Source organism: Sphingomonas citri, from assembly GCF_019429485.1.
In the GTDB taxonomy this organism is placed as follows: domain Bacteria; phylum Pseudomonadota; class Alphaproteobacteria; order Sphingomonadales; family Sphingomonadaceae; genus Sphingomonas; species Sphingomonas citri.
This window is the reverse complement of record NZ_JAHXZN010000006.1, coordinates 55,332-111,825: the sequence shown is the minus strand read 5'-3', so window position 1 is coordinate 111,825 and position 56,494 is coordinate 55,332. Positions and strand designations below refer to the sequence as shown.

The 56,494-nt window shown below is 71.0% G+C and carries 48 protein-coding genes (2 of these 48 only partly in view); 17 read left to right on the top strand and 31 right to left on the bottom strand.

Annotation, left to right across the window (positions count from 1 at the left end):
* Positions 1-507, top strand: the 3' portion of a protein-coding gene (locus tag KZ820_RS15890; RefSeq protein WP_219749577.1) for a glycosyl hydrolase family 28-related protein. It extends 2,574 nt beyond the left edge of the window; 507 of the gene's 3,081 nt are visible here — the last part of the coding sequence; its start codon lies off the left edge, out of view; its stop codon occupies positions 505-507.
* A 39-nt stretch (positions 508-546) separates the two neighbouring features.
* Here KZ820_RS15890 and KZ820_RS15885 read toward each other — a convergent pair whose 3' ends face one another.
* Complete coding sequence (locus tag KZ820_RS15885; RefSeq protein WP_219749576.1) at positions 547-2,136, bottom strand: sodium/sugar symporter; 1,590 nt, start codon at positions 2,134-2,136, stop codon at positions 547-549.
* Between the two features lie 262 nt (positions 2,137-2,398).
* On the opposite strand from KZ820_RS15885, the gene KZ820_RS15880 reads away from it, so the two are divergent.
* Entirely contained in the window at positions 2,399-2,788 is a 390-nt protein-coding gene (locus KZ820_RS15880; RefSeq protein WP_219749575.1) for a hypothetical protein, read from the top strand.
* 230 nt (positions 2,789-3,018) lie between these two features.
* Here KZ820_RS15880 and KZ820_RS15875 read toward each other — a convergent pair whose 3' ends face one another.
* The 4 genes from KZ820_RS15875 to KZ820_RS15860 all read right to left on the bottom strand — a co-directional run bounded on the left by KZ820_RS15875 (position 3,019) and on the right by KZ820_RS15860 (position 6,844).
* A complete protein-coding gene (locus KZ820_RS15875) occupies positions 3,019-4,458 on the bottom strand; it encodes an MATE family efflux transporter (protein WP_219749574.1) in 1,440 nt (479 codons plus the stop codon).
* A gap of 66 nt (positions 4,459-4,524) precedes the next feature.
* A complete protein-coding gene (locus KZ820_RS15870; RefSeq protein WP_219749573.1) occupies positions 4,525-5,418 on the bottom strand; it encodes a LysR family transcriptional regulator in 894 nt (297 codons plus the stop codon).
* 223 nt (positions 5,419-5,641) lie between these two features.
* Entirely contained in the window at positions 5,642-6,385 is a 744-nt protein-coding gene (locus KZ820_RS15865) for a TorF family putative porin (RefSeq protein ID WP_308462251.1), read from the bottom strand.
* The gene (locus tag KZ820_RS15860) at positions 6,386-6,844 is read right to left on the bottom strand and encodes a hypothetical protein (RefSeq protein ID WP_219749572.1); all 459 of its coding nucleotides are present in this window, start codon (positions 6,842-6,844) and stop codon (positions 6,386-6,388) included. It lies immediately after the preceding gene.
* Between the two features lie 198 nt (positions 6,845-7,042).
* Between KZ820_RS15860 and KZ820_RS15855 the strand changes: the two genes are divergently transcribed.
* Positions 7,043-7,492: a DUF2721 domain-containing protein gene (locus tag KZ820_RS15855; protein ID WP_219749571.1), complete on the top strand. Its 450-nt coding sequence runs from the start codon at positions 7,043-7,045 to the stop codon at positions 7,490-7,492.
* A gap of 323 nt (positions 7,493-7,815) precedes the next feature.
* Here KZ820_RS15855 and KZ820_RS15850 read toward each other — a convergent pair whose 3' ends face one another.
* A complete protein-coding gene (locus KZ820_RS15850) occupies positions 7,816-8,943 on the bottom strand; it encodes a zinc-binding dehydrogenase (RefSeq protein WP_219749570.1) in 1,128 nt (375 codons plus the stop codon).
* Between the two features lie 96 nt (positions 8,944-9,039).
* On the opposite strand from KZ820_RS15850, the gene KZ820_RS15845 reads away from it, so the two are divergent.
* Positions 9,040-9,870 (top strand): arylamine N-acetyltransferase family protein, encoded by an 831-nt coding sequence (locus KZ820_RS15845; protein WP_219749569.1) that lies wholly within the window; start codon positions 9,040-9,042, stop codon positions 9,868-9,870.
* 179 nt (positions 9,871-10,049) lie between these two features.
* On the opposite strand, the gene KZ820_RS15840 is transcribed toward KZ820_RS15845, so the two are convergent.
* Positions 10,050-11,039 carry a TauD/TfdA family dioxygenase gene (locus tag KZ820_RS15840; RefSeq protein WP_219749568.1) on the bottom strand — a complete coding sequence of 330 codons (990 nt, stop codon included), beginning with the start codon at positions 11,037-11,039 and terminating at the stop codon, positions 10,050-10,052.
* A gap of 46 nt (positions 11,040-11,085) precedes the next feature.
* Between KZ820_RS15840 and KZ820_RS15835 the strand changes: the two genes are divergently transcribed.
* Positions 11,086-12,036: a hypothetical protein gene (locus tag KZ820_RS15835; protein ID WP_219749567.1), complete on the top strand. Its 951-nt coding sequence runs from the start codon at positions 11,086-11,088 to the stop codon at positions 12,034-12,036.
* Between the two features lie 149 nt (positions 12,037-12,185).
* Here the strand turns inward: KZ820_RS15835 and KZ820_RS15830 are convergent, their stop codons facing one another.
* From KZ820_RS15830 to KZ820_RS22000, 4 genes are all read right to left on the bottom strand, one after another.
* Positions 12,186-13,604: a glutamate ligase domain-containing protein gene (locus KZ820_RS15830; protein ID WP_219749566.1), complete on the bottom strand. Its 1,419-nt coding sequence runs from the start codon at positions 13,602-13,604 to the stop codon at positions 12,186-12,188.
* Positions 13,605-13,672: 68 nt separating this feature from the next.
* Positions 13,673-14,140, bottom strand: coding sequence for a hypothetical protein (locus tag KZ820_RS15825; RefSeq protein WP_219749565.1), 468 nt, complete (start codon positions 14,138-14,140; stop codon positions 13,673-13,675).
* Between the two features lie 274 nt (positions 14,141-14,414).
* Positions 14,415-14,855: a hypothetical protein gene (locus KZ820_RS15820; protein WP_219749564.1), complete on the bottom strand. Its 441-nt coding sequence runs from the start codon at positions 14,853-14,855 to the stop codon at positions 14,415-14,417.
* Positions 14,856-14,963: 108 nt separating this feature from the next.
* Entirely contained in the window at positions 14,964-15,092 is a 129-nt protein-coding gene (locus tag KZ820_RS22000; protein ID WP_258048249.1) for a hypothetical protein, read from the bottom strand.
* Positions 15,093-15,144: 52 nt separating this feature from the next.
* Here KZ820_RS22000 and KZ820_RS15815 point away from each other — a divergent pair, with 52 nt between their 5' ends.
* On the top strand, positions 15,145-15,960 hold the full coding sequence (locus tag KZ820_RS15815) for an LD-carboxypeptidase (protein ID WP_219749563.1): 816 nt from the start codon (positions 15,145-15,147) through the stop codon (positions 15,958-15,960).
* Between the two features lie 282 nt (positions 15,961-16,242).
* Here KZ820_RS15815 and groL read toward each other — a convergent pair whose 3' ends face one another.
* The 4 genes from groL to KZ820_RS15795 all read right to left on the bottom strand — a co-directional run bounded on the left by groL (position 16,243) and on the right by KZ820_RS15795 (position 23,016).
* The gene (groL, locus tag KZ820_RS15810) at positions 16,243-17,886 is read right to left on the bottom strand and encodes a chaperonin GroEL (RefSeq protein ID WP_132909543.1); all 1,644 of its coding nucleotides are present in this window, start codon (positions 17,884-17,886) and stop codon (positions 16,243-16,245) included.
* Positions 17,887-17,941: 55 nt separating this feature from the next.
* Complete coding sequence (gene groES, locus KZ820_RS15805) at positions 17,942-18,229, bottom strand: co-chaperone GroES (protein ID WP_132909544.1); 288 nt, start codon at positions 18,227-18,229, stop codon at positions 17,942-17,944.
* Positions 18,230-18,358: 129 nt separating this feature from the next.
* Entirely contained in the window at positions 18,359-19,774 is a 1,416-nt protein-coding gene (locus KZ820_RS15800; RefSeq protein ID WP_219749562.1) for an MATE family efflux transporter, read from the bottom strand.
* Positions 19,775-20,022: 248 nt separating this feature from the next.
* Positions 20,023-23,016, bottom strand: a complete 2,994-nt coding sequence (locus tag KZ820_RS15795) for a TonB-dependent receptor domain-containing protein (RefSeq protein WP_219749561.1) — start codon at positions 23,014-23,016, stop codon at positions 20,023-20,025.
* Positions 23,017-23,382: 366 nt separating this feature from the next.
* Here KZ820_RS15795 and sppA point away from each other — a divergent pair, with 366 nt between their 5' ends.
* The 6 genes from sppA (at position 23,383) to KZ820_RS15765 (ending at position 29,609) form a co-directional block, all read left to right on the top strand.
* Positions 23,383-25,260: a signal peptide peptidase SppA gene (sppA, locus tag KZ820_RS15790; RefSeq protein ID WP_219749560.1), complete on the top strand. Its 1,878-nt coding sequence runs from the start codon at positions 23,383-23,385 to the stop codon at positions 25,258-25,260.
* Positions 25,260-25,841 (top strand): GNAT family N-acetyltransferase, encoded by a 582-nt coding sequence (locus KZ820_RS15785; protein ID WP_219749559.1) that lies wholly within the window; start codon positions 25,260-25,262, stop codon positions 25,839-25,841. The genes sppA and KZ820_RS15785 overlap by 1 nt, the downstream gene beginning before the upstream one ends.
* A gap of 164 nt (positions 25,842-26,005) precedes the next feature.
* The gene (locus KZ820_RS15780; protein WP_219749558.1) at positions 26,006-26,437 is read left to right on the top strand and encodes a DUF805 domain-containing protein; all 432 of its coding nucleotides are present in this window, start codon (positions 26,006-26,008) and stop codon (positions 26,435-26,437) included.
* Positions 26,438-26,927: 490 nt separating this feature from the next.
* A complete protein-coding gene (locus tag KZ820_RS15775) occupies positions 26,928-28,976 on the top strand; it encodes a carbon starvation CstA family protein (RefSeq protein ID WP_219749557.1) in 2,049 nt (682 codons plus the stop codon).
* Positions 28,973-29,155 (top strand): YbdD/YjiX family protein, encoded by a 183-nt coding sequence (locus KZ820_RS15770; RefSeq protein WP_183921791.1) that lies wholly within the window; start codon positions 28,973-28,975, stop codon positions 29,153-29,155. The genes KZ820_RS15775 and KZ820_RS15770 overlap by 4 nt, the downstream gene beginning before the upstream one ends.
* Positions 29,156-29,303: 148 nt before the next feature.
* On the top strand, positions 29,304-29,609 hold the full coding sequence (locus KZ820_RS15765) for a helix-turn-helix domain-containing protein (protein WP_219749556.1): 306 nt from the start codon (positions 29,304-29,306) through the stop codon (positions 29,607-29,609).
* 253 nt (positions 29,610-29,862) lie between these two features.
* On the opposite strand, the gene KZ820_RS15760 is transcribed toward KZ820_RS15765, so the two are convergent.
* The 5 genes from KZ820_RS15760 to KZ820_RS15740 form a co-directional block, all read right to left on the bottom strand.
* Positions 29,863-31,260: a Gfo/Idh/MocA family protein gene (locus tag KZ820_RS15760; protein ID WP_219749555.1), complete on the bottom strand. Its 1,398-nt coding sequence runs from the start codon at positions 31,258-31,260 to the stop codon at positions 29,863-29,865.
* 357 nt (positions 31,261-31,617) lie between these two features.
* A complete protein-coding gene (locus tag KZ820_RS15755) occupies positions 31,618-34,068 on the bottom strand; it encodes a TonB-dependent receptor (protein ID WP_219749554.1) in 2,451 nt (816 codons plus the stop codon).
* Between the two features lie 267 nt (positions 34,069-34,335).
* The gene (locus KZ820_RS15750) at positions 34,336-35,367 is read right to left on the bottom strand and encodes an SMP-30/gluconolactonase/LRE family protein (protein WP_219749553.1); all 1,032 of its coding nucleotides are present in this window, start codon (positions 35,365-35,367) and stop codon (positions 34,336-34,338) included.
* Positions 35,364-36,458, bottom strand: a complete 1,095-nt coding sequence (locus KZ820_RS15745; RefSeq protein WP_258048248.1) for a Gfo/Idh/MocA family protein — start codon at positions 36,456-36,458, stop codon at positions 35,364-35,366. Before KZ820_RS15745 ends, KZ820_RS15750 begins: the two co-directional genes overlap by 4 nt.
* A gap of 57 nt (positions 36,459-36,515) precedes the next feature.
* Positions 36,516-36,950 (bottom strand): winged helix-turn-helix transcriptional regulator, encoded by a 435-nt coding sequence (locus tag KZ820_RS15740; protein WP_219749552.1) that lies wholly within the window; start codon positions 36,948-36,950, stop codon positions 36,516-36,518.
* Positions 36,951-37,005: 55 nt separating this feature from the next.
* On the opposite strand from KZ820_RS15740, the gene KZ820_RS15735 reads away from it, so the two are divergent.
* Entirely contained in the window at positions 37,006-37,614 is a 609-nt protein-coding gene (locus KZ820_RS15735; RefSeq protein ID WP_219749551.1) for an NAD(P)-dependent oxidoreductase, read from the top strand.
* A 142-nt stretch (positions 37,615-37,756) separates the two neighbouring features.
* Here KZ820_RS15735 and KZ820_RS15730 read toward each other — a convergent pair whose 3' ends face one another.
* From KZ820_RS15730 to KZ820_RS15715, 4 genes are all read right to left on the bottom strand, one after another.
* Complete coding sequence (locus KZ820_RS15730; RefSeq protein WP_219749550.1) at positions 37,757-38,068, bottom strand: DUF6496 domain-containing protein; 312 nt, start codon at positions 38,066-38,068, stop codon at positions 37,757-37,759.
* 204 nt (positions 38,069-38,272) lie between these two features.
* Positions 38,273-39,457 (bottom strand): acyl-CoA dehydrogenase, encoded by a 1,185-nt coding sequence (locus KZ820_RS15725; RefSeq protein WP_219749549.1) that lies wholly within the window; start codon positions 39,455-39,457, stop codon positions 38,273-38,275.
* Between the two features lie 7 nt (positions 39,458-39,464).
* Positions 39,465-41,336, bottom strand: coding sequence for a PAS domain-containing sensor histidine kinase (locus KZ820_RS15720; RefSeq protein ID WP_219749548.1), 1,872 nt, complete (start codon positions 41,334-41,336; stop codon positions 39,465-39,467).
* 219 nt (positions 41,337-41,555) lie between these two features.
* The gene (locus KZ820_RS15715; RefSeq protein WP_219749547.1) at positions 41,556-44,138 is read right to left on the bottom strand and encodes a TonB-dependent receptor; all 2,583 of its coding nucleotides are present in this window, start codon (positions 44,136-44,138) and stop codon (positions 41,556-41,558) included.
* A gap of 467 nt (positions 44,139-44,605) precedes the next feature.
* Between KZ820_RS15715 and KZ820_RS15710 the strand changes: the two genes are divergently transcribed.
* The gene (locus KZ820_RS15710) at positions 44,606-45,313 is read left to right on the top strand and encodes a phosphatase PAP2 family protein (protein WP_258048247.1); all 708 of its coding nucleotides are present in this window, start codon (positions 44,606-44,608) and stop codon (positions 45,311-45,313) included.
* Here KZ820_RS15710 and KZ820_RS15705 read toward each other — a convergent pair.
* On the bottom strand, positions 45,310-46,143 hold the full coding sequence (locus KZ820_RS15705) for an HpcH/HpaI aldolase/citrate lyase family protein (RefSeq protein WP_219749546.1): 834 nt from the start codon (positions 46,141-46,143) through the stop codon (positions 45,310-45,312). The two genes, KZ820_RS15710 and KZ820_RS15705, sit on opposite strands and share 4 nt — an antisense overlap.
* Positions 46,140-47,150: a UDP-glucose 4-epimerase GalE gene (gene galE, locus KZ820_RS15700; protein ID WP_219749545.1), complete on the bottom strand. Its 1,011-nt coding sequence runs from the start codon at positions 47,148-47,150 to the stop codon at positions 46,140-46,142. The genes KZ820_RS15705 and galE overlap by 4 nt, the downstream gene beginning before the upstream one ends.
* Before the next feature lie 67 nt (positions 47,151-47,217).
* Here galE and msrA point away from each other — a divergent pair, with 67 nt between their 5' ends.
* Positions 47,218-47,763, top strand: coding sequence for a peptide-methionine (S)-S-oxide reductase MsrA (gene msrA, locus KZ820_RS15695; RefSeq protein ID WP_219749544.1), 546 nt, complete (start codon positions 47,218-47,220; stop codon positions 47,761-47,763).
* Positions 47,764-48,008: 245 nt separating this feature from the next.
* On the opposite strand, the gene KZ820_RS15690 is transcribed toward msrA, so the two are convergent.
* Positions 48,009-48,935 carry an L-threonylcarbamoyladenylate synthase gene (locus tag KZ820_RS15690; protein WP_219749543.1) on the bottom strand — a complete coding sequence of 309 codons (927 nt, stop codon included), beginning with the start codon at positions 48,933-48,935 and terminating at the stop codon, positions 48,009-48,011.
* Positions 48,936-48,971: 36 nt separating this feature from the next.
* On the opposite strand from KZ820_RS15690, the gene KZ820_RS15685 reads away from it, so the two are divergent.
* A complete protein-coding gene (locus KZ820_RS15685) occupies positions 48,972-50,657 on the top strand; it encodes an acyl-CoA dehydrogenase family protein (protein WP_219749542.1) in 1,686 nt (561 codons plus the stop codon).
* A 427-nt stretch (positions 50,658-51,084) separates the two neighbouring features.
* On the opposite strand, the gene KZ820_RS15680 is transcribed toward KZ820_RS15685, so the two are convergent.
* Genes KZ820_RS15680 through KZ820_RS15665 form a run of 4 tightly spaced genes read right to left on the bottom strand, consistent with a single transcriptional unit; the run spans position 51,085 to position 54,275 of the window.
* Positions 51,085-51,570 (bottom strand): Ivy family c-type lysozyme inhibitor, encoded by a 486-nt coding sequence (locus KZ820_RS15680; protein ID WP_506344945.1) that lies wholly within the window; start codon positions 51,568-51,570, stop codon positions 51,085-51,087.
* A gap of 16 nt (positions 51,571-51,586) precedes the next feature.
* Positions 51,587-51,943 carry a GntR family transcriptional regulator gene (locus KZ820_RS15675; protein WP_183921807.1) on the bottom strand — a complete coding sequence of 119 codons (357 nt, stop codon included), beginning with the start codon at positions 51,941-51,943 and terminating at the stop codon, positions 51,587-51,589.
* Between the two features lie 14 nt (positions 51,944-51,957).
* Positions 51,958-52,707: a SapC family protein gene (locus KZ820_RS15670; RefSeq protein WP_219749540.1), complete on the bottom strand. Its 750-nt coding sequence runs from the start codon at positions 52,705-52,707 to the stop codon at positions 51,958-51,960.
* Positions 52,704-54,275 carry a tryptophan halogenase family protein gene (locus tag KZ820_RS15665; RefSeq protein WP_219749539.1) on the bottom strand — a complete coding sequence of 524 codons (1,572 nt, stop codon included), beginning with the start codon at positions 54,273-54,275 and terminating at the stop codon, positions 52,704-52,706. The genes KZ820_RS15670 and KZ820_RS15665 overlap by 4 nt, the downstream gene beginning before the upstream one ends.
* A gap of 139 nt (positions 54,276-54,414) precedes the next feature.
* On the opposite strand from KZ820_RS15665, the gene KZ820_RS15660 reads away from it, so the two are divergent.
* Positions 54,415-56,494, top strand: the 5' portion of a protein-coding gene (locus KZ820_RS15660; RefSeq protein ID WP_219749538.1) for a TonB-dependent receptor. 761 nt of this gene lie beyond the right edge of the window; 2,080 of the gene's 2,841 nt are visible here — the first part of the coding sequence; its start codon is at positions 54,415-54,417; the stop codon falls past the right edge of the window.

Genomic DNA, 56,494 nt, shown 5'->3' with positions numbered 1-56,494 from the left:
GACCAGTACAATCCGGCGACCGATCGCTTCACCACGCTGGCCGAGCTGTTCGCGCAGGACGTCGCCGCCGCACCGACGCGCGCCGCGGTCTCGCCGGACGGCACGCTCGCGCTGCCGACGTGGCGCGTGTTCCAGCAGGGACCACCCGACTTCCGCGCGCGGCGCTTCTCGCACGCGCTCGACAGCTACGGCCTGGTCGCGGCGCGCGTGGGCGAGCGCAGCTACGCCAGCAACGCCTCCGAAGCGCGCACCTACAGCGCGCTCGTCGGCGCCGGCGGCGCGCTGACCGACCTGCGCGTCTTCGCCGATCGCGGCGGCGAGAGCGTCGTCGCCGACGCGCGCGGGCGCGTGTACGTCGCCAACGGGCAGGTGTTCGTCTACGGCGCGGACGGGGCCGCGCTGGGCCGGATCGACGTGCCCGAGCGCCCGCTCCAGCTGCTGCTCAGCCGCGACGGCACCGCGCTCTACGTGCTGACGCACCACTCGCTGTACCGCGCGCGGCTCTGAGCCGCGGCGCGTGCCTGCGCGTGCACGCGCGCGCCGCGCTCACCAGAAGGTCGCGTACAGCGCCACCAGGATCAGCACGAGCGCCAGCGCGCCGACGTTGAACGCCGCGCTGGTGGCATAGCGCACGTCGCCGGTGACGATCGTGTCGCGGTCGTCGCGCCGCGGCGTCGCCAGCGAGGCGCCCACCGCCAGCGCCAGCGCGATCAGGAACACCAGTCCCATCCGGTCCATGAACGGCAGCCCGGGCAGCAGCAGCTTGAACCCCCAGGAGAGCAGCACCGAGGCGATCGCGGCCATGATCGCACCGGCCTCGTTGGCGCGCTTCCAGAACAGCCCGAGCAGAAAGATGACCGTGATGCCCGGCGTGAAGAAGCCGGTGAACTCCTGGATGAACTGGAACGCCTGCTCGGACGAGCCCACCAGCGGGCGCGCGGTGAGGATGGCGATCACCGTCGCCACCATCGCGGCGACGCGGCCGACCAGCACGAGCCGCGAATCGTCGACCGCGCCGTCCTCGGCCGCGGACGGGCGGCGCTTGAACTTGGCCCAGACGTCGAGCGTGAAGATGGTCGCGATTGAATTGATCTTGGAGGCGGTGGAGGCGATGATGGCCGCCACCAGCGCGGCGAAGACGAGGCCGAGCAGCCCGGTCGGCAACAGCCGCATCATCGTCGGATAGGCCTCGTCGGGCTTGGCCAGCCCGGGCGCGAGCACCACCGCGGCGATGCCGGGCAGCACGATGATGATCGGCATCAGCAGCTTGAGGAAGGACGCGAACAGCACGCCCTTCTGCGCCTCGGCCAATGACTTGGCCGCGAGCGCGCGTTGGATGATGTACTGGTTGAAGCCCCAGTAGCTGAGGTTGGCGATCCACATCCCGCCGATCAGCACCGACAGGCCCGGCAGGTCCATGTAATGCGGGTTGTCGCGCGACAGGATCATCTCGAAATGCTCGGGCAGCTCGCGCGTCAGCCGCGCGAAGCCCGCGACGAGGCCCGCGCCCTGGCCCAGTTCGCCGAGCGTGAGATAGGCGATGATGAGGCCGCCGAGCACCAGCAGCGTCACCTGCACGATGTCGGTCAGCGCCACCGCCTTCAGCCCGCCCTTGAGCTGGTACAGCAACGCGAAGGCGCCGAGCACCACCAGCGCGATATTTTGGTCGACGCCGGCCACCTTGGTCACCGCGATCGAGCCGAGCCAGATGATGCTGGTGAGGTTCACGAAGACGTAGAGGGCCAGCCAGAACACCGCCATCAGCGTCCGGATCGAGGGGCCGTAGCGCCGCTCGAGGAACTGCGGCATCGTGTAGATCTCGTTGCGCAGGAAGATCGGCAGGAAGAACTTGCCGACGATCAGCAGCGTCAGCGCCGCCATCCACTCGTACGAGGCGATCGCGAGGCCGATGGCATAGCCCGAGCCCGACATGCCGACGATCTGCTCGGCCGAGATGTTGGCCGCGATCAGGCTGGCGCCGATCGCCCACCACGGCAGGTTCTTGGAGGCGAGGAAATAGTCGGTGGTGTTCTTCGGCCCGGCGCCCGCCTTGTCGCGGCTGACCCATTGCGCCAGCGCGAAGATGAAGATGGCGTAGGCGACGACCACCAAGACGTCGATCGTGGCAAGCTGCACCCGTGTCTCTCCCCATCCGCCGCGCATCGCGTGTCGCGCGCATTTGTAGGTCGCGGCGGTTGGCTGTCCACCCGTGTCGTGAGCGGGCGCTTTCTCGCGACAAAGGTTGCGGCGTCGACACATGCCGCAATCCTGCGATGCGGCGTGCCCGCCACCACGGGGCGGAGGTCGCGGCGTTCCCGTGCTGTCCGCACCTCGCGTCGCCCGTTTCTCCTCCCGGTGAGCGGGCGGCGCCTTACTCGACCGCGGCGGGGAGAAGACGATGACGACCCTTCTGCTCGCCGCGGTCCTTCTGGCCGGCACCGCGCCCGAGGCCGCCGTGCCGGCACCGCCGCAGCGCGTGCGCAGCGTCGCGCTCGCGCCCGGCGAGGCCTGCCCCAGGCCCGCCGGCGACGAGGTGGTGGTGTGCGCCCCGCTCGACGAACCCTATCGTATCCCGAAGCCGCTGCGCCGCGCCGAGATCGCCGCGAAGAACCAGAGCTGGGTCAATCGGGTCGCCACCATGGACGAGGTCGGTCGGGTCGCCGGCGGGCTGCCGAACACCTGCTCGGCGGTGGGTACCGGCGGGCAGACCGGCTGCACCCAGTCGATGATGCGCGCCTGGGCCGCGGATCGCCGCCAGCTCGCGCGTGAGAGCGCGGCGGTGCCGTGAGAGCATCGTGCGGTCACACGCGCAGCGTCGATCGGCACGACGTCTTTGCCGCCGGCGAGCACGATCGCGCCCTCCTACGTCTGACGTCATCCTGAGCTTGTCTCAGGATCTACCCGTCCGCGTAGGCAGCGGCCGGAGCGCTCGCGCCACGGTGGATCCTGAAACGAGGTCAGGATGACGCCAGAAGAGGAAGCGACCGTGCGACGCATCAACGCCCCGCCGCCCTCCCCTCATCCCACCGGCATCGACTTGGCGGTGGGCTCGGCGTGCGCCAGCGCCTTCTCCTCGGCCTCGTGCGGGCTCGCCGGCAGCCGGCCGCGGCGCCAACCGCCGTGGAGATAGAAGCCGATCATCAGCAGCATTGAGCCGACCGAGCCGGCCGGAAAGCTCCACCAGATCGCGTCCGCGCCCCAGCGCGGCGACAGTCCCGCCGCCATGCCCAGCCGCAGCGGAAACATCGCCACCGCCAGGATCACCAGCGGGCCGATCACCGCACCGTTGGCGCGCACCGTGGCGGACAGCACCATCGACACGCCGAACAGCACGAAGCTCCACCCGGCGATGAGGTTGATCCGCGCCGCGATGTCGACCGCGCCGCCGTCCTGCCCGAGGAACAGCCACAGCACGTGGCGGTCGAGCAGCGTCAGCAGCGCGACCAGCCCGCCGGTCAGCGCCAGGTTGGTGAGGATACCGGTGCGCGTGATGCGCCCGACCCGGTCCCACCGCCCCGCGCCGATGTTCTGCGCCGCCATCGCGCTCACCGCCGCGCCCACCGCCATCGCGGGCATCTGGACGTAGGTCCACAATTGGTTGGCCGCGCCATAGGCCGCGGTGGTGGCGGTGCCGTGGCGGTTGACCAGCCCGATCATCGCCAGCGCCGAGGTGGAGACCACCAGCATCTGCAATCCCATCGGGATACCCTTGGCGACGATCGTGCGCAGCAGCGCGGGCTCGGGCAGGACATAGCGCCACTCCGCCCCGCGCAGCCGCACCGGCAGGTCGCGGCGGTAGATGTAGCCGAGCAGCGCGAGCAGCGCGACGGTGTTGGCCAGCAGGGTCGCCAGCGCCGAGCCCTCGATCCCCAGCGCGGGCAGCGGCCCCACTCCCCGGATCAGCAGCGGGTTGAGCGCCACGTCGATGGCCGAGCCCAGCGCCATGAACTTGAGCGGCGTGATCGAGTCGCCGGTGCCGCGCAGCGCCATCGTCAGCAGCACCGAGAGGAAGCCCGGCGGCATCGCCACGAAGATCACGCGCATATAGGCGAGCGCGAGCGGGTAGACCTCCGCCGGCGTGGCGAGCGCCCGCAGGATCGCGGGCGCGGCGAACCAGCCGACCAGCAGCGTCACCGCCGACACGCCCGCGAACAGCCCGAGCGAGGTGCCGAGCACGCGCCGCACCGCGTCGAGGTCGCGCCGCCCCATGTTCTGACCGATCAGGATCGTCGCCGCCATGCCGAAGCCGAACACCGCGGCGATCAGCAGGAACATGATGATGTTGGCGTTGGTGGTCGCGGCCAGCGCGCGCTCGCCGAGGAATTGCCCGATCCAGATCGCGTTGATCGAGCCGTTGAGCGACTGGAGCACGCTCGAGCCGAGCGTCGGCAGCGCGAACAGCAGCAGCGTGCGCCCGATCGGCCCGGCGGTGAGGTCGCGCTGCGGCGGTCGCGCCATCGGTCCTGCTCCTCCCCTTCCCCCGCGCCGGCTGTAGAGCCATATCGCGCCGCGCGATAGCGGGCGTCAGTCGACGAGAAAGGCGGCGAGCTCCTCCGCGCTGCCGGTCGGGAAAGCGGCGCGGAGATGGTCGAGGAAGGCGGCGACGCGCGCGCTCAGCAGCCGCCGCGTCGGGTAGAGCGCCCATAACTGGATGGGGGCGGCGTCGAGCTCGCCCCACAGCGCCAGCCGCCCCGCGGCGAGGTCACGCGCGACCAGCGAGATCGGCAGCCGCGCCGCGCCGACGCCCGCCAGCGCGGCGTCGCGCACCATCACCAGCGAGGACAGGCCGAGCACCGGCGCCACCGCGACCGATACGGCGACGCCGCCGGGGCGCAGCCGCCACTCTGCTCCCTCGCCCACGGCGCCGCGCACCACCGCGGGCGCGCGCTCGCCCGACGCGGGCGGCGCCACGCCGGGCGCCGCGACCACCACCAGCCGGTCGCGCAGGAAGGGGCGGCCGACCAGGGCAGCGTCGGGGGCGGGGTCGACCCGGATGACGAGGTCATAGCCTTCCTCGATCATGTCGACCGCGCGATCCTCGCTGGTCACCTCGAGCCGTACCTCTGGGTGCGCCAGCGCGAACCCGGCCGCCAGCCGTCCCATCGCGGTCTGCGCGAAGAGCAGGGGCGCGCTCACCCTGAGCCGCCCGCGCGGCGAGCGCCCGCCCGCCGCCACCGCCGCGGCGGTCTCGTCCAGCTCGGTGAGCAGCGCGGCGGTGCGCTCGTACAGCGCACGCCCTTCCTCGGTCAGCCTGAGCGCGCGCGCGCCGCGCTCGAAGAGCCGCAGGTCGAGCGCCGCCTCGAGCTCGGCGACGCGGCGCGAGAGCGTCGCCTTCGGTCGCCCCGCGGCGCGCGCGGCGCGGCCGACGCCGCCGTGGCGGGCGACCAGAGTGAAGTCGGCGAGAGCGAGCAGGTCCATCGAGTCTCCCGGCACGGTGTCTGATCCTCCCTGCAAGGGGAGGTGGCAGCGCGTCAGCGCTGACGGAGGGGTGTCGCCGGTCGTAAGTCCAGCGACACTCGCCGGCCGGGTCACCCCTCCGTCAGGCCTGCGGCCTGCCACCGCCCCTCGCAGGGGAGGATCAATCCAATCTGTCGCTTAACCTCTTACCGCCCAAGAGCCCGCCGGCGATACGACGCGGCGCTCAGAAGCCGATCGACGCCCGCGCCGCGATCCGGTCGCCGGCGTGGTCGAGCGCGGCATAAGGGGAGATCACCACCGCGTCGTCGCTGATGTCGGTGCCGGTATAGACGAGCGCGAGCGTCACCGGGCCGGTGATATGCTCGAGCCCCACCGACCAGTCGCGATAGCTGCCGGTCGGCCGCAGCCGCGCCGCGCGGATCGGATCGTCGACGCTGCCTGAGGAGCGGCCGAGGCTGGCGGCGAGCGTCCAGGGCGTGGCCGGAATGCCGACGCGCCCGCGCACGCCGAGATAGAGATTGTCGCCGCCGATCGCGCTCTGCGACGGCGCGTAGCGCGCCTCCGCGCCCGCCTCGATCGGGCCGAGCGTGTAGCTGGCGCCCGCACCGAGCTCGCCATAGTCGAGCGACCCGCGCGCGCCGGTGAAGAGATGGCCGGTGACGAAGCCGTCCAGCCGGAACCCGCCGGCGAGTCTGCTATAGCCGAGCGTCGGCTCGATCACCGCGTCGGCGCCGCCGTGGCGCGCGTCGCCGCGCGTGCCCGTGACCCGCGCGCCCAGGTCGATGCCGGAGGGCAGGTCGATCCGCGCCCAGGCGGCGGGGGCGAGCTGCGAGTCGCTCCAGCTCAACCCGCGACGGCGCTCGTCGGTGGCGACTTCTACGCCGGCGTGCGGCGCGAGCTGCGCCGCCGCCGGGGAAATGAGGGCGGCGCCGGTCAGCGCCGCCAGCAGGAAGGGACGCTGCCGCACTCAGCCGCGCACCCGGTCATGCGCCGCGTCGAGCTCGGCGACCAAGGAGTCCTGGTCGCGCGCCGCGACGGCGAGCAGATGCTCGCGCATCGTGCCGCTGCGGGCCGCGACGTCTTGCGCGATCGCGTCCTTCTGCGTGGAGCACCAGCCGGGGCGCGAGCCGGTCAGCGGCTTCTCGGCGCTGACGGTGCGCGCCAGCACGTGGCCGGCGGGATGACGCGCCTCGCGCTGCACCGCGACCGAGGCCTGCCAGGCGCAGCGTAGCGCGCTGGGGCGGCCCGGCGCACCGACCGCGCCGACCTGGCGGTGAGTCACGCTGACGTCGCTGCGGTAGGTCACGTCGACGCGCTGGCCGCGATGATCGAGCTGGACCTGATGGGCGGTGTCAGGGGCGGCGGCGGGCACCGGCTCGGTCGCGGTGAGCGCCAGGGCGAGCCCGGCGATGAGGGGAACGTACATAGTCTTCTCCTTGCGCTGCCCCGGGCCATGCTGCCCGGTGGCATCACCGAGATGAGGGCGTGCGCGCCCGCTTCAACGAAGCGGGGCGCGGGCGCAATGATTCATCACAGGCGATACGGCCAATGTTGCTGGCGGCGGGTCGGAGCGACGCCAGTGCGACGGTTGTGCGCGCCGCGGCGGCGCGGCACAGTCGGCGCGATGCCCTACGCCCCCGCTCTGCCCACCATCGCCGAGGCGATCCAGGCCTCGCTCAGCCCGGTGTTCATGCTCACCGGCATCGGCGCGCTGCTCAACGTGCTGACCGGACGACTGGCGCGCGTGATCGATCGCGCGCGCGTGCTGGAGGAGCGCCACCCCGCGCTCCAGCGCGACGACCGCACCCGCGCCGCGGCCGAGCTGCGACGGCTGGCGCGGCGCATGAAGGTGATCAACGCCTCGCTGTTCCTCGCAGTGGCGAGCGCGGTGGCGACCTGCACCGTGGTGGGCATGCTCTTCGTCGGCGCGCTGACGCGCTATCACATCGGCCAGTGGGTGGCGTTCAGCTTCATCCTGGCGATGTCGCTGCTGATCGCGGCGTTCGTCGCCTTCATGGTGGAGGTACGGCTGTCGATCCACGCGATCCGGGTGCGCGACGAGTTGCTGCGGTAGGGACGGGAGGCACGCGCGCTCCTTTGCGACGGCGAGCGGGCTCACCCCTCCCCTTCAGGGGAGGGGCCGGGGGGTGGGGCGCCTCCGCATAGGTTACGCTCGCGGAGAGGCCCCACCCCAACCCCTCCCCTGAAGGGGAGGGGCGAACATCGACCAGCTTAGGGTCACGCCTCACCCCATCCACCGGCGTCATCCTGAGCTCGTCTCAGGATCCACTGTTCCGCGCACGCCTCGGCACTTGGGTGTGCGGCACGGTGGATCCTGAGACGAGTTCGGGATGACGGCGGTCATAAGCCGCGGTGGCCTCGCCGCCCCGCCCCGCCCTACCGCGTCGGGTCGATCAGATACTTTTCCCCCGTGGCCTTGCGCTCGTACGCGCGCAGCACCTCGGGATCGAGCGCCTCGGCCAGGCCGATCGTGCGGGTGTAGCGGCTGGCGAAGGTGGTGGTCAGCTCGTTGACCACGCGCTGGCGCATCCGCGCCACCGTCTCGCGTCCCGCCTTCTGCAGCCACGGCGTCAGCAGGAAGCCCGAGACGCTCCACTGGAAGCCGAACGCCAGCCGGTTGAGCGTGGTCGGCGCCGTGTCGAGCGCGCCGTAGATGTACAGCTGCTTGAAGACGTTGGAGCCGTAACGGCTGTACTCGGTGGCGCGGCGGTTGGCGGCCTGCTCCATCGCCTGGACGACGTCGCTGCCGAGCGTGCCGCCGCCGATCGCGTCGAAGGCGATCGTCGCGCCGGTCTCCGCGATCGCGTCGGCGAGACGGCGGCGGAAGTCCTCGGCGCGGCTGTCGAGCACGTGCGTGGCGCCGATGTCGCGCAGCAGCGCCGCCTGCGCCTCGCTGCGCACGACGTTGACCAGCGGCACCCCGTCGGCGAGGCAGATCTTCTGGAGCATCTGCCCGAGGTTCGACGCCGCCGCGGTGTGGACGATCGCGTGATGCCCCTCCTGCCGCGCCGTCTCGACGAAACTGAGCGCGGTCAGCGGGTTGACGAACATGGCCGCGCCGTCCGCCGCTTTGGCGCCGTCGGGCAGCGGCACCACGTCGCGCGCGCGCAGCTTGCGATATTGGGCGTACATCGCGCCGCCCATCATCCCGACCGTGCGCCCGAGCAGCGCCTGTGCCTCCGGACCCGCTGCGATCACTGTACCCGCGCCCTCGTTGCCGATCGGCAGCGACTGGCCGAGCCGCGCGCGCACCCCGCCGATCCGCTCGCGCGGCACCTGGAAGCGCAGCTCGGGCCGGTCGGGGCTGCCGCCCTTCTCCAGCGTGGCGACGTCCGCCGGGCCGAGCAGCAGCCCGAGATCGGAGGGGTTGATCGGCGCCGCCTCGACCCGGACGATCAGCTCGTCGCCCTGCGGCGGCGACAGCGTCACCGGTTCGAGCGAGAGCGTCAGCGTGCCACCCTCGTCCACGGTCGAGCGCAGTTCCAGCCCGGTCACCTCGTCCATCCTCGCCTCCTGTCCTGTCAGGGGTCGGGGATGCCGGTGCAAAGGTTTGCGGTCAAATCCGTTCTCATCCGCGCGCGGCTAATGTAGCGCGACGGCATGTTCGACCTCGACGCCTATCTCGCCCGCATCGAGCTACCCGCGCGCCCCACCCGCGACGCCGCGGGGCTGGCGCGACTCCAGCTCGCGCACCGGCTCACCATCCCGTTCGAGAATCTCGACGTGCGGCTCGGCCGCGGTATCGCCATCGACGGCGAGTCGGTCGCGGCCAAGCTCGTCGGCTCGCGCCGCGGTGGCTATTGCTTCGAGCACAACCGGTTGCTGCTCGACGCGCTCGACGCGCTGGAGATGGCGGCGCGCCCGCTGCTCGCGCGCGTGTGGCTCGGCGCCGAGGCGACCCCGCCGCGCAACCACGCGCTGTCGCTGGTGACGATCGACGGCGCCGAGTGGATCGCCGACACCGGCTTCGGCGCGAGCTACGCGCCGGTGATGCCGCTGGTCGCCGACCAAGAGGCGACCGCGCCCGACGGCGCGCGCTTCCGGCTGGCGCGCGAGGAGGACGGCGGCTGGCTGCTGCTGCGCGACGGCGATCCGGTCAGCACCGACGGGCGCACCGCGCCGGGTTGGAACGGCACGAGCTGGCAGCCGCAGTACAGCTTCACCACCGAGGCGGTGCACGACAGCGACCTGGCGATGGCCAACCACTGGGCGATGAGCGCGCCGTCGAGCCGCTTCACGCAGCGCGCGGTGGTGAGCGTCGTGCTGCCGCACGGCTTCGCCGCGCTGACCGACCGCCGCTACCGCCGCCGCGCCGCGGGCAACACCGCCGAGGGCGAGATCACCGACCCGCGCGTCTATCGCATGCGGCTCAGCCTGATGTTCGGGATCGACCTGGCGAAGGAGGAGGTGGCGGCGCTGGGGCTGTTCTGAGGGGGAGGGGACAGAGATCCCGCCCCTCATCGGGAGGTGGCAGCGCGTTCGCGCTGATGGAGGGATGACCCGGCCGGTGACGATCGGTGGACTCTCCGCCGGCGACAAACCTCCCTCGCGCGGCGCGCGCCACCTCCCCTTTCAGGGAGTTATGGTGGCTCGCCGCACCCTTGAGCCCCCTATCGCATCCCCTGCTCGCGCAGCCGCGGGTGGTCGGGCGGCAGCGGCGGGGCGAAATCCTCGCGGCGCCAGATCGCGTCGGCGGGCTCCTCGGGGTCGGGCCGCGCGAAGTCGACATAGCCGAAGTAGGTCGCGATCAGCCGCTCGCCGGGATCGGTGATCGCGGTGCGACCGTGCAGGAAGCGCGTGTTGTCGAGCATCAGCACGTCGCCGTTCCGCCACTCGACCGGTACCATCAGCCGATCGCCGACCGCCTTGATCGCCTGCAGCCACGCCTCGGGTACCGGCCGCCCGTCGTCGAGCACGGGATGGTCCGGCCGGTTGTTGTTGAAGCGCGCGAACAGCAGGAAATTGCCGAAGGCGGGCGCGTCCGCGAACATCGGCCGGTGCAGCGCCGGGCGCGAGAAGAAGCGGACGATCGTGCCGTCGGGGAAGCGCCGGAACTGATAGGGGCAGGCGGGCGGCGGCGCGGCGAGCTGCGCGTCGCTCGGCGTCTCGGTGCCGAGCCAGTAGCGCAGCAGCGACGGCCAGACCGGCTTGATGTACAGCAGGCGGCGGTGCAGCAGCCCGGCGCGCACCGGCTCGGGCAACTCGCGCGCCAGCGCGACGCCGTCGCAGATCGTCGTCTGCCCGCCGCGCGTCGGCGCGGAGAGGCAGGCGAAGAAGGCGGCATCCGGCTTCCACGGCTCGCGCGACAGCTCCGGGTGGAGCGCGAAGGCGCCGGTGCCGCCGTCGACGGTGTGGATGTTGGCAGCCGGATCGATCGGCTTGCGGCCGGGACTCTCGTTGACCACGGCGGTGCGACAGAAACGCTTGGCGAAGTGGCGGAACGAGTCGACGTCGGCGCCGAAGCCGCGGAACAGCAGCGCGCCGTGCGTGCGATACAGGTCGATGACCTGGTCGCGGTCGAGCGCGGCAAGCCGCTCGGCGCCCCCGGCCACGATCAGGACATGAGGGCGGCCCGGCCCCGGCAGCGTGATATCCGGCATAAGTTGCTGGATTAGCGAGGAGCGACCGTCCGCGCTATAGCGTGCCATGGCCCTGACGCTCGCCGACCTGTACGCCTCGCCCGACCATTATCTCCAGCGTTTCGAGCGCGACGCGGCGGTGTTCGTGCCGATGGACCGCGCCGCCTATCACCGCTCAATCTTTCTCGACGCGCGGATCAGCCCCGCCGCGCCGCAGGAGATGCGGCTGCCGGTGGCGATGCTGCGCGATCCGCCAGCGCCGCGCGCGACCGCCTGGATCTTCCACGTCGCGCATTGCGGCTCGACGCTGCTGGCGCGCGCGCTCGACTCGCCCGAGGGCGGGTTGGTGCTCCGCGAGCCGCAGGCGCTGCGCCAGACCGCGCTCGCGCCCGATCCGGCGCGGCTGGCGCTGGTCACCGCGATGCTGGGCCGGCGCTACCGCGACGACGCGCCTACGCTGGTGAAGGCCAACGTGCCGGTCAATTTCCTGCTGCCCGCGCTGGCGGCGGCGCAGCCGGACGCGCGCGCGATCCTGCTGTACCTGCCGCTGCGCGACTATGCGCTCGCGATCCTGCGCAGCGACACGCACCGCGCCTGGCTGCGCCGCGTAACGACCGACCTGGCGCCGCACCTGGGCGACCTGGCGGGTGCGCCCGACGCCGTGCGGGCGGCGCGGCTGTGGTCCGCGCAGATGGCGCGCTTCGCCGCCGCGCTGGCGGCGTGGCCGACCGCACGCTCGCTCGACGCCGAACGCTTCTTCGCCGCGCCGGGGGAGGTGCTCGTCGCGGCGGGGCGGCAGCTCGCACTGCGGTTGGAAGACAAGTGGCTGGAGGACGTGGCGGCGGGCGAACTGTTCGCGACCTACTCGAAGAACCCGGCGCAGGCCTTCGACAATGCGGCGCGCGTGGCTCGCCGGGCCGCGCTGCAGCGCGAGCTGGCGGAGGAGCTGGCGCTGGCGGAGGCGAGCGCGGGTGACGGCGCGGACGCGCGCGCGGTGGAAGCGGCGGCGCTGGGGTGAGCTACTGAGATCCTCCCCGGCCCGGGGAGCGGACCGCGCCGCGAAGCGGCGTGGTGGAGGGGGGCTTCCGCGGGCGTTGCGCTACGTGGAGAACCCCTCCACCAATCGCCTGCGGCGAACGGCCCCCTTCCCCGCCGTGCGGGGAGGATCTAGGCTTCGCGCCCCTCCAGCATCGCCACCATGTCCGCCGCGAGCAGCGACAGCGTGTCGTCGCGCGCGCCCATCACCACGATCCGGTCTCCCGGCAGCGCCACCGCGACGCAATGCGCCGCCGCGCTCGCGCGATCGGGGATATGGATCGCCTGCCGCCCCGCCACGCCCACGTCGCGCGCCACGTCGGCGCTGGTCACCTCGCGCGTCACCGTGCCGCCCTGGTAGACGGGGTCGGGCAGCACCAGCAGGTCGTCCGCCGCGAGCCGCGCGGCGAACATCGCCGCCAGCTCGGCGCGCATCACCTTGAGCGGGCCGTAGCCGTGCGGCTGGAACAGCACGATCAGCCGACCCGGGAAGGCGTGGAGCGTGTCGAGCGTCGCCGCGATCTTGTCGGGATTGTGCCCGAAGTCGTCGATCACCGTCACGCCAGCGGCGCTGCCGACGAGGTCGAAGCGGCGGCGCAGGCCCTCGAACCGCTCGACCCCCGCCACCGCATCATCGAGCGACACCCCCGCCGCCAGCGCGGCGCCGATCGCCGCCAGTGCATTGGCGACGTTGTGGCGCCCGGGCACCTGCAGCGCCACCGCACGGCGTTCGCCGCGATGGTGGAGCGCGAAGCCGACCGCGAACGGCGCCTCCTCGACCCCGTCCGCGTACAGGTCGGCGCCCGCGTCGCGGAGCGAGAAGCGAGTCACCCGTGGGGGCGGGAGGCGCAGCGCCAGCGTGGCGGCGTCGGCATTGTCGGCGTTGATCACGGCGCGATGCGCCTTGGCGAGGAAGTCGCCGAACAAAGCGTTGAGCTCGTCGAGCGACTTGTGATCGAGGCTGACGTTGTTGAGCACCGCCACATGCGGCGCGTAGAGCGCGATCGAGCCGTCGCTCTCGTCAACCTCGCTGACATAAGCGTCGCCCTGCCCCACCAAGGCGCTGGCGAAGGGGCGGTCGGCGCGCGCGACATGCTTCATCACCGCGCCGTTCATCACCGTCGGGTCGCGCCCCGCGGCGCCGAGGATCGCGGCGATCATGCCGGTGACGGTCGACTTGCCGCTCGTCCCCGCGACGCCGATCGGCAGCGCGCTGGCGTTGAACAGCCGCGCGTTGAGCTCGGCGCGCGACAGCCGCCGGCAGCCGAGCCGCGCCGCCGCCACCATGTCTGCCACGGTCTCCTCCACCGCGGCGGAGGCGACGACGATCTGCTCGGGCGCGGTGACGCCGCTGCCGTCCTGCGGGAAGAGCGCGATGCCGAGCGCGCGCAGCGCCTCGAACTTGGCGGGGACGCGGCCCTGATCGAGTCCGCGGTCGCTGCCCGCGACGGTCGCGCCGCGCCCGCGCAGGATCATCGCCAGCGGCATCATCCCCGATCCGCCGATACCCACCAGGAAGAAACGCTGGTCCGCCACGTTGCCGTCATGCATGGCGCCGGGCTATCCGCCTTCGCTTGGCGGGTGGCAAGCGGGAGTGTCAGAACTTCGCCCTGCGGCGCTCAGAATTGCTGTCCGGTCGAGCGGACACCCGCCAGAAGGGCGCGAGTCGCGACACAGGGTGGTCCCAAGAGAATGTCACCGCTGAGATGCCACCGTGCGCCGCCGGTGAACCGGTCGTCGCCGATGAGCCGCACCACCCGCACCCCGCCAACGAGCCCGCCCAGATAGTACCAGACGATTGTCTCTTGCCGTCCCATATAGGCGCGGAGGAACTGCCGCTCCGGCGGGCTCGTCGCCGCAGCTACATCGTTGAGTCGAAAGGGTGCGTCCCTCTCCGCGATGCGCAGATGCTGACGCGCGAACTCATCCGCAATCGCCGGCGCCGCGTTTAGCCGCTCGACCCGCCTGTATTGCTTGCCTAGACGGCAGATAGGAAGGGTAAGCGAGGGAGGACGGCGCACGACTTCGATACCGCCTTGCGCCAGCGCCAACGACACCAGCGGGAGCGCGGCAAGAAGAATAAGCATGAGCCGTCCTCCAACGTTCTAATTACTTGGATCGATTAACCACAGCTCTGATCCCCCCGCGAGATCGAAAAGGTTGTAGAGGCAATCGAGTCAGTGTTTGTATATTTTCCATCACCATGCGTGGTGCGGCCTGCCTCAAACTTAGTGCCAAAGTAGCCGTTGTATTCGGTGGCAATCTTGTTCGCCTTCTCAATTATATCCATTTCAGGAGATCCGGGCGAAGCGGCATGACAGATCTCGTGCGCTAACGCCAGAATCGCGGGAACAGACTTAGTCACTCCATTTTCATCCCAGCTAGGGTAAGAGAAGGGATTCCACGACACTGTGTTGCTTTGGGTATCAAACAGATCCTGTTTGCACCATCCGCCGTATCAATCCTGATGAGATTAAAGGCTGCGTTGTTTGAGTGCGCCTGGTCGATCACCTGCCTGGCGGTGGAGGAGCCTTCATACAGCTTACTCATGGCCTCGTCGAACCCGCTCTTCGCCGGCTGACACCATGTACGACCGCTTACTTTGAATGTCGGTGGCGTGGGTGTACCGCCGCCGATGATGATCGGTGTGCCGACTTCAGCGGCGGGTGGCGGGTTCTTCCCGACGACCACGACCTCCGGCCCAGGCTCGGTGCCTTCCTCGCATGGCTGACCATCTGGCTGCGGACACGGACCGGCTCCGGCTGTGTGATACACCGATTCCGAAGTATCTACCTTAGTCATCACTATGCCTCGCTCACTTGATGAGGCTGAAGCAATTGTACATCTTTGGATGAAGATTGCACTTATATCTGCGGTTAGGAAACCGTTTACTATGGGATCACGGCATCTTCAAAGTGGTAATTTCTCTCGTTCGACCGCCGAACCGCACCCACGCAGGATCATCGCCAGCGGCATCATCCCCGATCCGCCAATACCCACCAGGAAGAAACGCTGGTCCGCCACGTTGCCGTCATGCATGGCGCCGGGCTATCCGCCGTCGCTGGGCGGGTGGCAAGCGGGAGTATGCGCGATGCGGATCGGAGTGCTGGCGGCGAGCAGCGTCGCCAACCCGGACGTGATCGCGCCGGTCTCGGCCTTCGCCGCGATCGCCTTTCCCGAGATCGACCTCGTCTTCCACCCGCAATGCTACGCGCACGAGGGGCATTTCGCCGGCTCGGACGCGGTGCGCGCCGCCGCCTTCCTCGAATATGCCAACGATCCCGCCTTCGACGGCATCTGGTTCCTGCGCGGCGGCTATGGCTCGAACCGGCTGCTCGCGACGATCATGCCGCGGCTGGGCGAGGCGGCGCGGCGCAAGACCTATCTCGGCTATTCCGACGTCGGCTTCCTGCTCGGCGCGCTCTACGCGCGGCGGATCGGCCACCCGGTCCACGGCCCGATGGCGAGCGACATCCGGCGAAACGGCGGCGACGCGACCGTGGCGCGCGCGCTCGGCTGGTTCGCGCGGCGCGACCGCGCCGGGCTGGAGCCGGGGCTCGACGGCCGCCCTGCGGCGGCGTTCAACCTCTCGATCCTCGCGGCCTTGGTGGGCACGCCCTACCTCCCCGACCTCGCCGACCATGTGCTGATCGTGGAGGAGGTGTCCGAGGCGATGTACGCGATCGACCGGATGCTGTTCACGCTCGGCAACGCCACGCAGCTGCGCAGCCTGGCGGGCGTGCGGCTCGGCGCGGTGACCGCGGTGAAAGAAAACGAGCCCGCATGGGGCGAGCCGCTCGACGCGATGATGAGGCGCTGGTGCGGCGAGCTGGGGGTGCCGTATCTCGGCCGCGCCGAGGTGGGGCATACGCAGACGAACCGGGTGGTGCCGTTCGGGGTGGCGTGAGGAGCGGTCCTCGCTGATCCACCACCTTCCCTCTTGCTGTTCCCCGCCGAAGGCCGGGGCCCAGGTGGGGGACGCCAGAGAGTCTCACGACGGCCTTCCCGCCTGAGCCCCGGCCTTCGCCGGGGAACGGGTGATGCGGTGAAGCGCAGCGCCCTCACCCCCATACGACAACACCCGGGCAGCGCGTGCTGCCCGGGTGTCGCTCGTCTCGTGCGAGACGGATCGGCGGACCGACCCTGACCGATCCCGCGCCGACCAAGCCGGCGCGGGGCCGTCAGCGGCTTAGAAGTCCATGCCGCCCATGCCGCCCATGCCGCCGCCGGCGGGCATGGCCGGGGCCTTGTCCTCGGGCAGCTCCGAGACGGTCGCCTCGGTGGTGATCAGCAGGCCCGCCACCGACGCGGCGTTCTGCAGCGCGGTGCGCACCACCTTGGTCGGGTCGATCACGCCGGCCTGGACCAGGTTCTCGTAGGTATCGGTCGCGGCGTTGAAGCCGAGCGAGGTGTCGTTGCCGTCGAGCAGCTTGCCCGACACCACCGCCCCGTCGTGACCGGCGTTCTGCGCGATCTGGCGGACCAGCGAGGTCAGCGACTTGCGGACGATGTCGACGCCACGCGTCTGGTCGTCGTTCTCGCCGGTGAGGCCCTCGAGCGCCTTCGACGCGTACAGCAGCGCGGTGCCGCCGCCCGGGACGATGCCTTCCTCGACCGCGGCGCGGGTCGCGTGCAGCGCGTCGTCGACGCGATCCTTGCGCTCCTTCACCTCGACCTCGGTCGAACCGCCGACCTTGATCACCGCGACGCCGCCCGCGAGCTTCGCCAGACGCTCCTGGAGCTTCTCGCGGTCGTAGTCCGAGGTGGTCACCTCGATCTGCTGGCGGATCGCCTCGGTGCGGCCCTTGATCGACTCGGCGTCACCCGCACCGTCGACGATGGTGGTGTTGTCCTTGTCGATCGTCACGCGCTTGGCGGTGCCGAGCATGCCGAGCGTGACGCTCTCGAGCTTGATGCCGAGATCCTCGCTGACGACCTCGCCCTTGGTCAGGATCGCGATGTCCTCGAGCATCGCCTTGCGGCGATCGCCGAAGCCCGGCGCCTTGACGGCCGCGACCTTCAGGCCGCCGCGCAGCTTGTTGACCACCAGCGTGGCGAGCGCCTCGCCCTCGATGTCCTCGGCGATGATCAGCAGCGGACGGCCCGACTGCACCACGGCCTCGAGGATCGGCAGCATCGCCTGGAGCGACGACAGCTTCTTCTCGTGGATCAGGATGTACGGGTCGTTGAGCTCGACCGACATCTTCTCCGGGTTGGTGATGAAGTACGGCGACAGGTAGCCGCGGTCGAACTGCATGCCCTCGACGACGTCCAGCTCGAACTCGAGGCCCTTCGCCTCCTCGACGGTGATGACGCCTTCCTTGCCGACCTTCTCCATCGCCTCGGCGATCTTCTCGCCGACCTCGCGGTCGCCGTTGGCCGAGATGATGCCGACCTGCGCGACTTCCTGCGAGCCCGACACGGGCTTGGAGCGCGCCTGGATGTCGGCGACGACCTTCGTCACGGCCAGGTCGATGCCGCGCTTCAGGTCCATCGGGTTCATGCCGGCCGCGACCGACTTCATGCCCTCGCGGACGATCGCCTGCGCCAGCACGGTGGCGGTGGTGGTGCCGTCACCCGCGATGTCGTTGGTCTTCGAGGCCACTTCGCGCACCATCTGCGCGCCCATGTTCTCGAACTTGTCCTTGAGCTCGATCTCCTTGGCGACCGACACACCGTCCTTGGTGATGCGCGGCGCGCCGAAGCTCTTGTCGATCACGACGTTGCGGCCCTTCGGCCCCAAAGTGACCTTCACCGCGTCGGCGAGGATGTCGACGCCGCGCAGGATGCGCTCGCGCGCGTCGCGGCCGAATTTCACGTCCTTGGCTGCCATGTGGCTACCCTTTCAGATGAACGAATGTTGAGAAAATTGAGCCGGCGGGACGGTCTCAGGCGATGACGCCGAGAATGTCCGACTCCTTCATGATCAGCAGGTCCTCGCCGTTGACCTTGACCTCGGTGCCCGACCACTTGCCGAACAGGATGCGGTCGCCGGCCTTGACGTCGAGCGGGGTGACCTTGCCGTCCTCGGCCTTGACGCCGGTGCCGGCGGCGACGACCTCGCCCTCCTGCGGCTTCTCCTTGGCGGTGTCCGGGATGATGATCCCGCCGGCCGTCTTCTCTTCCGCCTCGACGCGGCGGACGAGAACGCGGTCGTGCAACGGACGAAAGTTCATTGCTCTTACCTCTCTGAAGGCATGTGACAGATTTTTGGCACTCCCCAGGGGCGAGTGCCAGCGCCCCGCATATGTGGGGCGTGCCCGCGGCGGTCAACCGGGCGCGCGCGATTTTTCGGGAACCGTGCGTCAGGCCGTGCGTGCGGCCGGGTCAGGCAACAGGCCGAGCCGCGCGCGCGCCGACCAGCGCCAGATCAGCAGCGCCGAGACGACGCCGAGCCCGGCGGCGAGTCCCCACCAGATGCCGATGGCGCCCCAGCCGAAGGTGAAGCCGAGCAGCGCGGCAATGCCGAAGCCGATCACCCAATAGCCGAACACCTGAATCATCATCGGCACGCGCGTGTCCTGCACGCCGCGCAGCACCCCGGCGGCGACCGCCTGCGCGCCGTCGACCAGCTGGAACACCGCGGCGACGCCGAGCAGCTCGACCGCCAGCGCGGCGACCGCCACCTCGCGCGCCGGGTCGACATAGGCGCGCACCAACAGCCCGGGCACCGCCCACAGGATCGAGGCGCTGACCACCATCACCGCGATGCCCGACACGATCGCGACCCCGCCCGCGCGCCCGACCCAACGCGGGTCGGCGGCGCCGTAGGCGAGGCCGACGCGGATCGTCGCCGCCTGCGCCAGCCCGAACGGCACCTGGAAGGCGATCGCGGCGATGTTGAGCGCCACCGCATGCGCGTCGATCGCGGTGACCGAGATCAGCCCCATCAGCAGCGCGGCGCCGCCGAACAGCCCGCCCTCCGCCATCCAGCCGAGCGCGATCGGCGCGCCGAGCTTCGCGATCTCGATCATGCGCGGCCATTCGGTCCGCCACCAATTGCCGAACAGGTGGAAGCGGCGCAGCCGGCGGTCGGTCGACAGGATCACCGCGTAGCTCGCCGAGGTGGCGAGCGAGGTGAGCACGCTCGCGATCGCGGCGCCCTCCAGCCCCAGCGCGGGGAAGCCGGCGTTGCCGAAGACGAGGCACCAGTTGGCGGCGACCGCGACGCCGAGCGCCAGCAGCGTCACCACCAGCGCCCAGCCCGGCCGCCCCAGCGCGGCGGCGGTGAGCCGCATCAGCGCCGCCGCCACCGCGAAGGGCGCGGCGAGCGACAGCAGCCGGCAGAAGCTGCCCGAGCGCGCCGCCACCGCGGCGTCCTGCCCGGCGAGGCGAAGGATCGGCTCGGCCAGGTTGAGCAGCGCGATCACCACGAGCGAACCCGCCGCGGCCAGCCACAAAGCCATGCGGAACGAGCGCCGCACCTGCCGCACCGCGCCGATGCGGCGCCCCAACGCGGCGGCGATCAGCGGCTCGGCCGCGCCGACCAGCCCGACCAGCGCGAAGGCGAGCAGGTTGAACAGGAACACACCCAATGTCGCGGCGGCGAACTCGACCGGGCCGAGCCGCGCGACGAACACGACGTCGACCGCGAACACCGCCATCTGGAGCAGGTTGGCCCCCACCAGCGGCCCCGCCAGCGCGGCGAGCGCGCGCAGCTCGCGCTGCCACGTCGCGGGCGCGCGCTCGGTCAGCGGGTGGAGGGTGGCGGCGCCGTGCATCGCGGCGTGCCGTAGAGGAGAATGCGCCGCGGTGCACGCGGGTGTTCGCCGGGGCGCGGCGACGGGCGCCGGCGGCAGCCTCGCGGCTACGCTTCGAGGCGAGGCGTCGGCGAGCTCAGCCTCTCCTCAGCGCGAACGGAAGGCGGCCGATCCGCCACCGTTCGTGCTGAGGAGCCACTGAGCCTGTCGAAGTGGCGTCTCGAAGCGGAACCGCTACCGTGACAGCGGCTACTCCCCGCCCCGCGCCGTCAGAAACGCACGCTCGCGCCCGCGCTGAAGTTGCGCCCGACCAGCCCGGCATAATGCCAGCTGCTCAGGTAGTTCGGGTTGCTGCCATAGGCCGCCGACGCGAGCGGCGCGCGCGCGTCCGTCACGTTCTCCACGTTGAGGAAGAAGCGCAGCTGGTTGTTCACGGTCACGCCCGCGTTCAGGTCGACGTAGAGGAACGGCCGCACATAGCATTGCGTGCCGACGTCACCGCCCTTCGTGATCGGCACCAGCGTATGCTGGCACGAGAGGTCGATCACGCCGCCCACGGGCGCGATGCGATCGGCCGCGACCTGCTTGATCCGGCCCACATAATAGGCCGTCGAGGCGAGCGAGAAGGCGCCGACCTCCAGCGCATTCTGCCAGTTGCCGCGGATCCGCGGCGTGCCGCTGCCCGACGACAGCTCATACGGTCCGAGCGTCCCGGCGTATCGCTGCACCACGCCGTCAGGCGTCACCAGGTCGAGCCGGAGCACGCGGGTGGCGTCGAGACGCTCGATCAGGCGGACGCCGGACGCCAGCCGGATCCGCGCGTTGGCCTGCACGTCGAGGCCCGAGCTCACCTCGTCGTTGGCGTTGACGTACGGCACGTCGAACACGAGCAGACGCGGCAGGGCGTCGGGGTTGGCCGGGTCGGGCGCGTCGACGACGTTGCAGGCATAGCCCTTGTCCACCCTGGCGAGCGCGTCGCAGCCAGCGGCCTTGTCGGGCTGGTTGTAATAGGCCGCTATCGCCTCGCTCCGGCGCGGGCCGGTGACGATCAGATTCGACTTCCTGATGTGATAGTAATCGACGGTCAGGTCGAGCCAGCGCGCGGGCTTGATGATGGTGCCGAAGGTGAGGCTGCGCGAGACCTCCGGCAGGATGTCGGGATTGCCCCTCGCCCCGCTGCCGATGCTGTAGCTGGTGCCGTAGCTCGCGTTGCCGGCATGCGCCGCGACGAAGCTCGCCGGCGGGGTGAAGGTCGAGAAGCCAGCGTAGCTGCTGAGCGGATTGTTCTCCGCGAAGGTCGGCGCGCGGAACCCCTGCGAGTAAGTGGCGCGGAACGCGATCGGCTCGATCGGCGTGAGCTTGGCGCCGAGCTTGGGCGAGAAGTGACCATAACCCTGAGAATAATGATCGTACCGGCCCGACAGATCGACATCGAGACCGCGCGTGAACGGCGCGTCCACCTCGAAGAAGCCCGCACTCACGGTCTGCCGGCCCTGCGCCGAGGAGGTGTTCAGTCCGTAGTAGCTCAGGTCCGCATTCTGGCTGCGATTCATCAGCGTCTCGCGGCGCAGCTGGAAGCCGGCGCCGACGTTGAGGTCGCCCCCGCCCAGCGCCGTCACCGCCTTGATGAGCGATCCGCCGATCGTCGCGGCGGTCGAGTAGGACGGCGTGGTGCGGTCGGGCGAGACCTGCGCCCGCACCGCCGCGCTGTTCCGCTCCGGATGGACGAAGTCATAGGCGCCGGTGCTGATCGCGCTCAGCAAGCCCCGGATGCTGATCGCGCCGTGCTGCGTGATGCTGAAAGTGTCGCGCGCGTAGACGCCGTTGAGGCGGAAGGTGAGGCCCTCTCCCAACGTCCCCGAGATGCCGGCGGTGGCGCGGAACACGTCGACGTAGCGCTCGCTCGCCGCCGGGATATCGCCGAACAGGTAATAGATTCGCGCGGCGCCCTCGCCGGGGTGGTCGGCATAAGCGGCGGCGTAGGGATTGTTTGGGTTCAGCCTCCGGTCAGCCGCGACGGCGCAGTTCACCGCGGCGGCGCAGACATAGACCGGCAGCACGATCCCCGGATTGTTCGACGCGATCGTGGGGGAGCCGCCGAACGGCTGGATCTGGCGGATCGCGGACGGCGCGCCGGTGATGCTCAGGTCAGAGTGCGAGTAGCTGCCGCTCGCGAACATCTCGAACCGGTCGCTCAGCCGGGCGGTGAGCCGGCCGGTGGTCGAGTAACGCTGCTGGCGGGGCTGGATGATCGAATAGTCGTCGACGAGGTTGTGCGCGCAGCCGACGCCCTGCGCGTCCTTCTCGGTCGAGGTGAAGGTACCGTGCGGGCAGCCGTCCGGGTCGAGCAGCTGATATCGTTTGGTGAGCGGCGCTCCGGCCCGGCCGGCGAGCGGATCGTTGAGATCGCTCTGCGTCACCCGCGTGACCACCGCCTGGGGGTTCGCGGCAGTCAGTGAGTCGTCGTTGCGGTTGCGATCGGCCAGGCCGCTCGGACGGAGATCGAGCGTGTTGAAGGGATAACCGCGCGAGTGATTGGTGATGAAACCGTCGGACGTGTACTCGGCGTTCAGGTAGAAGTTGAAGCCCTGCTCCTTGTAGTCGCCGACCCCCGCGGTCAGCGTGGCGCGATAATGCGAGCCGTCGCCGCGCGCGGTGGTGCCGGCCTGGACCGAACCGTCGACGCCCTGGACGTTCTTTCGGCTGATCAGATTGACCACGCCGCCGATCGCGTCCGCGCCGTACGTGGAGGAGGCGCCGTCCTTCAGCACCTCGATATGGTCGACCGTGCCGAGCGGGATCGAGTTGAGGTCGACATAGGCGTTGTGCCCGTCGTCGTTGAGCGGGAAGTTGGCCGAGCGCAGCCCGTCGATCAGCACCACCGTCGATGACACGCCGAGACCGCGCAGCGACACCGCGGCGCCACCGGCCGAGAAGCCGTTGCGAAAGCCGGTCGAGATCGAGCCCGCGCCGTCGGCCGACACCGAACGGATCGCTTCCTGTGCGGTGGTGATGTTGGCACGCTCGAGCGTCGCCGCGGTCAGCACCGTGGCCGGCGAGATCAAGGTCGTGTTCGAGTCGCGGAACAGGGTGCCGGTCACGACGATCTCGCTGCGCTGCTCGGGCTCTGGCACGGCCTGCCGCTGGCCGACCTCCGGAGTCGCGGCGTCCTTCGTCTGTGCGGAGGCGGCGACCGCGGTCAGCACCGCGGCGGTGGAGATGCCATATAACAACGTCGCGCGCGCGGACTTGACCAACACCATCGAAGACTGCCCCTTTTGACCCCCGCGTGCCGCGCCGTCGCTGGTCCGCAGCGCATGCTCACCCGCCTGCGGTACGACATCGCCGTCACTGCAAAGCCGTGACGTGAGTGCTCCTTAGGAGCGGCACGGCGGGCGGCGCCGATCGAATACGAAAATTTTCGAGCGGCACCGCCGGGGCCGTCGCGACCGCGGTCGTGGCGCCTCGTGCCTGCCGGGACGAGGCCGCGACCGTGCCGGCGCGCTCCTCCGCGTGACCGAAGCTGGAAGGTCACGCACCTTGGCCACCCCAAAGCGTATTGCTCACTTCATACACGCCGGGCTAGGCTGGGGGCCGCGCGACTCTCCCGCGAGAAGGTGATAATCACGATGAAACTGGTGCGCGGCGCCTGGAAGCTGCTGGTGGGCATCAAGGACGCGCTGGTCCTCGCGGCGATGCTGCTGTTCTTCGCCCTGCTGTTCGCCGCGCTCAACGCGCGCTCGCGCCCCGGCGCGATCAAGGACGGCGCGCTGCTGCTCGCGCTCGACGGCCCGATCGTCGAGCAGCCCGAGGAGATCCAGCCCACCGCGCTGCTCAGCGGCCAGCAGATCGGCAAGCAATATCGGCTGCGTGACCTGCTGCGCGCGATCGACTCGGCGGCCCGGGACGACCGCGTCAAGGCGATCGTGCTCGACCTCGACAAGTTCGGCGGCGGCTACCCGGCGTCGCTCGGCGAGGTGCAGGACGCGCTGCTGCGCGCGCGCAAGGCGGGCAAGCCGGTGCTGGCCTATGCCACCGCCTACACCGACGCGGGCTACCGCCTCGCCTCGGCGGCGAGCGAGATCTGGATGAACCCGCTGGGCGGCACGATCTTCGCCGGGCCGGGCGGCAGCCAGCTCTACTACAAGGGGCTGCTCGACAAGATCGGGGTCAACGCGCACGTCTATCGCGTCGGCAAGTTCAAATCGGCGGTGGAGCCCTATACCCGCACCGACCAGAGCCCGGAGGCGCGCGCCGCCAGCCAGGAGCTGTACGGCACGCTCTTCCAGCAGTGGCGCGAGTCGATCGCGAGCGCGCGGCCCAAGGCGCAGGTGGCGCCGTGGCTGGCGCAGCCGGCACAGCTCGTCCAGCAGGCGCAGGGCGATGTCGCCCAGGCCAATGTCGCCACCGGGCTGGTCGACAAGCTCGGCGACCGCGTCGCCTTCGGCCGCCGCGTCGCGCAGCTCGCCGGCGGCGACGACGGCAAGCCCGCCGGCTGGTTCCGCACGATCAAGTACCAGCCCTATGTCGACGCCGCGCCGCTGCCCAAGACAGGGCAGATCGGCGTGCTCACCGTCGCGGGCGAGATCGTCGACGGCGAGGCGCAGCCCGGCACCGCCGGCGGCGACACGATCGCCAAGCTGCTCTACCAGGGCATGATCGACAACAAGCTCAAGGCGCTGGTGCTGCGCGTCGACTCGCCGGGCGGGTCGGTGCTGGCCTCGGAGAAGATCCGGCTGGCGGTGCTGGAGGCCAAACGCCGCGGGCTGCCGGTGGTGGTGTCGATGGGCGGGCTCGCCGCCTCGGGTGGTTACTGGGTATCGACCCCGGGCGACGTGATCTTCGCCGAGCCCGGCACGATCACCGGCTCGATCGGCATCTTCGGCATCATCCCCACCTTCGAGAACACGCTGAACAAGATCGGGCTCTCGGCCGATGGGGTGAAGACCACGCCGCTGTCGGGCCAGCCCGACCTGCTCGCCGGCACCACGCCGCAGCTCGACGCGGTGGTGCAGTCGGGCATCGAGCACGGCTATCGCGAGTTTCTGACGCGCGTGTCGCAGTCGCGCCGGCTGCCGGTCGAGCGAGTCAACGAGATCGGCCAGGGCCGCGTCTGGGTCGGCGGGATCGCGCACCAGCTCAAGCTGGTCGACCGGTTCGGCGGGCTCGACGCCGCGGTGAAGGAGGCGGCGCGCCGCGCCAAGCTCGACCAGGACAAGCCGCCGGTGGTCTATCTCGACAAGAAACCGGGCTTCGCCGCGCAGATCGCGCAGCAGCTCGCCAGCCAGGAGGACGACGACGACGCCGGCGCTCCCGCCGACGCGGTCGGCCAGCTGGCGTGGCAGCGTCAGCAGGCGTTCGCGGTCGCGCTCGGCGACGCGCAGCGGATGCTGACCGGCGCGACCGTGCGCGCGCAATGCCTCGAGTGCGCCGGGCTCGGCCCGGTGCGCGCCAGCGCGGCGGACCGGACCCTGCTCCAGCTCGTGCTCGCCAAGGTGGGGCTGTGATGCCCCCCGGACCGATCGCGATCCGCGCCGCCACCGCCGACGACGCCGCCGCGATCGCCGCGATCTACGCGCCCTATGTGCTGCAGGGCACGGTCTCGTTCGAGAGCGAGGCGCCCGACGCCGCGGCGATGCGCGACCGCATCCTCGACTCGGACGGCTACTATCCCTGGATGGTCGCGGTGTCGCGCGGCGAGGACGGCGGCGAGCGCGGGCTGCTCGCCTACGCTTACGCCACGCGCTTCCGCGACCGTCCCGCCTATCGCTACGTCGTCGAGACCTCGATCTACGCCGCCGGCGCGACGCAGCGCCAGGGCGTCGGCCGGCTGCTGTACGAGGCGCTGGTCGACACGCTGCGCGCGCAGGGCTTCACCCAGGCGATCGGCGTGATCGCGCTGCCCAACGACGCCTCGATCACGCTGCACGAGGCGGTCGGCTTCCGACGTGCCGGCGTGTACCGCGAGGTCGGCTACAAGCAGGGGCGCTGGATCGACGTCGGCCTGTGGCAGTGCGCGCTCAACGAGTCGGCGATCCCGCCGATCGAGCCGCGCGCCTTCCGTGACGTGGGCGTGCGACGCGACTGAGGAACGGGGCGTAGGGCGGCCTGAGCGAGTCGATACACTCGCTCAGGCGCCGGCGCCTCTGGCCGCCCGCCATAACGGGCCACTGCCCCGCTCGACTCCGCCGCCTTACCCTGGCCCCACGCTAAGTTTCCCCTGAGGCGCAGGCGCGTCGAGGGAGGCGAGCGATGGAGCATCTCACCCGGCCGTGGCGGCTCTACGGCGAGCTCGCCGGGCGCGCGACGCGGCGCGAGCTCGCCGGCTTCGACCTCACGCTGCTCGCCGCGCTGGCGCTCGCCTGGCACGCGCCCGATCTCGCCGCGCCGTGGCTGGGCGCGCTCGACCTGCGCCCCGAGATGGCGCGGGGAGGCGTGCTACTCGCGGCGCTGGGCTTCGTGCTGCTGTTCGGGGCCGCGCCGGGCGTCGCCGTGCACGCGCGCCGGTTGCATGACGCCGAGCGCTCGGGCTGGTGGCTGCTTCTCCCGATCGCGGCCCCGCTGCTGCTGCTGCCGGGCACGCGCGGCGCCAACCGCTACGGCGCCGACCCGCGCAGATCGGAGCGCGCCGCCCCGGTGCCCGCGGCCGAGAGCGTGCCCGAGCCGCTGCGCGCGGCGTGCTGATCGCGGGTTCGGCCGCCGTGTGACCTGAGGGCGACGTCCTCATGCCCCGAAGGCCGGGGCTCAGTAGGGCTGAGGGTCGCGGTCAGGTCGCCGCCGCTCCCCACCTGGGCCTCGGCCTCTGCCGGGGCACGAGCTGCGCCGGGGCCGTGTCCGCCGGAGCGACGCCGGTAACCCACCATGGCGAACCGCCTCGCCCGGCCACCGATGCCTTCCTCCTGTCGATCGCCGGCGCGCGGCTCTGCTCTGCGTTGCCGGCTGACCGACGTCTCACCCGGAGCGTCGCTCGAGCTGGCGCTGTGGAGCCGCAACCTGCTCTACGAGTAGCATCTGTTCTATCGCGAACATGGCAGGCTGCTGGCGACCGGCGGCTTCTTCGACGAGCGACGCACGGTCGGGCTGGAGATGGGGTCGCGCTTCTGACACGTGCCCCGTTGATCGCGCCGGGCCTACGCGCGCATAGCGGGTGCGTGAGAGCGGGGAGCGAGCGACGATGACCAGGCACCTACCATGGATCCTGCTCGCGCTCGCCGGCGCCGCCTGCCTCGGTGTCGTCGCGTCGGTGCGCGGCGAGCCGGTCAACGCGCTGTGGATCGTCGCCGCGGCGCTGTGCGTGTACCTCGTCGCCTACCGCTATTATGCCCGCTACATCGCGCGCGTCGTGGTCGCGGTCGACCCCGCGCGCGCGACTCCGGCGGTGCGACGGGCCGACGGGCTCGACTATGTCGCGACCGACCGGCGCGTACTGTTCGGCCACCATTTCGCGGCGATCGCGGGCGCGGGGCCGCTGGTCGGGCCGGTGCTCGCCGCGCAGATGGGCTATCTGCCGGGGACCCTGTGGATCCTCGCCGGCGTGGTGCTGGCCGGCGCGGTGCAGGACTTCATGGTGCTGTTCATCTCGATGCGGCGCGACGGGCGCTCGCTCGGCGAGCTGATCCGCATGGAGATGGGCGCGGTGCCCGGCACGATCGCGCTGGTCGGCGCCTTCATGATCATGGTGATCATCCTCGCGGTGCTCGCGCTGATCGTGGTGCGCGCACTGGCGGAGAGCCCGTGGGGGCTGTTCACCGTCGTCGCCACCGTGCCGCTCGCGATGGTGATGGGCGGCTACACGCGCTGGCTGCGGCCCGGCGCGATCGGCGAGGTCTCGGTGATCGGCGTCGTCGGGCTGGTCGCCGCGATCCTGCTTGGCCAGTCGGTCGCGGCGAGCGCGACGCTCGCGCCGTGGTTCACGCTCACGCCGGTGGCGCTGTGCGTCGGGCTGATCGCCTACGGCGCGGTGGCGTCGCTGCTGCCGGTGTGGCTGCTGCTGGCGCCGCGCGACTATCTCTCGACCTTCCTCAAGATCGGCGCGATCGCGGCGCTGGCGATCGGCATCGTGCTGCTCGCCCCGCCGCTGCGCATGCCCGCGCTCACCGACTTCGCCGCCACGGGCCGCGGGCCGGTCTGGGCCGGGCCGCTGTTCCCCTTCCTGTTCATCACGATCGCCTGCGGCGCGGTGTCGGGCTTCCACGCGCTGATCGCGAGCGGCACCACGCCCAAGCTGATCGCGAGCGAGAACGACGCCGCCTTCATCGGCTATGGCGCGATGCTGATGGAGAGCGCGGTGGCGATCATGGCGCTGGTGGCGGCGTGCATCCTCGATCCCGGCATCTATTTCGCGATGAACGCCCCTGCCGCGATCACCGCGGGCGATCCCGCCACCGCCGCCGCGGCGGTGACCGCGATGGGCTTTCCCATAGCGCCGGCGACGCTGATCGATACCGCGCGACAGGTCGGCGAGACCACGATCATCAGCCGCGCCGGCGGCGCGCCGACGCTGGCGGTGGCGATGGCCGAGATCTTCTCGCACGCGATCGGCGGCCCCGCGATGAAGGCCTTCTGGTACCATTTCGCGATCCTGTTCGAGGCGCTGTTCATCCTCACCGCGGTCGACGCCGGGACGCGCGCGGGACGCTTCATGCTGCAGGACCTGCTCGCGCTCGCGGTGCCGCGCTTCAAGGATACGCGCGGCTTCGTCCCCGGGCTGGTCGCCACGCTGCTGTGCGTCGGAGCCTGGGGCTTCTTCCTCTACCAGGGGGTGACCGATCCGCTCGGCGGCGTGAACACCCTGTGGCCGCTGTTCGGCATCTCCAACCAGATGCTCGCAGCGGTGGCGCTGCTGCTCGCCACGGTGGTGCTGTTCCGCATGAAGCGCGCGCGCTACGCCGCGGTGACGGTGCTGCCCGCGACTTGGCTGGTGTTGTGCACCGGCACCGCGGGGGTGATGAAGCTGGCCCACCCCGATCCAGCGATCGGCTTCCTGGCGCACGCGCGCCGCTTCGCCGACGCCGCGGCGCGCGGCGAGGTGCTCAAGCCCGCCAAGACGCTCGCCGAGATGCACCGGATCGTGCTCAACGACCGCATCGACGCGGCGCTGTGCGCGCTGTTCCTCGCGGTGGTGGCGGCGATCCTCCTCTACGCGGTGCGCACCTGCCTCGCGGTGCGGCGACTCGACCGGCCGAGCGTCAGTGAGATCCCGCCGGCGGGAGCGACCGCGTGAGCGCGCTGTGGCGCCGGCTGGCGCAGACCGCGCGGCTGATGGTCGGCCAGCCCGACTATGACGCCTACCGACGCCATCTCGCCGAGCATCATCCCGGGCGCGAGGCGATGACGCGCGCGCAGTTCTTCCGCGAACGCGAGGCGGCGCGCTACCGCGGCGGTGGCGGGCGATGCTGCTGAGCGGCGGCCCGCCTCCCCCTGCAAGACCTGAACTTCACGTGAAATGGTGATTAATAGCGCGTTGATCTGACGTATGGCACGGCTTAACCTGATGGCCGGCTATAGACGCGCCCCACGGGGCCGTTCCGGTGCGGTGACAGGTGCTCGAATGAGTGTTCCGGACTGGCAGATCAGCGGCACGATGGCCGCGGCACAGCGCGACGCGATCCTGGCGGCGCTGCTCGCCACCGACAACAATCTGACCCATGCGGCACAGCGGCTGCGGATCGGGCGGACCACGCTCTACCGGCTGATCAAGTCGTACGACATCCTCCTGACCGAGCGCGTGCCGCGCCGTCGCGTCGCCGCGGCGGGCGCGCCACGCGCGGTCGATGGGCATGACGGCGCGGCGTCGCGCGTGATCCTGGTGGACGGTGCGTGGTATCTCGTCCCCGGCGCCGCGCAGGCGTCGTGAGTGGGGGTTTCGATCCTCCCCTGCAAGGGGAGGTGGCAGGCCGCAGGCCTGACGGAGGGGTGTGGCGGGTGGTGAGTCCATCGGTCATCGCCACCGGGCGACATCCCTACGTCGCGCTACGCGCGCCAGTGCGGGCGAGATGGTCTCCCTCGGAGACCATCTTGGCTTGCGGGGGGCAAGCCAAAGCCCGCACTCCCCTTACAGGGGTGGATCTCCCGAGGCGGACGCTGAAACGGGATCAGCGCCCCCTTCCTCAGATCGTCCACCCGCTCCGATAGTCCCGCGTCAGCAGCGTGTTCGCGTCCGCCGCGTCGGTGATCCGCGCGGCGTTGCCGTCGTAGGTGATCGGCCGCCCCGCCCGCAGCGCGACCATGCCGAGCAGCATCGTCTCGTTGAGCGTCGTCGCGTAGGCGAACGGGCACGACGCCTGCGTCTCCCCGCGGATCGCGGCGAGCCAGTTGCGCTCGTGGCCCTGCAACCCGCCCTCGATCCGCGGCAGCGAGCGCGGCACCGCCGCGGCGCGCTCGGCCGCGCCGGCGCCGAACACCACCGGCTTCTCGCCGTAGGTCTCGTGCATCAGCATGCCCTGGTCGCCGATGTAGAGCACGCCGCCGTCGGGCGTCATCGTCACCTCGGCGGGCAAATCGTGCGGCGTCGGCGGCATCAGCCCGCCGTCGTACCAGGTGAGCTTGATCGGACCGCCCTTGGCGTTGCCGAACTCGAAGAAGGTCAGCCCCGCCAGCGGCCAGCTGCCCGGCTGCGCCGGCTGGTCGCGCGAGGCCCAGCGCGAGTGGCGCGTCTCGACCCGGGTGGGCAGGCCGGGCTCAAGCGCCCACACCGGGAAGTCGAGCAGATGTGCGCCCATGTCGCCCAGCGCGCCGGTGCCGAACGGGGTCCAGCCGCGCCAGTTGAAGTGGGCGTAATCGGGGTTGTAGCCCCAGTCGACCGAGGCCGGCCCGAGCCACAGGTCCCAGTCGAGGCTGGCGGGCTTGGCCACCGGATCGGGGCGCGCGATGCCCTGCGGCCAGATCGGGCGGTTGGTCCAGGCATGGACCTCGCGGACATTGCCGATCGCGCCGCCGCGCAGCAGCTCCACCACGCGGCGGCCGTCGTCACCCGAGTGGCCCTGGTTGCCCATCTGCGTGACGAGCTTGGGGTTCTTGCGCGCCAGCTCGGCCAGCATGCGGCTCTCCGCGACCGTATAGGTCAGCGGCTTCTGGACATAGACGTGGAGCCCGCGCTCCATCGCCATCTTGGCCGCGACCGCGTGATGGTGGTCGGGGGTGGCGATCAGGACCGCCTCGATGTCCTTGCGCTTGTCGAACAGCTTCCGATAGTCGCTGAAGCGCTCGGCCTTGTCATAGGCGGCGCGCAGCGCGACGCGCTCGGGGTTGGTGTTGCCGTCACGGCCGAGCAGCGACTTGGCGACATGGTCGAAATCGACGTCGCAGGCGGCGACGATATTCTCGCCGGTCAGCCGCGAGGCGTTGGCGGCGCCCATGCCGCCCGCGCCGATCACCGCGATGTTGATCTTGTCGCCGGCCTTGCGGCGCCGTGCCGCCTGCGCGACCCCGGGCAGCGCCCCTGCCATCGCCGTGGCCGCCGCCCCGGCCAGCCACGTGCGGCGGCTGATCCCCTCGCTGATCGTCATCGTCTCTCCTTCGCGTGCGTCGTTGCAGAGGCTTGCGCGCTCACCGGCGTCGTGCCGCGTTCCCCGCCAAGCTCCGGGAGTCGCGCCATTCGAAAGCAATTATCTTATTGTATGCGGCACGTCGGGGGACGGGGCAAGCCGATACGTTAGCGGCGCTGACGTATGGCAGGCGCAGGGGGTCCGCTTTTGCCACGGGCGGACATCCCACCTCCTCCCGTCATCCCGGACTTGTTCCGGGATCCACGGTGCCGCTCATCCTGACGTCGTTGTGCTCGCGGAGGAGCGGATCCCGGAACAAGTCCGGGATGACGGAAGAGAGTGGCGCGGTTGGCCTTTCGAAGGGGAGTGACGCCCCCCTCAGAAGCTCAGCGCCGCGCTGAAGCGCAGCGAGCGACCCAGGATCGGGCGCGCCAGCACCGGCCCGGTCCCCTGCGAGCCGATGATGCGCGGGTTGCCCTCGGTCAGCCCGATCTCGTCGGTGAGGTTGTTGCCCGTCACCTGGAGCCGGATCCGCTCCGCCACCTCGACCGACACGCCCGCGTCGAGCTGGTAGAAGCGCGGCCGCAGCTGCTGGTTCTCGGGATCGGAGAAGCGATCGCCGGTATATTGCAGCGTCGCGAACAGCGACGGGCGCAGGCTCCCCACCGGCAGCTCGTAGGACGGCGTCACGCGCCACATCCAGCGCGGCTGGCGCTGGACGCGGTTCCCGGTGTTGTCGATCGCGCCGCCGCCGGTGAAGAAGTCCTGGTAGGTGCCGTCGAGGAAGGTTCCCGCCGCCGCCAGGCTGAAGCCAGCGAACGGCCGGATCGCCCCCTCCAGCTCGACGCCGGTCGCCTTGGCACCGCCGACCTGGCTGAGCGCGACGTTGTTGATCAGCTGCGTCGTCGCCAGCCCGTCGAACTTGTTGTGGAAGACGGTGGCGTAGAGGTTGAGCCACGGCATCGATACCTTGAGCCCGCCCTCGTAGGTGTCGACCTTGGCGACGATCGTCAGCCCCTCGCGCAGATTGTCGAACTGCGGGAAGCTGTGGCCGCGGCTGTAGCGCGCGAACACGCCGACCTGCGAGGTGAAGTCGTAGTTGGCGCCCGCGGTCCACGACCAGCGCCCCTCGCGGAACGGGTCGAGCGCACGCCGGTCGCCGAACACGTTGACCGCGTTGTCGTACAGCGTGTTCGGGTTGCCATCGAGGTTGACCTGGGTCGCCGCCGGGGTGCGCAGGTTCCCGTCGACGATGTGCTTCTGGTAGCGCAGCCCGCCGTCGACGCGCAGCTGCGACGTGATCTGCAGCTCGTCGACCGCGTAGAAGGCGAGGTCCGATCCCTTGTAATAAGCGTCGACCAGGAAGCCGTCGCCGCTGGTGAAGCCGTTCTGCGTCGCGGTGCGCCCGCCGTTGAGCGTCAGGTTCAGCAGCCGCGCGCGCGGCTCGGCGGTGAGCAGCACCTGGTTGCCCAGCGCCCACTGGTCGCGCGTGGTATAATCGGCGTAGTAGAAGCCGCCGGTCAGCTTGTTGCCGCCGGCCTTCCACTCCAGCGCGGTGTCGGCGACGAAGGAGGTGATCTTCTTCTGCACGCTCCAGATGCCCGCGCGCATCACCTGCGTGTCCGCGCCCGAGGCGACTGCGCCGCCACCGTTGACGTAGCTGAGCGAGGCGACGGTCGAGCCGGCACCGCCGAGCGCGGTCGCAATCGCCGAGGCGGCGGTGGGCGGACCGTCGGGGACGAGCCCGACCGTGTCGGCGCGGCCGCCGAGATAGCTCATCCGCTCGCGCACGCGCAGGCCGTCGGCCACCTCGTAATCGAAGGTGATGCCGGTGTTGATCACGTCCGCGCCGCGGCCGTTCTCGAGGTTGACGGTGTTGCCCTGGACGTTGCGCGTCAGCCGCGTCTCCGGCCCGAGCAGGGTGCCGGTGCCCGCGTCGAAGCCGGGATAGGCGCTGATCTTGCGCCCGTCCTGGATCACCGGGATCGGCAGCAGCCACTGGCCGCGATCGTTGAGGTAGCGCGCATAGACCTCGACCGAGCCGCGCCCCTCGAAATCATGGTGGATGTTGGCGGTGACCTGCCCGCCCTTCTCGGCGCGGAAGCCTGGGTCGCGGATGCCGTTGCCCTGCGCGTAGAAGCCGCCGATCATGAAGCCGGTGTTCTCGCCGAGCGGGCCCGACACCCAGGCGTCGCCGCGCGCCTCGTCGTAGTCGGTGTACGAGAATTTGGCGAGGCCGTGGAGCTCGCTGCCGCCGGTGCGCGGCACGACGTTGACGGTCAGGCCGGGCTGGCCGTTGGAGAAGAGCGAGCCGGTCCCGCCGCGCACCGCCTCGACCCGCTGCACCGTCTCGTCGAGCCGGATCAGCTGCGAGTTCTCGAGGAACGACAGCGTCGAAGGCGGGAAGATCGGCACGCCGCCGAGCTGAAAGGTGACGAACTGCGCGTCGCCGCCCGAGGGGTAGCCGCGGACGAAGATGTTGGCGCCGTTCTGCCCGCCCGAGCTCTCAGCCATCACGCCGGGGACGGTGCGGAGCAGGTCGGCGGTGCTGTTGGGCGCGGCGCGCTCGATCGCGTCGTCGCTGAGCGTGGTGACCGCGAAGGCGGCGTCCTGCCGCCGCGTGCCGCCGCCCGCGGTGCCGACGACGATGATGTCGTCGCCCGTCGGCGCATCGGTGTCGACGATGCCGGTGTCGGGCTGCGAGCGCTGTGCGGTGTCCTGGGCAGTGGTCTGGCTGGTATCGGTCTGAGCGAGCGCGGGCGCGGCGAGCAGCGTCAGCGCGACGGTGGCGGCGCCGCTGAGCAGCCGCGTGGCGTGGGTGGACCGCATGCTTCTTCTCCCTCTGGTGCGGCGCTCGGGCGGCGCCGTTAACCACGAATGTAAGTCGCGCGGGGAGTGGTGTCGACGTGGCATGGGCCGCCGTAGAGCATTGCTGCAGAAGGGTTGTTTCTGCGCCACAGTGCGGCGCGTAAGCCCCTCCCCTTCAGGGGAGGGGTTGGGGTGGGGCGTTTCCTCAGGCGGCGCGCCCGCGGCGAGGCCCCACCCCCAACCCCTCCCCTGAAGGGGAGGGGAGTCTAGCGCGCGAGCGCCACGCGGCTACCCGACCAGCGCGACGCGGCAGATCCGGTCCGACGCCGTCAGGAACAGGCTGCGCCCGCCCTCGCCGACGCAGGCGTTGGCGATCGGCTTGCCGTTGCCGATGATGCCGAGCGGCTCGCCGGCGGGGCTCAGCACGTGCATCCCGCCCGGTCCGCTGACGAACAGATGCCCCGCCGCGGCGACGTCCATGCCATCGGGCGCGCCGGCCCAGCCCTTCGCCTTGTCCGCGCGCATGTCGCTGAACACGCGCAAGCCCGTCGGCCGGCCGCGCGTGTCGAGCGCATAGGCCCAGACCAAGGGCGCGGCGTCGTCCGAGCACGCCAGATACAAGGTGCGCTCGTCGGGCGAGAGGCCGACGCCGTTGGGAAAGCGCCGCGCGCCGTCGAGCAACGTGACGGTGCCGTCGGGGTCGAGCCGGTAGAGTCCCATCACGTCGAGCTCGCGCAGCGGCGAGTCGGGGCCGGCGGCGAAGCCGTAGGTCGGGTCGGTGAAGTAGATCGCGCCCGAGCGCGCCACCACCACGTCGTTGGGGCTGTTGAAGCGCTTGCCGCGGTAGCGCTCGGCCAGCACGGTCCGCTTCTTTGTGGCAAGGTCGACGCGGACGATCGCGCGCGTACCGCTGTCCGCGACGATCAGCCGGCCCCGGCGATCGAGCGCCAGCCCATTGGCGCCGGCCTCGCGGATCGCGGGCGGGATCGGCGTCTGCAGGCCCGAGGGATCGAGGAACGGCCGCGCGCCGTCGCGGCGCGACCAGCGATGGACGACGTTGGCGGGCACGTCGGAGAACAGCAGATACTCGCCCCTGGCGACCCACACCGGCCCCTCGGCCCAGCGATAGCCGGTGGCGAGCGTCTCGATCGTGGCGCCGGGCGGGATGATCGAATCGAGCCGCGGGTCGAGCCGCAGCACCCCCATCGGCGGCGGCTCGGCCGCGCGCGCGGCGCCGGCGAGCAGCGCCGCTGCGCCCAGTCCCGCCGTCAGCCCCGCCCCCAATCCGGCGAGCGCGGCGCGCCGGGTGAGCGCGGTCATACCAGCCGCACGCGCTGGCCCTCGCGCGCCGAGCGGTAGATCGCCTCGATCACGCGCATGTCGGCCAGCCCCTCCTCGCCCGCGACCAGCGGCTGCTTGTCGTCGAAGATGCACTCGGCGAGGTGGTCGAGCTGCGCCGCATGCTGCGCCTTGCCCGCGGGTGGGTCGCGCGGCTCGGTGCGGCCGTCGCGGTTGATCCGCATCTTCTGCCCCTCGTAGGAGGTGGCGGGCTCGAGCTCGATCCAGCCCTTGGTGCCGATCACGCGATAGGCGTTGTGGTTCGAGCTGTAGCTCGACACACAGGTCGCCTCGATCCCCGAGGGGAAGCGCAGCAGGAACGAGATACGGTCCTCCACCGTGCGGAAGCGCGGGTCGGAGCGGTCGGTCGACTCGATCGCGCTGACCTCGACGGGGTTCTCGCCGGCGAGATAGCGCGCCGCGTTGAGGCTGTAGATGCCGATGTCCATCAGCGAGCCGCCCCCCGACAGCGGCCGGTCGAGCCGCCACTGGTTGGGCTTGGCGTCGAAGCCGTGCTCCGAGGTGATGATCCGCGTCGGCCCGACGAAGCCGCTCTGCGCCAGCTGGATCGCGAGCATGTTGTGCGGCTGGAAGCGCGAGCGATAGCCGATCATCAGCTTGCGCTTGGCGGCGCGGCAGGCCGCGATCATCGTCTCGCATTCCGCCACCGAGACCGCCATCGGCTTCTCGCACATCACGTGCTTGCCCGCCTTGGCGGCGCGCACGACATATTCGGCGTGCATCGAGTTGGGCAGGATCACGTAGACCACGTCGATGTCGGGATTGTCGCGGATCGTGTCGAAGTTGGCGTAGCTGTAGCGGTGCGTCTTATGGATGTTGTACTGAGTCCCGAACTTCTCCAGCTTCTCGGGCGTGCCGCTGACCAAAGCGACGAGGCGCGAATGCTCGCACTCGGCGAACTTGGACATGATCAGCTCGGCGTAGCGACCTAGCCCGACCACGGCATAGCCGATCTTGCGGTCGCGCGGCGGCGCGGCGCAGGCGCCGCTCGCGGCGACGGCGAGCCCCATCCCCAGTCCGGTGATGATGGTGCGACGGTCGGCCTCGCGCATGTCCCTCTCCCTTGGCTATCGACGCTTTCGGCGCCGTGGATCAGAGGGTTAACAGCATCATCCGGGGAGCGCTACCATCTCCGCCGCGGTCTCTCCGCGCGCGTCGTAGCGCGCCTGCGCGGCGGCGACCGCGCCCATCCGCGTCTCCGCCCAGTCGATCATCTGGCGCAGCGCGCCAAGCAGCTCGCGCCCGAGCGGGGTGACGCGATACACCACCTTGATCGGCACGCTGCCATCGACCTCGCGCGTCACGAGACCGTCGCGCTCGAGCGAGCGCAGCGTCTGGCTCAGCATCTTCTGCGACACGCCCGCGATGCACCGCTTGAGCTCGCTGAAGCGCCGCGGCGAGTCGCCGAGCAGCAGCAGGATCAGCACGCTCCATTTGTCGCCGACGCGATCGAGCAGGCGCCGCGTCGGGCAGTCGGCGGCATAAGCGTCACCGCGCACGGTATCGCCGGGGTAACCAGGTGAGAGGGAAGTGCCGTCTTGCATGGCGCCTCGCCCTAGCCAAGTAGGTCACCGTTGGAAACCATCCACGGAGAGCGAGATGAGGGTAGCGGTGCTGGGCGCGAGCGGTCGCGCGGGCAAGGAGATCACGCAGGAGCTGGCGCGGCGTGGGCATCAGGTCACCGCGATCGCGCGCCACCCGGCGGCGATCTCCGCCGCGAACGGCGTCACCGCGCTGGCGGGCGACGCGCACGACGCCGACGCGCTCGCCGGGCTGGTCCGCGGCCATGACGCGGTGATCAGCGCGCTCCACTTCGACGTCACCGCCGAGACGCTGCTGGGCGCACTGCGCGCGGCGGGGGTGCCGCGGCTGCTGGTCACCGGTGGCGCGGCGAGCCTGCGCACCGCGGACGGCGGCCGGCTGATCGACTCGCCCGATTTCCCGGCGGCGTGGCGCGACATGGCGATGGGCGGGGTGCGCTTCCTGGAGGCGCTGCGCGGGGTGGAGGACGTCGACTGGACCTTCTTCTCGCCCGCCGCGCTGATCGAGGAGGGGCCGCGCACCGGCCGCTTCCGGCTCGGCGGCGACGAGCTGGTGGTCGACGGCGAGGGGCAGAGCCGGATCAGCTTCGCCGACTATGCGATCGCGATGGTCGACGAGCTGGAGCAGCACCGCCACCCGCGCGCACGCTTCACCGCGGCCTATTGAGGGGGCGCTATCGCTACCTCGGCGGCCGCTAGCCGGGATGCTGCCGCCGCTCCTCCTCCTCCCTTCCGTCGTCCCGGACTTGTTTCGGATGACGGAAGGGAGGAGGAGCGGAAGTGGCACGACTCACCTCAAACCGGCGCCCTCAACCGAGGGCCTTCTCCAGCTCGGCCTTGCTCATCGTCGAGCGGCCCGGCACGTCCGCCTTCTTCGCGCGCTCGTAGAGCTCGGCCTTGCTCGGTTCCTGCCTGCGCTCGCGCCGCTCCGCCTGGCCCTTGCGGCGCTTGTTCTGCGCGGGGGTCTGCTGGTTCGACGCGCCCGCCTCGCTCAGCCCGATCGCGATCGCCTGCTTGCGACTGGTGACCTTGCGCCCCGCGCTGGTCTCCAGCTCGCCCTCCGCGAACTCGTGCATCACGCGCTCGACCGTCTCCTGCTGCGCCTTGCTCTGCTTCGCCATCTCACACGCTCCTGACGCGATGCGAGCGAGAACCGGGGCGGGCGGCGGGCGGTTCCAAGATCCTCCCCGCCTACGGGGAGGGGGACCGCCGCGCGCCATCGCGGTGGTGGCGGGGGCTATCCGCTCACGCGGCGTCTCGTATGCGGAAAGCCCCCTACCATGCTGCGCATGGTCCCCCTCCCCGTGCCGGGGAGGATCTGACCCTCAGAACGCCGCGATGCCGGTAATGGCGCGGCCGAGGATCAGCGCGTGGACGTCGTGCGCGCCCTCGTAGGTGTTGACCGTCTCGAGGTTCATCAGGTGGCGCATCACCTGATACTCGCCCGAGATGCCGTTGCCGCCGTGCATGTCGCGCGCCGCGCGCGCCACGTCGAGCGCCTTGCCGACGTTGTTGCGCTTGACCAGCGAGACCATCTCGGGCGCGAACCGCCCCTCGTCCATCAGCCGCCCGACGCGCAGGCTCGCCTGCAGCCCGAGCGCGATCTCGGTCTCCATGTCGGCCAGCTTCTTCTGAAACAGCTGGCGCCCGGCGAGCGGCGTGCCAAACTGCTTGCGGTCGAGCCCGTATTGCCGCGCGGCGTGAAAGCAATATTCCGCCGCGCCCAGCGCGCCCCAGCTGATCCCGTAGCGCGCGCGGTTGAGGCAGCCGAACGGCCCCTTCAGCCCCGCCACGTTCGGCAGCAGCGCGTCCTCGCCGACCTCGACCTCGTCCATCATCACCATGCCGGTGATCGAGGCGCGCAAGGAGAGCTTGCCCTCGATCTTGGGCGTGGCGAGCCCCTTCGCGCCCTTCTCCAGCACGAAGCCGCGGATCGCGCCGTCGTGCGCGTCGCTCTTGGCCCAGATCACGAACACGTCGGCGATCGGGCTGTTCGAGATCCAGGTCTTGGCGCCCGAGAGCACGTAGCCGCCGTCCACCTTGCGCGCGCGCGTGGTCATGCCGCCGGGGTCCGAGCCGGCGTCGGGCTCGGTCAGCCCGAAGCAGCCGATCAGCTCGCCGCGCGCCAGCCCGGGCAGCCAGCGGTGGCGCTGCTCCTCCGAGCCGTAGGCGTAGATCGGGTACATCACGAGGCTCGACTGCACGCTCATCATCGAGCGATAGCCCGAGTCGATCCGCTCCACCTCGCGCGCCACCAGCCCGTAGGCGACATAAGAGGCGCCGACGCCGCCATATTCCTCCGGGATGGTCGGGCCGAGCAGCCCCAGCTCCCCCATCTCGCGGAAGATCGCGGGATCGGTGTGCTCGTTAGCGAACGCCTCGACGATGCGCGGCGCGAGCTTGTCCTCAGCGTACGCCCGCGCGGTGTCGCGCACCATCCGCTCGTCCTCGCTCAGCTGATCGTCGAGCAGGAACGGGTCTGCCCAGTCGAACCGGCCCATCTGGGTCATGCGGTGATCAATCCTCTCCGATGTCGTGCCCGGCGCCGCCGGGGTCTGCCCCCGCGTCTAGCGCAGCGCGCGCGGTTTCGGAACCGCGCGAGGCGGGCAGCGCGATCTCACAGTGGACGCCATCGTCGCGCAACGCGAAACGCGTGCGCGCGCCGAGCTGATACGGCAAGGCATGCTCGATCAGCTCGCGCCCATAGCCGCCGCCCGGCGCCGGCGCGTCGGCGACCGGATCGCGCGCGACTCCGCTCTCCTGCCAGGTGACGTGCAGCATCGGCACGCCCCCGACCGTCGCGACTCGCCAGTCCAGCGCGAGCCGCCCGCCGCGCGGCGACAGCGCGCCGTACTTGAGCGCGTTGGTGGCGAGTTCGTGGAGCGCGAGCGCGAAGGTCTGCACCGTGCTCGAGCGCAGCCGCACGCCCGTCGGGCCGGTCATGGTCACCCGCCCCGAGCCTAGCCAGTCGGCGCCGCCGAGCGACTCGAGCTCGCTCCGCGCCAGCTCGTCGAAGGTGATGCGATCGCCCTCGCTCAGCCGCGCGAGCAGCCCGTTGACCCGTGCCAGCGCGCGCAGCCGGTCGTCGAACCGGCCGGCGAAATCGTCGAGCGAGGCGCTGCTCGCGATCAGCTGGTTCGACAGGCCGCGCACGACGCCGAGCAGGTTGCGCGTGCGGTGTTGCAGCTCGGCGACGAGCACCTCTAGCCGGTCGGAGCTCGCCTTGGCCGCGGTGGCGTCCTCGCTGATCCCCCCGATGCGGTGGATCCGGCCCTCGCCGTCGCGGATCGGGAAAGCGGTGTCGCGCACCCAGCGCACCGCGCCGTCTTCGGCACGACGGATGCGGAACTCGGCGGTGACGGTCGCGCCCGCGCGGACGCGACGCACTGCGTCGAGCGCGCCGGCGCGGTCGGCGGGCAGGATCAGCCGCGCCACGCGGCGCAGGTCGTCGCGGGCGCCGACCGTCGCCAGCGGCAGGCCGTACAGCCGCTCGAAGGCGGGGCTGGCATATTCGACGCGCAGGTCGCGCGCGTCGCGCACCCACAGGGCGTCGGCCGACGCGGTGCCGAACTGCCGGAATAGCTCCTCGCTCTCGCGCAGCGCCGCCTCGGCGCGCTTGCGCGCGGTGAGGTCGATGGTGACGACCAGCAGCGAGCGCGCCGGGTCACCCGGCGCGCCGAGCGGGGTGATGCTACTGTTCGCCCAGACAACGGTACCGTCGGGGCGGTGGTAGCATTTGTCGAGCGTGGCGGTGCGCCCGCCCGCCAACGCGCGCTCCACCGCGGCGAAGGAGGGCGCGAGATAGGCCGGCCGGGTCACGTCGGCGACGCCGAGGCGCAGCAGCTCGGCCTCGCCGCGGCCGAGCAGACGACACAGCTCCTGATTGACGCGCAGGAAACGCCCGTGCTGGTCGACCTCGGACAGGCCGACCGAGGCAGCGGAGAAGATCGCGCGCAGCCGCGCGCCGGCCTCGGCACGCTCGATGTCGCGGCCGCGCTCGGCAGTGATGTCGCGTTGCACGCCGATCCAGCCCTCGATCACGCCCGCTTCGTCGCGGATCGGGTCGATCGTCCAGTCGACGACGTATCGCGCGCCGTCCTTGCGATAGTTGATGGTCTCGCCGGCGTAGCCGCGGCCGGCGCGCAGCGCGTCCTTGAGCGCGGCGAGCACCGCGCGATCGGTCTCGGGGCCCTGAAGGATCCGCGGCGTGGCCCCGAGCAGCTCGTGCTCGGCATAGCCGGTGAGCGCACACATCGCCGCGTTGACGAAGCGGATCACCGGCCCGGGGCGCTCGATCTCTGGCCCGGTGACGACGATCGCGTGACCCGTCGCCATCGCGGCGCGGCGGAACCAGCGGGCGTCCTCCTCCTCGTGCGGCGATCCGTTCATCGCGCCGGTCTACCGGGCGTTATACCCTACCGCCAGCGCGTTGACGGGCGTCGCGGTCGGCGGCGCGCGACGATGACGGTCGCCGCGCCGGGATCAACGCGCGCCGGACCGGGCGAGGCGCGCGGACCGATGTGGCGCGCCGGCCGCCCCTCTTCCCGGCGTCAAGGAGGATGACGGCACGGGGGATGACGACGGTAGCGCCACGAGCCGCGCCGCTCCTCAGAACTTCGCGCCCAGCCGCAGCCCGATCGTGCGCGGGGTGATCGGCACGGCATAGGGCCGCTGGTAGCACGAGCCGCACTGGATGAAGCGCGCGATCTGCCCGCGCTCGTCCCAAAGGTTCCGCGCGAACAGCTCGAGCGTGTACTTGCCCCAGTCCGCCCCCAGTGCGAGGTTGCCCGTGGTGTAGGCGGGCAGCCGGCCGATCTCCGCCGACGGGTTGGCGAGGCGGCCCGTGCCGACCTCCTCCACGCTGAGCCGGATGTCCGACGCCGCCGAGCTCTGGTGCGCCACCAGCCCCTGGAGATAGGCCTTCGCCGCGCCGATCGGGACCGTGTAGCGCGCGGTCGCGCTCAGCTTGAAACGCGGCGTGATCGGCAGGCGCCGGCCCGCCGCGGCGACCACGTCGCTGCCGTCGCCCGCGCAGGTCACCGTCCGGCACAGATCGGTGCGCGTCTTGGCGTCGGTATAGGCGCCCGAGGCGGTGAAGGAGAGCGGCCCGGCGCTGACGTTGGCGTCCATCTCGATGCCGCGGATGCGCGCGTCGGGGCCGTTCTGGATCACGGTGAAGCTGTTCTCGCCCAGGAAGGCGAACTGGAACTGGTCCCAGTCCTGCTGGTACACCGCGCCGTTGATCCGCAGCCGCCCGTCGAGCCAGGTCGTCTTCCAGCCGAGCTCATAGTTGGTGAGGAAGTCGGCGTCATAGTCGCCGACGTCGCCGCGCCGGTTGATCCCGCCGGGGCGGAAGCCCTTGGACCAGGTGCCGTAGAGCAGCAGCAGGTCGGTCGGCTTCCAGGTCGCGTTGAAGCGGTAGGTCACGCCCTGGCCGTCGGCGCGCTTGGGCACCACCGTGTTGCCCTTGACGACGCCGAGATTGGCGCAGGGGATACCGCCGACGTCCTTGGTCGTCAGGAAGGCGCTGGTGTCGCCGCCGCTGAGATAGGCGTCGCGCAGCGTGCCGCCGCCGGCGAGGTAGCAGCTCGCCAAGCCGGTGCGCGAGCTGCCCGCGGCGTTGAACGGCGACGCCGTATAGGGTCGGCCGTCCTCGGGATCGACGCCGGGATTGCGGCCGAAGCCGAAGAAGCCGACCAGCGAGTTGTCGTAGATGAAGGCGCGCCCGCCCGCGGTCAGCGTCAGCCGCGGCGTGAGGTCGTAGCTCGCCTCGCCGAACACCGCGTAATCCTTGTCGACGCGGTGCTGGCGCGTCAGCCACAGCGTCCCCGTATAGCCGTTGACCGACACGTCCGGACCCAGGTTCGGGATCTGATAGTCCTGGAAGATCAGGTTGCTCTGCCGCTGGTAGAAGCCGCCCGCGACGATCCGGAACGGCTGGTCGGCGGGCGAGGCGACGCGCAGTTCCTGGCTGGTCTTCTTGAAGTGATCGCGCCCGACGACGCGCTGCCGCGGGTCGATCGTGTTGCCGGCCGCATCCTGGTAATAGAAATAGCCCGCCAGCCCGCCGACCGACGAGTAGAGCGAGTCATAGGCTTCCGAGTAATCGGTATAGTCGGTCGACTGCTCGGCACGGCGGTCGAGATAGGCGCCGGCATAGGTCACGTCCCAGTTGCCGAGCTGGCCCTCGATCGTCAGCGCCGCCTGCGCGAACCGGTCCTTGCGGTATTCGGGGTAGAAGTGCTGCACCTCGAGGTCGCCGACCTTCGGGTCGAAGGCGTAGCTGCCGTGGCTGCGCTGTTCCTGATAGAGGAAGGTCGGCGTCGCGGTCCAATTGTCGTCGAGGTCGATCTTCAGCGCGGCGCGGCCGCCATAGGTCTCGGTGTCGTTATAGTCCTTCTCGACAAACTGGTCGTTGGTGACGGTGACGCCGCCGGGCTGGGGCAGGAAGCTGCGCGTGCCCGGCACATTGTCGATGAAGCCGGCGTCGCGCTGGTAGAAGCCGACGACGCGCAGCGCCATGCGCTCGCCGAACGGGATGTTGAGCATCCCCTCGGTGGTGTAGCCGATCCCGCCCGAGCGGACGCTGTTCACCTCACCGTCGACGCGGCCGTAGAAGCCGGCGGTATCGGGCTTGTTGGTGATGATGCGGATCGTCCCCGCCTCGCTCGACGCGCCGTACAGCGTGCCCTGCGGCCCGGCGAGACTCTCGATCCGGGCGACGTCGTAGATGTGGATGTCGAGCGTGCCGCCGATCGTGGTGACGGGCTGCTCGTCGAGGTACGTGCCGACCGAGGGCAGCGAGCCCGAGTGGTTGCCGTCACCGCCCGAGGCGACGCCGCGCATGTAGACGGTGGTGACGCCGGGCTGCGACGACTGGAACGCCACCGACGGCAGCAGCTGGGTATATTCGTTGAAGTTCGAGACGTTGAGCTGATCCAGCCGGCGCGTGCCGATGGCCTGGATGCTGATCGGCACGTTCTGGATATTCTCGTCGCGCTTCTGCGCGGTGACGATGATGTCGCCGTCGGTGGTGCTGCTGTTCTGCGGCACGTCGGCCTGGGTGGTCTGGCCCGAGCTGGTCGGTGTGGCGGCGACCTGGTCGGGCGTACCCTGTGCCGCCGCCGGGGACGCGATCGCGGCCGACGCGAGAAGCTGCACCAGCATGCGACGCTTGAAGCTCACCACCACAATGCCCCCATTGTTGCGACTGTATGACGGGCATGCTGCGCTGCGGCGGGGGGCTTCGTCAATCGGTCGGGCGACCGGTTGCGACATTTTGTTGCCGCGGCGATGCTGCGAGTGGGGCGCACCGCATGGTAATCCCTGGTGTAAGCGACACTAAGGGTCGGCGGCGCGCGGGCGACCGGGCCTTCGCGGTACCCCCGTCATCCCTGCGGAGGCAGGGATCCAGACGCGCGGACCTTCGTGAAAGAGCCGGCACGTCGGCGTGTATGGATCCCCGCCTCCGTGGGGATGACGGACGAAATTGGGCGATACGTCGCGGGCGAGAGGCCAATGGTGTGAGCGCCCCGTCACACCTGCGCCGTCAGCAACCCAGCCTGATCCATGTCGCTGTAGCCAGCGCGGTCTTTCCCCTCGAGCGAATTTCGCCTCCTCCACGCAGCGCTCCCGCGCCCCGCTCGTTGTCGCCGACCATGCAGACGATGATCGACCGCGCCGTGCCTGCCGAGGAGCCGCGCGATGCCCCGCCCGCCCCGCCCGTCCTGTGGATCGCACTCGGCCTCGCCGGGCTGGTCGGCGTGGCGCTGCTCGCGCGGCTGGTCGCGGGCGGCGCGCCGCTCGCTTGGGACCGCGCGATCATGCTCGCGCTGCGCGTGCCCGGCGACCCGGCGCAACCGGTCGGACCGCGCTGGCTGCACGCGGCGCTGATCGACGTCACCGCGCTGGGCAGCGGCACGGTGCTGACGCTGGTGGTGGCGGGGACGGTCGGGCTGCTGCTGGTTCGCCGGCTGTGGCTCACCGCGGCGCTGATCGCGGCGGCGACGATCAGCGGCTCGATCATCGCGGCGCAGGCGAAACACTGGGTCGGCCGACCGCGGCCCGAGCTGGTCGACCATCTCGTCCAGGTCACCGGGCTGAGCTTCCCGAGCGGGCACGCCACCAACAGCGCGCTGGTGTATCTCACGCTCGCCGGGCTGGTGGCGCAGGTGGCGGACGGGCGCGCGGTGCGCAGCTACATCTTCGTGATAGCGATCCTGCTGACCGGGCTGATCGGGGTGAGCCGCGTGTACCTCGGCGTGCACTGGCCGTCGGACGTGCTGGCGGGCTGGTGCGCCGGCACCGGCTGGGCGGCGCTGTGGTGGTGGCTCGGCGCGACGCTGCGGCGCTCGCTGGCGCGCTAGTCCGCGCGCGCCGTCGCGAGCAGCCGCCGCGCCGCGGCGAGGTGCGGCGCGTCGACCATGCGGCCGTCGAGCTGGAGCGCGCCCGCGCCCGGGTTCGCCGCGAACAGCGCGACCACGCGCCGCGCCGCCGCGAGCTCCGCCTCCCCCGGCGTGAACGCGGCGTTGATCACTGCCACCTGCGCGGGGTGGATCGCCATCATGCCGGTGAAGCCGTCGCGCCGGCCGCGCGCGGCATAGGCAGCGAGCCCGTCGAGGTCGCGGAAGTCGGGGTAGACCGTCTCGATCGCGGCGACCCCGGCGGCGTGCGCGGCGAACAATGCAAGCGAGCGCACCACCTTGTACGGGTCGGTGTAGCCGCCGTCGGTCTCGCGCGACGACAGCGCGCCGATCGCGGCGGGCAGGTCCTCGGCACCCCAGGTCAGCCCCGCCAGCCCCGCGCCGTCATAGTCGCCCAGCGTGAAGACCGCGCGCGGCGTCTCGGTCGCGATCGGCAGCACCGTATAGTCGCCCGGCAGCGCCGCGCGCAGCGCGGCCACGGTGGCGCGACCCTCCGCCTTGGGCAGCACCACGCCGGTCAGCGGCGCGCCCGCCAGCGCGGCGACGTCCGCGGCGAACGCCCCGGTCCCGACCGGGTTGACCCGCACCAGCAGCGCGGGTCCCCCGGGCGCCCGCTCCACCAGCGCGCGCACCGCGTCACGCGCGGCCGGCTTGGCGGCGGGCGCGACCGCATCCTCCAAGTCGAGGATCAGCGCGTCGGCGCCGAGCCCGAGCGCTTTCTCCATCCGATCCGGGCGGTCGCCCGGCACGAACAGGAGCGAGCGCCACGTCACCGCGCGCGTTCGGCCAGCTGCCGCTCCCACGCCAGCGCGTCGCGGACGATCCCCTCCAGGTCGTCGCGCCGCGGCGCCCAGTCGATCGTGCGCAGGATCGCGGCATTGTCCGCGACCAGCTCGGCCGGATCGCCGGCGCGGCGGCCCTCCAGCCGGCGCTCGATCGGATGGTTGGTGACGCGGTCCACCGCGTCGAGCACCTCGAGCACCGAGAAGCCGCGGCCGTAGCCGCAGTTGAGCGTGTGGCTCTCGGCCGGCCGCTCGACCAGCAGCGCGAGCGCGGCGACATGCGCCTCGGCGAGGTCGCTGACGTGGATATAGTCACGCACCCCGGTGCCGTCGCTGGTCGGGAAGTCGGTGCCGTAGACCGACACCGCGGCGCGCTTGCCCGTCGCCGCCTCCACCGCGATCTTGATCAGGTGGGTCGCGCCGACCGTGGACTGGCCGCTGCGCCCCTGCGGGTCCGCGCCGGCGACGTTGAAATAGCGCAGGCAGCAGTGGTTCATCGGGTGCGCCGCCGAGACGTCCTTGAGCATATGCTCGGTCATCAGCTTGGACATGCCATAGGGATTGATCGGCACCTTGGGGTCGTCCTCGGCGACGGGGACGCGCTCGGGCGTGCCATAGGTCGCCGCGGTCGAGGAGAAGATGAAGTGCGGCACGCCCTCGGCCACCGCGCTCTCGATCAGGCTGCGTGTCGCCGCGGTGTTGTTGCGGTAATATTTGAGCGGGTCGCTGACCGACTCGGGCACCACGACCGAGCCGGCGAAATGCATGATCGCGCGCACCTTGTGCTCGCGGATCACGTCGCGGACCCGCGCGTCCTCGACCGCGACGTTGACGAAGGCGGCGCGCGGGTCGACCGCCCAGTCGAAGCCGGTGACGAGATTGTCGATGACGACGACGTCATAGCCCGCGTCGAGCAGCGCGAGCACGGCGTGGCTGCCGATATAGCCGGCACCGCCGGTCACCATCACCTTGCCGTCGAGCGTCGCGTCCTGCGTCATGCCTGTCTCCGTTGCCGTTGCCGCCGCCTAGCGGCTTCCTACATGACACGCAAAGGAGACGCTTCTGATGACGGAATATGCGACGCTGGCGGGTGGCTGCTTCTGGTGCACCGAGGCGGTGTTCAAGGACGTGATCGGGGTCGAGAGCGTCGAGAGCGGCTATATCGGCGGCCACATCCCCCACCCCACCTACAAGCAGGTGTGCGGCGGCGACACCGGCCACGCCGAGGCGATCCGCGTCGGCTTCGATCCCGCGCAGGTGAGCTACGCCGACCTGCTCGACATCTTCTTCGCCACGCACGACCCGACGCAGCTCAACCGCCAGGGCAACGACGTCGGCACGCAGTACCGCTCGGCGATCTTCCCCGAGACGGTGATGCAGGAGGAGCAGGCCAACCAGGCGATCGCGCGCGCGCAGGAGGAGGTTCCGGGCAAGATCGTGACCACGATCGAGGAGTTCGGCGACTGGTACCCGGCGGAGGGCTATCACCAGGATTATTGGGAGACCTCGGGCCGGTCGAACCCCTATTGCATGGCGGTGATCCCGCCCAAGCTGCAGAAGCTGCGCAAGAGCTTCGCCGCGCGCAGCAAGGCGAGCGCGCCGGCGGCGTGAGCGAGGGGGCGCCGGCCTCGGGTTGAGGAGGTCGTCGGATGTGCCGGCCACCGATCTGATGGCCGGCCCCTTCCTCCGTCAACCCGGACTTGTTCCGGGAACCACCGTTCCGCGTGAGCGATGCCATCTGAGTACGCGGCACGCTGGATCCCGGAACAAGTCCGGAATGACGGCGGGACGAGCCTCGCGAAACATCCCTCTCGCCACCTTGGGTTCCTGCGGGCGCAGGAACACGGCGCCGCCGCCTAACGCTGCGCCGCGCGCCGCAGCCGGTCGTTGATCGCTACCCCGACGCCCGCCTCGGGCACCGGCGCCACCGCGATCCGTGCGCGCGCGCTCGCGTCGGCGCGGTGGAGCGCATCGAACAGCCGCGCCGCCGCCTCGACCGGATCGCCCGCCGCCGACAACGTATCGTCGCCCGCGACCGCGCCATAGCCGATCAGCCACTCGTCCGCCTCGGCCGCCACCGCCGCCAGCCGCAGCGGCTTGCGCGGCGCATAGTGGCTCGCGAGCTGCCCCGGCGCGCTGACATGCGCGGTCGTCCCCGGCGCGACTGGCAGCACCGCGCGCAGCATCTCCGCGGTGACCGGGCCGGGGCGCAGGATCGTCCGCCCCGCCACGATCGTCGACTCCACCCCCGCCCCGGTCGCGCCGTCGTCGAGGATCAGCGGCACCGAAGCGCCGAGGCTCGCCGCGACATGCTCGGCGCGGGTCGGGCTGATCGCGTTGCTCGCGTTGGCCGAGGGGGCGGCCAGCGGCGCGCCGCTCGCCGCCAGCAGCGCGCGCATCGCGCGGTGCGCCGGCACGCGCAACGCGATCGTGTCGAGCCCCGCGGTGACGAGCGACGCCACGCCCGCGCCGTCGCGCAGCGGCAGCACCAGCGTCAGCGGCCCCGGCCAGAAGCGTGCCGCCAGCGCGCGCGCGTCGTCGTCGAACACCGCCAGCGCCTCCGCCGCGGCGAGGTCGAGCACGTGGACGATCAGCGGGTTGAAGCTGGGCCGCCCTTTGGCGGCGTAGATCCGCGTCACGGCAGCCGAATCACGCGCGTCGGCGGCGAGTCCGTAGACCGTCTCGGTCGGCACCGCGACGATCCCGCCGGCGCGGATCGCCGCCGCCGCCGCCGCGACCGCGGCCGTGCCGTAGCGTCGGATCTCGGGGAGTTGAGCGCTCATCGCGCCGGGTATAGCGAGGGCGCACAGGAGAGAGAAATGACCTTCGTGCCCGCCATCGCCGACCAGCGCTTCGTCCTCGACCATGTCGTCGGACTCGACGAGATCGCGCGGCACGAGCGCTTCGCCGCCGCCAGCGCGGACACGGTCGAGGCGGTGCTCGAGGGCATCGGCGCGTTCGCTGAGGGCGAATGGGCGCCGCTCGCCATCGCGGGCGACCGCGTCGGCGCGCGCTGGACCCCCGAGGGCGTCGTCATGCCCGACGGCTTCCGCGCCGCCTACCAGGCCTATGTCGAGGGCGGCTGGGGCACGATCGGGGTCGACCAGCGCTGGGGCGGCCAGGGCCTGCCCTTCGTCGTCCAGGCCGCGGTGCTGGAGACGCTCGGCACCGCCAACATGGGCTTCGCGCTCGCGCCGATCCTCACCGTCGGCGCGATCGAGGCGCTGGCGCACCACGGCACGCCCGAGCAGCAGGCGACCTACCTGCCCCGGCTCGCCAGCGGCGAATGGACCGGCACGATGAACCTCACCGAGCCGCAGGCGGGCAGCGACGTCGGCGCGCTGCGCACCACCGCGACGCCCATCGAGAAAGAGGGGGGCGGCGACGGCACGTACCTGATCAGCGGCACCAAGATCTTCATCAGCTTCGGCGACCACGACCTCGCCGACAATATCGTCCATCTCGTGCTCGCGCGCACACCGGACGCGCCCGCGGGGACGCGCGGCATCTCGCTGTTCCTCGTGCCCAAGGTGCGGCTCGACGGCACGCCCAACGACGTGCGCGCGGTGTCGATCGAGCACAAGCTGGGCCTCCACGCCTCGCCCACCTGCGTGCTGTCGTTCGGCGACAACGGCGACTGCGTCGGCGAGCTGATCGGCCCCGAGTTCGGCGGCATGCGCGCGATGTTCACGATGATGAACAACGCGCGCCTCAACGTCGGCGTCCAGGGCGTGCAGGTGGCGGAGGGCGCGACGCAGAAGGCGGCGGCCTATGCGCGCGAGCGAGTCCAGGGCGCGCGCGACGGCGCCCCCGCGGCGATCGTCGAGCATGCCGACGTGCGCCGCATGCTGCTGCGGATGAAGGCGCAGACGATGGCGGCGCGCGCGCTCGTCTATTACGCCTGCGGCCAGGTCGACCGCGCCACGCTGGGCGACGCCAAAGCGCGCGAGCGGCTCGAGATGATGACCCCGCTCGCCAAGGCGCACGCCACCGATCTCGGCAACGAGGTGGCCAGCCTCGGCGTGCAGGTCCATGGCGGGATGGGCTATGTCGAGGAGACCGGCGCCGCGCAGTTCTTCCGCGACGCGCGGATAACGCCGATCTACGAGGGGACGAACGGGATCCAGGCCGCCGACCTGGTCGGGCGCAAGCTGTCGCTCGCGAACGGCGGCGCCTTCGCCGACCTGATCGCGGACCTGCGCCGCGACGCGCGCCACCCCGCGCTGGCGCGGCTGGTCGACGCCTGCGAGGCGGTCGGGCGGCGGCTCCAGGGGGCGAGCGCGGACGATCGCCAGGCGGCGAGCTATCCCTTCCTGACGATGCTGTCGGTGGCGTCGTGCGGCTGGCTGATGGAGCGCCAGGCCGCGGTGCCCGCGGCCGACGCGGTGAAGCGCGCGGCCTGCGCCTTCTACCTCGACCAGATCGTGCCCGAGGCGCTGGGGCTGGAGGCGGCGGCGAGCGCGAGCGCGGAGGTGCTGTACGCGCTGCCGGCGGGGGCATTCTAGGCGAGGCCGAGGGCGTGTAGTGGGGGAGGAGTGCTCCGCCTCCTCCTTGCTCCACCCCGGCGGACGCCGGGGTCCAGTTGGGAAAGCCGCGGTGGGTCTCAGTGACACTCCTCCTGGGCCCCGAAGTTCGCCAGGACGGTGCCAGGCAAGCGCACCCGGCGATCTATACCGCATTCCCCGGCGCGCGCCGGAGCCGAGGTGGGACGACCGTAGTGAGTCTCAGTGACGTCCCCGACCTGGACCCCGGCGTTCGCCGGGGCGGTGCGAGGGAGGTGTGTGCGATCACCTCATCCCCGTTCGCCGGCGAAGGCCGGTACCCAGTGGGGAAGGCCGGAGTGAGACCCACCGACGCCACCCAAATGGGCCCCGGCCTGCGCCGGGGCACGACCGTAGTGAGGGCCGGAGCACTGCTACCCTGAACTTCGCCTCACTCCCCCGACGGGCACCCGCTCGCCGGGTTCGGCCCCGCGCCCTCGGGATACCAGCGCGCCACCCTGCGGTCCTCGTCATAATAGCAGACCGCGCCCGTGCCGCCGTCGGGCGCCAGCGCGATCGCCCAGTTGTGCGGCCCGCAATTGTGCGGCTCGCAACCGTAGGCGAGCACGCGCCCCTCGACCTCGGCGATCGGCGTGGCGGTGACGTCGGTGTCGAGCACGCGCGCGCGCACGCCCTCGTCGGGCACCGCCGCCGCCACCGCCGCGCGCACCGCCGGGTCGGCCAGGAAGCTGCTGCCCCCCTCCACCGCGTCGGTCGGGTAGTGGCCGACGTAGCGTGCCAGCGCCGCGACAGGCGTGGCGGCGGCGCTGGGCGACGCGCTGGGCGTGGGAACAGGCGCCGTGTTGCCGGGCTGGTCGGGCTGCTGCTGGCAGGCGGCGAGCGCGGCGCAGGCCGCGAGGGAGATCAGGCGTCGCATCACGCCCGACAACGCCTCAGCCGGCGACTCGTTCGAGCAGGTCGGTCGCGTCAAGCCCGAGCAGGTCGATCCGCTCGCGGATGCGCGGCCATTGGTGCGCGACGAAATCCTCGCGCTCGGCGCGGCGCAGCCGCTCCGCCGCCCCCGCCAGCACGAACATGCCGACGCCGCGACGCACCTCGACATAGCCGTCGTCCTGGAAGCTCTGATAGGCCTTGGCGACGGTGAGCGGGTTGGCGCCATGCTCGGCGGCCAGCGCGCGCACCGAGGGGAGCTGGTCGCCCGCGGCATAGTCGCCGCGCAGGATCGCCGCGGCGATCGTGCCGCGTAGCCGGAGATAGACCGGCGAGTCGTCGCTGCTCAGCGCTGCCATGCTGCGTTAATACACTATATAACGTGATTGTCGAGCCGGGCGCGCGGTTCACTCGTCAGGCGCAGCTCGCCCACGACGATCCGAGCGTCCGGCTGTGCGGCATCGTGGAGCTGGCGCAGCCGCTCGAGCTGCTGGCGCGAGGCGGCGATCACCGCCGCCGCGGCGAGCGACCCGTCGCGGTGGAGCGCCACCACCGCCGCCTCGTCGAGCGCGGCGAGCGCCTCCTCGTCGATCGTGTAGAGACCGTCGAGCGCGTGCTCGCGCGCCTCGGCGCGGCGCAGCACCAGCCGCCACGGCCGCAGCAGCCGGTGCCGCGCGAGCGCCTCTGCCAGCGCGCGCGCGGCGGCCACGTCCTCGACCAGCCGCTGCAAGGCAGCGCGCAGCTCGGCGACCAGCGACGTCACCGCGCCGCGCTCGATGAGCGCCGCGCCACGCGCACCGATCGACGCGTCGGCGGGGTCGATCGCGAGCCCGCTGCCGCCCTCGGCGAGGCGGAAGGCGCCGAGCAGCACCGCCTGGGGCATGTAGGTGGCGTGGAAGCCGCCCGCCCCCGCGAACAGGTTGTCGCCGCCCAGCGCCATCAGCGCGACCAGGTTGAAGCGGCCGGTGCCGCCGTCCTTGGCGAAGCACAAGGGCATGTCGCACGCCGCCAGCGCGATCTCGCCGCGCCCGAGCTGCGCGATCGCGCGCCCTCGCCCTGCCGCCGCCGCGTCGAAGCGTACGGTCTCGTGGCGGGCGGGGTCGAGCGCGACCAGGCCGCTCATACCGCCTGCAACCCGTGCTCGCGCACCGCCCGGATCAGGTCGCGGTGGCGCGGCAGCCGCTGCATCGCCTCGGCGCGCGCGCGCTCGGCGCGGGCGAGATGGCGCCGCGCCAGTGCGCTCTCGGGCGCGGCGGGGTCGATCGGGGCATAATGCGCGTCGAAGCGCATGCCGTGGAGCACGTACTGGTAGCTCGGCCAGGAGAAGACCTCGCGCGCGTGGTCGAAGTCCTGCGGCGCGGGCGGCTGGGTGCGCCACAGCTCGAGCCGCTCGGCCAGCCCGTCGGGCCAGGTCGCGGGCGAGGCATTGTCGCGCCAGAAGTCGGTGTCAGTGCGCTTGGTGATCGCGTAGTGGAGCTTGAGGAACTCGATGATGCGCGCCCAATGGTGCGTGAAGGCGGCGTTGAACTGGCGCGCGGCGACGCGCATCGCGCCGCGGGTGCGCGGCAACCGGTCGGCGATCGCGTCCATCGACGCCTCGATCAGCATCAGCGCCGAGGCCTCGAGCGGCTCGATGAACCCCGCCGACAGCCCGACCGCGACGACATTGTTCTGCCAGAAGCGCTCGCGATGCCCGCCGTCGATCGTGATGCGTCGTGCGGTGAGCGAGTCGGCGGCGGGGCCGACATAGCGGCGCAGCGCCGCCTCGGCCTCGTCGTCGCCGATATGCGCGCTGCTGTAGACATGGCCGACGCCGCGGCGGGTCCACAGCCCGATGTCCCAGATCCACCCCGCCGCCTGCGCGGTGGAGACGGTGTGGCAGGTGATCGGCGCGTCCTCGCGGTCGTACGGCACCTGCAGCGCGATGGCGCGATCGGCGAACAGCACGTCGCCGCAGCGGCGGAACGGCACCGCGTAGACCCCGCCGATCAGCAGCGCGGCGAAGCCTGTGCAGTCGACGAACAGGTCGCCCGCGATCGCGGCACCGTCGGCGAGCACCAGCGCGGTGACGTCCCCGCCGTCGCCCTGCTCGACCCGCGCGACGTCGCCGAGCACGTGGCGCACGCCGAGCCGCTCGACCGCGTGCTCGCGCAGCAGCGTGGCGAACTTGCCCGCGTCGAGATGGTAGGCGTAGTTCGCCTGGCCCACCCACTCGGGCGTGGTGATCGACTTGGGCGCCAACCCGGCGTCGCAGAGCGTGGCCTGAAAATCGACCCAGGTGGCGAAGTCCGCCGCCTCCGGCGCATCGGACTGGGCGAGCCAGTGCGGCGCGAGGTCGAGTTCGGTCGCGCCCGCCGGCGGGTTGAGCGGGTGATAATAGCCCTCGCCGGGCGAATCATCGGTCCAGCCGGCGAAGCGCGCCCCCTGCTTGAACGCCGCGTCGCAGCCGCGGACGAAGTCGGTCTCGGAGATCCCGATCTTCGCCAAGGTGTTGCGCATCGTCGGCCAGGTGCCCTCGCCGACCCCGACGGTGGGGATGCGCGCGGACTCCACCAGTGTCACCGCGACGCCGCTGCGCGTGCGCTGCGCCTGGGCGGCGAGTCGACACGCCGCGATCCATCCCGCCGAGCCGCCGCCGACCACTACCACTTCAGTCACAGGCGCGTCGTCATGCCGTTGATTTGCCGACATTATCCCTCTCGAACCTCTCCGCTGCGACGTCTTTGCGTCGTTTACGTAATCGATCCCACTTGTATTTGTCAGATATATCCGTGAGACTGTTTCGACAGCACACGCATAACAAGTGTGGCTGCGATTGGGGAGGATGACGGTGGCGACCAGCTTTCGGCAAGTGACGGCGCGTGCTTTTCTGTTCTCGGGCGGCATGGGATGCGCGATCGGCGCGTTGATCGCCGCCACCCCGGTGCTGGCGCAAGAGGCGCCGCCCGCGGTCTCCGCCCCGCCCGGCCAGACCGACAATGCCGCCGAGGACATCGTCGTCACCGGCATCCGCGGCAGCATCGCCTCCTCCGCCGCGCAGAAGCGCGACGCGGTCGGCATCCTCGACGCGATCTCCTCGGAGGATCTCGGCAAGTTCCCGGACGCGAACGTCGCCGAGTCGCTCCAGCGCATCCCCGGCGTCGCGATCGACCGCACCAACGGCGAGGGTGCGCAGGTCAGCGTGCGCGGCCTGGGGCCGGCGTTCAACACCGTGCTGTTCAACGGGCGCAGCTTCGCCAGCGACAATTACAACCGCGCCTTCTCGTTCGACCTCATCCCGGCCGAGCTGATCAGCGGCGCACAGGTCTACAAGACCGCGCAGGCGCCGTTGCAGGGCGGCGGCATCGGCGCGACGATCAACGTGCAGACGCCGCGCCCGCTCGCGCTCAACGGCTTCAAGGTGATCGCGACCGGCAAGGCGCTGTACGAGAAGAACAGCGACAAGTTCACGCCGCAGGGCTTCGGGCTGATCAGCAACACCTTCGCCGACGGCAAGCTGGGCCTGCTCGCCTCGGTCTCGTACCAGCGCCGAATCGCGCAGATCGCCTCGGTCAGCAACGACGGCTATCTGCCCAACAGCTCGGTCGGGCCGAACAGCAACCCGATCGCCACGGGCGTCTACGCGCCGCGCAACTTCGACGTGAACACCGCGCGCGACGACCGCACCCGCCTCGGCGCGACGGTGGTGGCGCAGTACCAGCCGACCGACGAGCTGACCTTCACGCTCGACGGCCTGTACAACAAGTTCAAGAGCGACTCGAAGACTCGCGCGCTCGGCGCCTGGTTCGAGCCGACCAGCTACACCGCGGCGACGATCGACGACAATCGCACCGTCACCTCGCTGACCACCAACGGCAACGCCGACTTCATCTCCTCGGGCGCGCTGCGCGAGACGACGACCTGGGAGGGCGGCTTCAACGCCGAGTGGAACCCGGCGAACAACTTCAAGATGGTGATCGACGCCTCCTACTCGCGCGCCAAGAACGCGGGCGGCGGCGGCTCCTATTTCACCGTGATCGGCACGCCCACGCCCTATTCCTTCACCCAGGCGGACGGGAACGGCATCCCCACGGTCAACGGCTTCGCCGACGGCGTGCTGACCAACCCGGCGCTGGGTCGCACCCATATCGCCGGGATCAACGGCAACGACGTCACCGAGAAGGTGCAGGAATACCGCTGGAACAACGAGTGGAAGCCGGCGCTGGGCATCCTCCAGACGGTGCGCTTCGGCCTGATGAGCACGACGCGCGACAAGAGCAACGTCGCGATCACCTCGGGCGACGACGTCGGCTGCGTCTATTGCGGCTACCCGACGCTGGCGGACTCGTCGCTGCTGTCGCCCTTCACGGTGAAGGGGCTGGGCGCGCCGAGCGGCTCGGTGCCGACCACCTTCCTCACCTATGACGCGTTCCGATATCTCAACTTCCTGGCGAGCCCGGCGGCGACCTCGGCGCTCGACACGAAATACGGCCTCGCGCCGGGCACGACCGCGGCACGCTACGCCGCGACCAACGGCTACGCGGTCGCGCCGCAGCCGGGCACGCGGGTGAAGGAGACGGTGTGGGCGAGCTACGCCGACGTCGACTTCTCGGGTGAGCTCGGCAGCATGCCGTGGCTGGTCAACGTCGGGGCACGCTACGAATATACCGAGCTGACCTCGTCGGGCAGCCAGCGCCAGCTGGTCGACCTGACCCCCACGCAGGGCAACCCGCCGACCGATCCGACCATCTACGTCGGCGTGTTCGCCAGCCCGACCGGCACGCCGATCTCGCAGAAATCGTCGTACAGCAACTTCCTGCCCGCGCTGAACGCGCGGCTCAACTTCACGCCGGAACTGCAGGTCCGCTTCGCCGCCTACAAGACGCTGACCCGGCCCGCGATCGGTGACCTGGCGCCGAGCCTCGACATCG

What these genes read in the sequence shown, in the direction of transcription:
- KZ820_RS15855 (WP_219749571.1), top strand. Translation starts at nt 7,043, where the DNA reads ATGCCCTACGCCCCCGCTCTGCCCACCATCGCCGAGGCGATCCAGGCC.
- KZ820_RS15670 (WP_219749540.1), bottom strand. Translation starts at nt 52,707, where the DNA reads ATGAGCGGCCTGGTCGCGCTCGACCCCGCCCGCCACGAGACCGTACGC.
- KZ820_RS15745 (WP_258048248.1), bottom strand. Translation starts at nt 36,458, where the DNA reads ATGCGCGAGGCCGACCGTCGCACCATCATCACCGGACTGGGGATGGGG.
- KZ820_RS15845 (WP_219749569.1), top strand. Translation starts at nt 9,040, where the DNA reads ATGTTCGACCTCGACGCCTATCTCGCCCGCATCGAGCTACCCGCGCGC.
- KZ820_RS15835 (WP_219749567.1), top strand. Translation starts at nt 11,086, where the DNA reads ATGGCCCTGACGCTCGCCGACCTGTACGCCTCGCCCGACCATTATCTC.
- KZ820_RS15780 (WP_219749558.1), top strand. Translation starts at nt 26,006, where the DNA reads ATGGAGCATCTCACCCGGCCGTGGCGGCTCTACGGCGAGCTCGCCGGG.
- groL (WP_132909543.1), bottom strand. Translation starts at nt 17,886, where the DNA reads ATGGCAGCCAAGGACGTGAAATTCGGCCGCGACGCGCGCGAGCGCATC.
- KZ820_RS15840 (WP_219749568.1), bottom strand. Translation starts at nt 11,039, where the DNA reads ATGCCGGATATCACGCTGCCGGGGCCGGGCCGCCCTCATGTCCTGATC.
- KZ820_RS15665 (WP_219749539.1), bottom strand. Translation starts at nt 54,275, where the DNA reads ATGTCGGCAAATCAACGGCATGACGACGCGCCTGTGACTGAAGTGGTA.
- KZ820_RS15825 (WP_219749565.1), bottom strand. Translation starts at nt 14,140, where the DNA reads ATGCTTATTCTTCTTGCCGCGCTCCCGCTGGTGTCGTTGGCGCTGGCG.
- KZ820_RS15760 (WP_219749555.1), bottom strand. Translation starts at nt 31,260, where the DNA reads ATGACGATCAGCGAGGGGATCAGCCGCCGCACGTGGCTGGCCGGGGCG.
- KZ820_RS15880 (WP_219749575.1), top strand. Translation starts at nt 2,399, where the DNA reads ATGACGACCCTTCTGCTCGCCGCGGTCCTTCTGGCCGGCACCGCGCCC.
- KZ820_RS15735 (WP_219749551.1), top strand. Translation starts at nt 37,006, where the DNA reads ATGAGGGTAGCGGTGCTGGGCGCGAGCGGTCGCGCGGGCAAGGAGATC.
- KZ820_RS15795 (WP_219749561.1), bottom strand. Translation starts at nt 23,016, where the DNA reads ATGGTGTTGGTCAAGTCCGCGCGCGCGACGTTGTTATATGGCATCTCC.
- KZ820_RS15720 (WP_219749548.1), bottom strand. Translation starts at nt 41,336, where the DNA reads ATGAACGGATCGCCGCACGAGGAGGAGGACGCCCGCTGGTTCCGCCGC.
- KZ820_RS15710 (WP_258048247.1), top strand. Translation starts at nt 44,606, where the DNA reads ATGCAGACGATGATCGACCGCGCCGTGCCTGCCGAGGAGCCGCGCGAT.
- KZ820_RS15750 (WP_219749553.1), bottom strand. Translation starts at nt 35,367, where the DNA reads ATGACCGCGCTCACCCGGCGCGCCGCGCTCGCCGGATTGGGGGCGGGG.
- sppA (WP_219749560.1), top strand. Translation starts at nt 23,383, where the DNA reads ATGAAACTGGTGCGCGGCGCCTGGAAGCTGCTGGTGGGCATCAAGGAC.
- msrA (WP_219749544.1), top strand. Translation starts at nt 47,218, where the DNA reads ATGACGGAATATGCGACGCTGGCGGGTGGCTGCTTCTGGTGCACCGAG.
- KZ820_RS15690 (WP_219749543.1), bottom strand. Translation starts at nt 48,935, where the DNA reads ATGAGCGCTCAACTCCCCGAGATCCGACGCTACGGCACGGCCGCGGTC.
- KZ820_RS15680 (WP_506344945.1), bottom strand. Translation starts at nt 51,570, where the DNA reads ATGCGACGCCTGATCTCCCTCGCGGCCTGCGCCGCGCTCGCCGCCTGC.
- KZ820_RS15800 (WP_219749562.1), bottom strand. Translation starts at nt 19,774, where the DNA reads ATGCACGGCGCCGCCACCCTCCACCCGCTGACCGAGCGCGCGCCCGCG.
- KZ820_RS15730 (WP_219749550.1), bottom strand. Translation starts at nt 38,068, where the DNA reads ATGGCGAAGCAGAGCAAGGCGCAGCAGGAGACGGTCGAGCGCGTGATG.
- KZ820_RS15815 (WP_219749563.1), top strand. Translation starts at nt 15,145, where the DNA reads ATGCGGATCGGAGTGCTGGCGGCGAGCAGCGTCGCCAACCCGGACGTG.
- KZ820_RS15860 (WP_219749572.1), bottom strand. Translation starts at nt 6,844, where the DNA reads ATGTACGTTCCCCTCATCGCCGGGCTCGCCCTGGCGCTCACCGCGACC.
- KZ820_RS15875 (WP_219749574.1), bottom strand. Translation starts at nt 4,458, where the DNA reads ATGGCGCGACCGCCGCAGCGCGACCTCACCGCCGGGCCGATCGGGCGC.
- KZ820_RS15675 (WP_183921807.1), bottom strand. Translation starts at nt 51,943, where the DNA reads ATGGCAGCGCTGAGCAGCGACGACTCGCCGGTCTATCTCCGGCTACGC.
- galE (WP_219749545.1), bottom strand. Translation starts at nt 47,150, where the DNA reads ATGACGCAGGACGCGACGCTCGACGGCAAGGTGATGGTGACCGGCGGT.
- KZ820_RS15685 (WP_219749542.1), top strand. Translation starts at nt 48,972, where the DNA reads ATGACCTTCGTGCCCGCCATCGCCGACCAGCGCTTCGTCCTCGACCAT.
- KZ820_RS15755 (WP_219749554.1), bottom strand. Translation starts at nt 34,068, where the DNA reads ATGCGGTCCACCCACGCCACGCGGCTGCTCAGCGGCGCCGCCACCGTC.
- KZ820_RS15765 (WP_219749556.1), top strand. Translation starts at nt 29,304, where the DNA reads ATGAGTGTTCCGGACTGGCAGATCAGCGGCACGATGGCCGCGGCACAG.
- KZ820_RS15870 (WP_219749573.1), bottom strand. Translation starts at nt 5,418, where the DNA reads ATGGACCTGCTCGCTCTCGCCGACTTCACTCTGGTCGCCCGCCACGGC.
- KZ820_RS15785 (WP_219749559.1), top strand. Translation starts at nt 25,260, where the DNA reads ATGCCCCCCGGACCGATCGCGATCCGCGCCGCCACCGCCGACGACGCC.
- KZ820_RS15775 (WP_219749557.1), top strand. Translation starts at nt 26,928, where the DNA reads ATGACCAGGCACCTACCATGGATCCTGCTCGCGCTCGCCGGCGCCGCC.
- KZ820_RS15850 (WP_219749570.1), bottom strand. Translation starts at nt 8,943, where the DNA reads ATGGACGAGGTGACCGGGCTGGAACTGCGCTCGACCGTGGACGAGGGT.
- KZ820_RS22000 (WP_258048249.1), bottom strand. Translation starts at nt 15,092, where the DNA reads ATGCATGACGGCAACGTGGCGGACCAGCGTTTCTTCCTGGTGGGTATT.
- KZ820_RS15820 (WP_219749564.1), bottom strand. Translation starts at nt 14,855, where the DNA reads ATGACTAAGGTAGATACTTCGGAATCGGTGTATCACACAGCCGGAGCC.
- KZ820_RS15740 (WP_219749552.1), bottom strand. Translation starts at nt 36,950, where the DNA reads ATGCAAGACGGCACTTCCCTCTCACCTGGTTACCCCGGCGATACCGTG.
- KZ820_RS15830 (WP_219749566.1), bottom strand. Translation starts at nt 13,604, where the DNA reads ATGCATGACGGCAACGTGGCGGACCAGCGTTTCTTCCTGGTGGGTATC.
- KZ820_RS15725 (WP_219749549.1), bottom strand. Translation starts at nt 39,457, where the DNA reads ATGACCCAGATGGGCCGGTTCGACTGGGCAGACCCGTTCCTGCTCGAC.
- groES (WP_132909544.1), bottom strand. Translation starts at nt 18,229, where the DNA reads ATGAACTTTCGTCCGTTGCACGACCGCGTTCTCGTCCGCCGCGTCGAG.